Source organism: Bradyrhizobium sp. SZCCHNRI3043 (genome assembly GCF_032377735.1).
Classification (GTDB): Bacteria; Pseudomonadota; Alphaproteobacteria; order Rhizobiales; family Xanthobacteraceae; genus Bradyrhizobium.
This window is the reverse complement of record NZ_JAUHID010000005.1, coordinates 112,450-170,120: the sequence shown is the minus strand read 5'-3', so window position 1 is coordinate 170,120 and position 57,671 is coordinate 112,450. Positions and strand designations below refer to the sequence as shown.

50 protein-coding genes and 1 tRNA gene (1 of these 51 running past the window's edge) are annotated in these 57,671 nt (G+C 65.6%); 29 read left to right on the top strand and 22 right to left on the bottom strand.

Annotated elements, in window-relative coordinates:
* Positions 1–160 precede the first annotated feature (160 nt).
* The 3 genes from QX124_RS13750 to nthA are packed head-to-tail and all read right to left on the bottom strand — an operon-like array spanning position 161 to position 1,841.
* The gene (locus QX124_RS13750; protein ID WP_315770716.1) at positions 161–547 is read right to left on the bottom strand and encodes a nitrile hydratase accessory protein; all 387 of its coding nucleotides are present in this window, start codon (positions 545–547) and stop codon (positions 161–163) included.
* The gene (gene nthB / locus QX124_RS13745; protein ID WP_315797434.1) at positions 544–1,206 is read right to left on the bottom strand and encodes a nitrile hydratase subunit beta; all 663 of its coding nucleotides are present in this window, start codon (positions 1,204–1,206) and stop codon (positions 544–546) included. Before nthB ends, QX124_RS13750 begins: the two co-directional genes overlap by 4 nt.
* Entirely contained in the window at positions 1,206–1,841 is a 636-nt protein-coding gene (nthA, locus tag QX124_RS13740; protein ID WP_315738000.1) for a nitrile hydratase subunit alpha, read from the bottom strand. The genes nthB and nthA overlap by 1 nt, the downstream gene beginning before the upstream one ends.
* Positions 1,842–2,119: 278 nt before the next feature.
* Between nthA and QX124_RS13735 the strand changes: the two genes are divergently transcribed.
* Both QX124_RS13735 and QX124_RS13730 read left to right on the top strand, forming a co-directional pair.
* Entirely contained in the window at positions 2,120–3,580 is a 1,461-nt protein-coding gene (locus QX124_RS13735; protein ID WP_315797433.1) for a GH1 family beta-glucosidase, read from the top strand.
* Between the two features lie 242 nt (positions 3,581–3,822).
* Positions 3,823–4,710, top strand: coding sequence for a hypothetical protein (locus tag QX124_RS13730; RefSeq protein WP_315797432.1), 888 nt, complete (start codon positions 3,823–3,825; stop codon positions 4,708–4,710).
* Between the two features lie 70 nt (positions 4,711–4,780).
* On the opposite strand, the gene QX124_RS13725 is transcribed toward QX124_RS13730, so the two are convergent.
* On the bottom strand, positions 4,781–5,605 hold the full coding sequence (locus QX124_RS13725; RefSeq protein ID WP_315779945.1) for a hypothetical protein: 825 nt from the start codon (positions 5,603–5,605) through the stop codon (positions 4,781–4,783).
* 246 nt (positions 5,606–5,851) lie between these two features.
* Here QX124_RS13725 and QX124_RS13720 point away from each other — a divergent pair, with 246 nt between their 5' ends.
* The 6 genes from QX124_RS13720 to QX124_RS13695 all read left to right on the top strand — a co-directional run bounded on the left by QX124_RS13720 (position 5,852) and on the right by QX124_RS13695 (position 12,383).
* Positions 5,852–6,781 carry a DUF2167 domain-containing protein gene (locus QX124_RS13720; protein ID WP_315779943.1) on the top strand — a complete coding sequence of 310 codons (930 nt, stop codon included), beginning with the start codon at positions 5,852–5,854 and terminating at the stop codon, positions 6,779–6,781.
* Between the two features lie 50 nt (positions 6,782–6,831).
* Positions 6,832–7,569, top strand: a complete 738-nt coding sequence (locus tag QX124_RS31870) for a site-2 protease family protein (RefSeq protein ID WP_409997699.1) — start codon at positions 6,832–6,834, stop codon at positions 7,567–7,569.
* Positions 7,570–7,800: 231 nt separating this feature from the next.
* Positions 7,801–9,033 (top strand): ABC transporter substrate-binding protein, encoded by a 1,233-nt coding sequence (locus QX124_RS13710; protein ID WP_315737993.1) that lies wholly within the window; start codon positions 7,801–7,803, stop codon positions 9,031–9,033.
* Between the two features lie 76 nt (positions 9,034–9,109).
* Positions 9,110–9,985, top strand: a complete 876-nt coding sequence (locus QX124_RS13705; protein WP_315797430.1) for a branched-chain amino acid ABC transporter permease — start codon at positions 9,110–9,112, stop codon at positions 9,983–9,985.
* Between the two features lie 2 nt (positions 9,986–9,987).
* Positions 9,988–10,917: a branched-chain amino acid ABC transporter permease gene (locus tag QX124_RS13700; protein ID WP_315797429.1), complete on the top strand. Its 930-nt coding sequence runs from the start codon at positions 9,988–9,990 to the stop codon at positions 10,915–10,917.
* Entirely contained in the window at positions 10,914–12,383 is a 1,470-nt protein-coding gene (locus QX124_RS13695) for an ATP-binding cassette domain-containing protein (protein ID WP_315797428.1), read from the top strand. The genes QX124_RS13700 and QX124_RS13695 overlap by 4 nt, the downstream gene beginning before the upstream one ends.
* A gap of 52 nt (positions 12,384–12,435) precedes the next feature.
* Here QX124_RS13695 and QX124_RS13690 read toward each other — a convergent pair whose 3' ends face one another.
* Entirely contained in the window at positions 12,436–13,332 is an 897-nt protein-coding gene (locus QX124_RS13690; protein ID WP_409997695.1) for a hypothetical protein, read from the bottom strand.
* Positions 13,333–13,735: 403 nt separating this feature from the next.
* On the opposite strand from QX124_RS13690, the gene QX124_RS13685 reads away from it, so the two are divergent.
* From QX124_RS13685 to QX124_RS13675, 3 genes are read left to right on the top strand one after another with little or no spacing between them, the layout of a single operon-like run.
* Positions 13,736–14,755, top strand: coding sequence for a TRAP transporter substrate-binding protein (locus QX124_RS13685; RefSeq protein ID WP_315737989.1), 1,020 nt, complete (start codon positions 13,736–13,738; stop codon positions 14,753–14,755).
* Between the two features lie 35 nt (positions 14,756–14,790).
* Positions 14,791–16,677 (top strand): TRAP transporter large permease subunit, encoded by a 1,887-nt coding sequence (locus QX124_RS13680; RefSeq protein WP_315797427.1) that lies wholly within the window; start codon positions 14,791–14,793, stop codon positions 16,675–16,677.
* A 28-nt stretch (positions 16,678–16,705) separates the two neighbouring features.
* Positions 16,706–18,349: an acyl-CoA synthetase gene (locus tag QX124_RS13675; protein WP_315797426.1), complete on the top strand. Its 1,644-nt coding sequence runs from the start codon at positions 16,706–16,708 to the stop codon at positions 18,347–18,349.
* Positions 18,350–18,392: 43 nt separating this feature from the next.
* Here the strand turns inward: QX124_RS13675 and QX124_RS13670 are convergent, their stop codons facing one another.
* Both QX124_RS13670 and QX124_RS13665 read right to left on the bottom strand, forming a co-directional pair.
* The gene (locus QX124_RS13670) at positions 18,393–18,629 is read right to left on the bottom strand and encodes a helix-turn-helix transcriptional regulator (protein ID WP_315757488.1); all 237 of its coding nucleotides are present in this window, start codon (positions 18,627–18,629) and stop codon (positions 18,393–18,395) included.
* A gap of 6 nt (positions 18,630–18,635) precedes the next feature.
* Positions 18,636–19,184 (bottom strand): DUF2975 domain-containing protein, encoded by a 549-nt coding sequence (locus QX124_RS13665; RefSeq protein WP_315797425.1) that lies wholly within the window; start codon positions 19,182–19,184, stop codon positions 18,636–18,638.
* A 76-nt stretch (positions 19,185–19,260) separates the two neighbouring features.
* Here QX124_RS13665 and QX124_RS13660 point away from each other — a divergent pair, with 76 nt between their 5' ends.
* Complete coding sequence (locus QX124_RS13660) at positions 19,261–19,845, top strand: hypothetical protein (RefSeq protein WP_315797424.1); 585 nt, start codon at positions 19,261–19,263, stop codon at positions 19,843–19,845.
* A gap of 5 nt (positions 19,846–19,850) precedes the next feature.
* Here QX124_RS13660 and QX124_RS13655 read toward each other — a convergent pair whose 3' ends face one another.
* The 7 genes from QX124_RS13655 to QX124_RS13625 form a co-directional block, all read right to left on the bottom strand.
* Complete coding sequence (locus QX124_RS13655; protein WP_315779928.1) at positions 19,851–20,480, bottom strand: antibiotic biosynthesis monooxygenase family protein; 630 nt, start codon at positions 20,478–20,480, stop codon at positions 19,851–19,853.
* Positions 20,481–20,657: 177 nt separating this feature from the next.
* Complete coding sequence (locus QX124_RS13650; protein ID WP_315797423.1) at positions 20,658–21,458, bottom strand: MBL fold metallo-hydrolase; 801 nt, start codon at positions 21,456–21,458, stop codon at positions 20,658–20,660.
* The gene (locus QX124_RS13645; protein WP_315779924.1) at positions 21,455–22,246 is read right to left on the bottom strand and encodes a TatD family hydrolase; all 792 of its coding nucleotides are present in this window, start codon (positions 22,244–22,246) and stop codon (positions 21,455–21,457) included. Before QX124_RS13645 ends, QX124_RS13650 begins: the two co-directional genes overlap by 4 nt.
* The gene (gene metG / locus QX124_RS13640) at positions 22,246–24,324 is read right to left on the bottom strand and encodes a methionine--tRNA ligase (RefSeq protein WP_315797422.1); all 2,079 of its coding nucleotides are present in this window, start codon (positions 24,322–24,324) and stop codon (positions 22,246–22,248) included. The genes QX124_RS13645 and metG overlap by 1 nt, the downstream gene beginning before the upstream one ends.
* A 70-nt stretch (positions 24,325–24,394) precedes the next feature.
* The gene (locus QX124_RS13635) at positions 24,395–25,435 is read right to left on the bottom strand and encodes a DNA polymerase III subunit delta' (RefSeq protein WP_315774775.1); all 1,041 of its coding nucleotides are present in this window, start codon (positions 25,433–25,435) and stop codon (positions 24,395–24,397) included.
* Complete coding sequence (tmk, locus tag QX124_RS13630) at positions 25,432–26,112, bottom strand: dTMP kinase (RefSeq protein ID WP_315711943.1); 681 nt, start codon at positions 26,110–26,112, stop codon at positions 25,432–25,434. The genes QX124_RS13635 and tmk overlap by 4 nt, the downstream gene beginning before the upstream one ends.
* Positions 26,113–26,116: 4 nt before the next feature.
* Positions 26,117–27,376 carry a D-alanyl-D-alanine carboxypeptidase family protein gene (locus QX124_RS13625; protein ID WP_315774773.1) on the bottom strand — a complete coding sequence of 420 codons (1,260 nt, stop codon included), beginning with the start codon at positions 27,374–27,376 and terminating at the stop codon, positions 26,117–26,119.
* 164 nt (positions 27,377–27,540) lie between these two features.
* Between QX124_RS13625 and QX124_RS13620 the strand changes: the two genes are divergently transcribed.
* Positions 27,541–28,488 carry an alpha/beta hydrolase gene (locus QX124_RS13620; RefSeq protein WP_315797421.1) on the top strand — a complete coding sequence of 316 codons (948 nt, stop codon included), beginning with the start codon at positions 27,541–27,543 and terminating at the stop codon, positions 28,486–28,488.
* On the opposite strand, the gene QX124_RS13615 is transcribed toward QX124_RS13620, so the two are convergent.
* From QX124_RS13615 to QX124_RS13600, 4 genes are all read right to left on the bottom strand, one after another.
* On the bottom strand, positions 28,485–29,003 hold the full coding sequence (locus QX124_RS13615; RefSeq protein ID WP_315797420.1) for a GNAT family N-acetyltransferase: 519 nt from the start codon (positions 29,001–29,003) through the stop codon (positions 28,485–28,487). The two genes, QX124_RS13620 and QX124_RS13615, sit on opposite strands and share 4 nt — an antisense overlap.
* Before the next feature lie 18 nt (positions 29,004–29,021).
* Positions 29,022–29,570: a phage tail protein gene (locus tag QX124_RS13610; RefSeq protein WP_315779909.1), complete on the bottom strand. Its 549-nt coding sequence runs from the start codon at positions 29,568–29,570 to the stop codon at positions 29,022–29,024.
* A gap of 62 nt (positions 29,571–29,632) precedes the next feature.
* Entirely contained in the window at positions 29,633–30,160 is a 528-nt protein-coding gene (locus QX124_RS13605) for a phage tail protein (RefSeq protein WP_315711949.1), read from the bottom strand.
* Between the two features lie 129 nt (positions 30,161–30,289).
* Entirely contained in the window at positions 30,290–30,832 is a 543-nt protein-coding gene (locus QX124_RS13600; RefSeq protein WP_315797419.1) for a phage tail protein, read from the bottom strand.
* A 1,014-nt stretch (positions 30,833–31,846) separates the two neighbouring features.
* Here QX124_RS13600 and QX124_RS13595 point away from each other — a divergent pair.
* Positions 31,847–36,277: an IPT/TIG domain-containing protein gene (locus QX124_RS13595; protein WP_315797418.1), complete on the top strand. Its 4,431-nt coding sequence runs from the start codon at positions 31,847–31,849 to the stop codon at positions 36,275–36,277.
* 75 nt (positions 36,278–36,352) lie between these two features.
* Here QX124_RS13595 and QX124_RS13590 read toward each other — a convergent pair whose 3' ends face one another.
* Positions 36,353–37,273: a septal ring lytic transglycosylase RlpA family protein gene (locus tag QX124_RS13590; RefSeq protein ID WP_315797417.1), complete on the bottom strand. Its 921-nt coding sequence runs from the start codon at positions 37,271–37,273 to the stop codon at positions 36,353–36,355.
* Between the two features lie 928 nt (positions 37,274–38,201).
* On the opposite strand from QX124_RS13590, the gene QX124_RS13585 reads away from it, so the two are divergent.
* Positions 38,202–38,291, top strand: a tRNA-Ser gene (locus QX124_RS13585).
* A 115-nt stretch (positions 38,292–38,406) separates the two neighbouring features.
* Here QX124_RS13585 and QX124_RS13580 read toward each other — a convergent pair.
* Positions 38,407–39,840: a hypothetical protein gene (locus QX124_RS13580; protein WP_315797536.1), complete on the bottom strand. Its 1,434-nt coding sequence runs from the start codon at positions 39,838–39,840 to the stop codon at positions 38,407–38,409.
* A 280-nt stretch (positions 39,841–40,120) separates the two neighbouring features.
* Positions 40,121–40,849, bottom strand: coding sequence for a Spy/CpxP family protein refolding chaperone (locus QX124_RS13575; RefSeq protein ID WP_409997698.1), 729 nt, complete (start codon positions 40,847–40,849; stop codon positions 40,121–40,123).
* A gap of 408 nt (positions 40,850–41,257) precedes the next feature.
* Here QX124_RS13575 and QX124_RS13570 point away from each other — a divergent pair, with 408 nt between their 5' ends.
* The 12 genes from QX124_RS13570 (at position 41,258) to QX124_RS13515 (ending at position 54,597) form a co-directional block, all read left to right on the top strand.
* A complete protein-coding gene (locus QX124_RS13570) occupies positions 41,258–42,598 on the top strand; it encodes an ABC transporter substrate-binding protein (RefSeq protein WP_315797416.1) in 1,341 nt (446 codons plus the stop codon).
* A gap of 123 nt (positions 42,599–42,721) precedes the next feature.
* Positions 42,722–43,657, top strand: a complete 936-nt coding sequence (locus QX124_RS13565) for a sugar ABC transporter permease (protein ID WP_315737945.1) — start codon at positions 42,722–42,724, stop codon at positions 43,655–43,657.
* A complete protein-coding gene (locus QX124_RS13560; RefSeq protein WP_315797415.1) occupies positions 43,657–44,568 on the top strand; it encodes a carbohydrate ABC transporter permease in 912 nt (303 codons plus the stop codon). Before QX124_RS13565 ends, QX124_RS13560 begins: the two co-directional genes overlap by 1 nt.
* A 19-nt stretch (positions 44,569–44,587) precedes the next feature.
* Positions 44,588–45,688, top strand: a complete 1,101-nt coding sequence (locus tag QX124_RS13555; RefSeq protein ID WP_315737943.1) for a sn-glycerol-3-phosphate ABC transporter ATP-binding protein UgpC — start codon at positions 44,588–44,590, stop codon at positions 45,686–45,688.
* Positions 45,689–45,716: 28 nt separating this feature from the next.
* Positions 45,717–46,715: a hydroxyacid dehydrogenase gene (locus tag QX124_RS13550; protein WP_315797414.1), complete on the top strand. Its 999-nt coding sequence runs from the start codon at positions 45,717–45,719 to the stop codon at positions 46,713–46,715.
* A 251-nt stretch (positions 46,716–46,966) separates the two neighbouring features.
* On the top strand, positions 46,967–47,377 hold the full coding sequence (locus QX124_RS13545) for a hypothetical protein (protein ID WP_315797413.1): 411 nt from the start codon (positions 46,967–46,969) through the stop codon (positions 47,375–47,377).
* A 179-nt stretch (positions 47,378–47,556) separates the two neighbouring features.
* Positions 47,557–48,348 carry a transporter substrate-binding domain-containing protein gene (locus QX124_RS13540; protein WP_315797412.1) on the top strand — a complete coding sequence of 264 codons (792 nt, stop codon included), beginning with the start codon at positions 47,557–47,559 and terminating at the stop codon, positions 48,346–48,348.
* Positions 48,349–48,623: 275 nt separating this feature from the next.
* Complete coding sequence (locus tag QX124_RS13535) at positions 48,624–48,998, top strand: hypothetical protein (RefSeq protein WP_315797534.1); 375 nt, start codon at positions 48,624–48,626, stop codon at positions 48,996–48,998.
* Between the two features lie 91 nt (positions 48,999–49,089).
* On the top strand, positions 49,090–49,482 hold the full coding sequence (locus QX124_RS13530) for a FixH family protein (RefSeq protein ID WP_315797411.1): 393 nt from the start codon (positions 49,090–49,092) through the stop codon (positions 49,480–49,482).
* Positions 49,483–49,558: 76 nt separating this feature from the next.
* Positions 49,559–50,983, top strand: coding sequence for an efflux RND transporter periplasmic adaptor subunit (locus QX124_RS13525; RefSeq protein ID WP_315797410.1), 1,425 nt, complete (start codon positions 49,559–49,561; stop codon positions 50,981–50,983).
* Positions 50,980–54,153, top strand: a complete 3,174-nt coding sequence (locus tag QX124_RS13520) for an efflux RND transporter permease subunit (protein ID WP_315797409.1) — start codon at positions 50,980–50,982, stop codon at positions 54,151–54,153. Before QX124_RS13525 ends, QX124_RS13520 begins: the two co-directional genes overlap by 4 nt.
* 69 nt (positions 54,154–54,222) lie before the next feature.
* On the top strand, positions 54,223–54,597 hold the full coding sequence (locus tag QX124_RS13515; RefSeq protein WP_315797408.1) for a GNAT family N-acetyltransferase: 375 nt from the start codon (positions 54,223–54,225) through the stop codon (positions 54,595–54,597).
* A gap of 914 nt (positions 54,598–55,511) precedes the next feature.
* Here QX124_RS13515 and QX124_RS13510 read toward each other — a convergent pair.
* Positions 55,512–56,531: a 1-aminocyclopropane-1-carboxylate deaminase gene (locus tag QX124_RS13510; RefSeq protein WP_315757464.1), complete on the bottom strand. Its 1,020-nt coding sequence runs from the start codon at positions 56,529–56,531 to the stop codon at positions 55,512–55,514.
* 134 nt (positions 56,532–56,665) lie between these two features.
* Here QX124_RS13510 and QX124_RS13505 point away from each other — a divergent pair, with 134 nt between their 5' ends.
* Together QX124_RS13505 and QX124_RS13500 are read left to right on the top strand one after the other, a co-directional pair.
* The gene (locus QX124_RS13505; protein WP_315797407.1) at positions 56,666–57,154 is read left to right on the top strand and encodes an Lrp/AsnC family transcriptional regulator; all 489 of its coding nucleotides are present in this window, start codon (positions 56,666–56,668) and stop codon (positions 57,152–57,154) included.
* 91 nt (positions 57,155–57,245) lie between these two features.
* A protein-coding gene (locus tag QX124_RS13500; RefSeq protein ID WP_315797406.1) for a DUF2147 domain-containing protein crosses the window boundary here: on the top strand, positions 57,246–57,671 show its 5' end (the start). The gene runs 462 nt beyond the window's last position; the window shows 426 of its 888 coding nt (coding positions 1–426); it begins with the start codon at positions 57,246–57,248; its stop codon lies off the right edge, out of view.

Here is a 57,671-nt window from a genome sequence, read left to right as displayed (position 1 = left end):
GAAGATGCGCGGGACGCTACGGACGCACTGATGAACGTTCAATTTCGAACGAATACCGCTGTTCGCGGCATGAATAGCCGGCCGTTAAGACCGGACCGTCAAAAGCAGGATCGTCCGCACACCGGGCATTAAGCATCCGCCAGACGCGCGCGCGAAGGGCTCAGCCGACAAAATCCTCGGGCCTGAGCTCGATCGGCTTGCCATGCGGGGTGCGATCGGCCGCGTGATCCCAGGCGTCGCGGTAGCGCGCGAGCGCGCCGGCGGAGGTGACGCCCTTCTCGGCGACGAGCCGCTCGAGCGTCGCGAGCCAGTGCCGGTAATAGGTATCGCCGCAATCGGGATCGCCAGACGCTTGCGCGCGCGAAATCTCCTCGGCGAGCGCAGCCGCCCATTCGGGCCAGGTAAAGAGGCCGCGGGCGTGCAGCGTGACGGCCATCGCGAAGGCGTGGGCTTCCCACGGCTCGCGAAACACGGGCCCGCTGTCGTCGACGGGAATGCCGGGCAGGGCGCGCGTCGCCGCGGCCGCCGCCTCGCGGTCGGGTGTCATCGGGCCGGCTCCAGATAGGGCTCGAAGGCGTCGACCGTGACCTCCAGCAGCGGATCGGGCGCATCGGCCCACAGCTCGGCGCCGCTGAACGACACCGTGTAGAGCCATTGCGGGTCTTCGCCGCTGCCATGGGCGTTGCTGTCCGGAAACACGTGCACGCCTCTGACCGCCTCGACGCGGCCGAGATGGCCGCGCACGTAGCGCGGCAGCCGCGTATGCGTCGTCGGATGGATGTCCTTGGCGCGGACGCGGTCGCCGACCGCGAACAGCGCCGGCTTCGTCGCCGCGCGCTCGGTCGGGCCGCCGCGACGCAAGGTCGGCGCGACGGCATCGGCGGTGAGGATCTTGGTGACGGGCTTGGCCGGATGCAGCACCTTGCCGGCGACGATCTCATCGGCGTCGACCAGATGCCGCTCCTGCATCAGCCGTTCGATGCCCGCGAGCCAGATCTGGTAGTAGCTCATGCCGAGGTAGTCGTCCGGCGGACGGTTCTCGCGCGCGAAGCGCGACATGTCGATGTTCCAGCCGCCGGGCGTCGCCATCGCCAGCGTCATGGCAAAGGCGCGACGCTCCCATTCGGCGTGGAACACCGGCTCGTTCGGCTCGGGGCGGACCGGACCAAAGCCGGCCACGCCGCCCATGTCATGCGCACCATCCATCAGCGGCCAACCTCGTGCGGTTGCTTCGGCAGGCCGGTGCCGATCATGCTGTCGCGCGTGACGAGCGCGGCGAGCTGATCCTCGCTCCAGCCATCGGTCCCGGCGGGGCGGATCGGCAGCACGAAGTAGCGGACCTCGGCCGTCGAATCCCACACCCGAATCTTCGTCGTCGGCGGCAGCTCGAAGCCGAAATCCTTCAGGACGCCGCGCGGATCCTTCACCGCCTTGGCGCGATAGGGCGCCGATTTGTACCAGACCGGCGGCAGGCCGAGCACGGGCCACGGATAGCAGGAGCACAGCGTGCATACGACCATGTTGTGCAGATCCGGCGTGTTCTCGACCGCCACGATGTGCTCGCCCTGGCGGCCGGCATAGCCGAGCTCGCCGATCGCCGGCGTGGCGTCGGCAAGAAGGCGCGCCCGATAGGCCGGATCGCTCCAGGCCCGCGCCACGACCTGCGCGCCGTTGCGGGGACCGACCTTGCTCTCATAGGTCTCGATGAGCACGTCGAGCGCGGCGGGATCGATATACCCCTTCTCGGTCAGGATGCTTTCGAGCGCGCGGACGCGCAGATCGGTCTCGGACAGGTCCGAGTGATCGTGCTGATGGTCGTGATGGTGATCGTGATCCGTCATGACTCAACCATAGGCGTAATCGGGCACCGCTGTCGAGCCGGGGCCACTACGAACCCACGGTGCGAGCCGTCGCGTTTCACTGCCGCCGCAGCCGTGCGGCGGTCACAATGCCGAGCGCGGCGTCATCGGTCATTGACGCGCCGATTCCGGACGCAGATGTGATCGGGGCCGCTCCATTGCCGCCACCTCGGGCTGTTCAAATCGGAGCGCAGATATGGTTCGTAGTGCTTTCGCCGTTCCGATCGGGCACGATAGCAACAGAGGTTTGAGGTTCATCAATGCCGAACGACGTTTCCCGCCGTGATCTTGCGAAGCTGGCCGGGCTGGCCGCCCTCGGGGCGGCCAATGGCCCGGCGCAAGCGGAGGAGGGCGCGGTGAAGGAGGACATCGGGCGGCGGTTTCCCGCCGATTTCGTGTGGGGGACGGCGACGTCGTCGTACCAGATCGAGGGCGGGGCTACGGCCGATGGCCGCGGGCCGTCGATCTGGGACGTGTTCACGCATTTGCAGGGCAACATCGAGGACGGCAGCACTGGCGACGTCGCCTGTGATCACTACAACCGCTACAAGGACGACGTGCGGCTGATCAAGGAGCTCGGCTGCCGGGCCTATCGGTTCTCGATCGCCTGGCCCCGGCTGTTTCCCGACGGCGGGCTGACGCCCAATCCGAAGGGCCTCGACTTCTACAACCGGCTCGTCGACGAGCTCCTGGCGAACGGCATCACGCCGTACGCAACGCTGTATCATTGGGATCTGCCGCAGGCGCTGCAGGACCGTGTCGGCGGCTGGCTCTCGGCCGACACGGCCAAGGCCTTTGCGCATTATGCGGGCTACGTCGCGCAGCATCTCGGCGACCGTGTCAAGACCATCTTCACCATCAACGAATGCGGCCGCTTCGTCCCGTTCGGCTATGGCCTCGGCGTCGACGCGCCCGGGCTGAAGCTGCCGCAGCAGCAGGTCAACCAGGCGCGCCATCACGTGGCGCTGGCGCACGGTCTCGCCGTCCGGGCCATCCGCTCCGGCGGGCGCGCCGGCATGCGCGTCGGCATGGCCGAGAACATCACGGCCTGCCTGCCGGCGATCGACACGCCGGAGAACATCCGCGCCGCCGAGATCGCGACGCGCGAATTGAATGCCGGCTTCCTCAACGTCATCCTCGAGGGGCGCTACACGGAGGGTTTCCTGGCGTGGTCCGGCAAGGATGCGCCGAAATTCACCGCCGACGAACTGAAGATCATTTCGGCGCCGGTCGATTTCGTCGGCCTCAATATCTACGCGCCGCAAGCCTATGTCGTCGCGTCGGACCGCGCGGCCGGATTCGACGTGCTGCCGATGCCGTCCTCGTTCCCGCACATGAGCTCACCCTGGCTGCTGGTCGGTCCGGAGACGGCCTATTGGGTGCCGAAGCTCGCCGCCAAGATCTGGAATCTCCAGACCATCTACATCACCGAGAACGGCACCTCCTCGGACGACAAGCTGACCGCCGATGGCAAGGTCCACGACCTCGACCGCGTGATGTATCTGCGCAACTATCTCGCCCAGCTGCAGCGCGCTACGTCCGAGGGCGTGCCCGTGAAGGGCTACTTCCTGTGGAGCCTGCTGGACAATTTCGAGTGGGTGTTCGGCTACAAGCAGCGCTTCGGCATCTATCACGTCGACTTCGACACCCAGGTGCGCACGCCCAAGCTCAGCGCGTCGTACTACCATCACGTGATCAGCCGCAACGCCGTGAGCGCGTGAAGCGCCGCGACGCCACCCGGGGTCCAGCCGGACGCAGTCCGCGCCATTCAGGCGGCCAATGTGCCGTCGGCATCCGGCGCATTGAGTGTCGGCACGCCGGCCTTCACGCCGCGATTGCAAATTCATGATGCGGAAGTCACACCTTGTGCGACTCTTTTGCGCGCATGCCGTTTTCGTGGCGAAAGCTGGCTGCAGATGACGTAAACCGGCAATCTGCCGGCCCCTCAAGCGAGTTTTCCAGCATGCAAGTTTCCGTTGTTTGTCCGCCAGCCGTCCGCGCCGGCGTTCTGTTCTGCGTCCTCGGAGTGATCGCTGGCTCCAGCGCCTGGGCTCAGGGAGCCGCGAACGATGCGGCCAAGCCCGCCACGGAGCAGTCTGCCGCGCCGACGGCCGACAAGCCCGCAGAGTCCGAGCCGAAACCCGCGGTCGCTGAAACCAGGCCCGCCGAGCAGCCCTCGGATGCCGCCGGCAAGCCTGCGGCCGAGCCTGAGAAGACGGCCGAGAAGCCCGGCGAGCCAGCCGCTGCGGACGCCAAGCCCGTTCAGGCCACAGACAGCGCGAGCCAGCCGCCGGCGGACAAGGCATCGACTGAAAAAACCGCGACGGATGCTGCGGCCGAGAGCAAGCCGGCCGAGGCCAAATCCGAGACCAAGGTCGAACCGAACTCCGGCACCGACGTCGGCCAGAAGCCGGCCGTGACCGAGTCGAAACCGGCAGAGCCCACTCCGGCCGTTCAGCCCGCTGCCGTCGCCAAGGACGCGCCCGCATCGGAGAAGGTCGAGGAGAAGGCCGCCGAGAGCAAGCCCGCGGCGGCGCCGGCCGAGCCCAAGAAATCCGAGCCGCCGGCCGCAGCTTCGCCCGCGGCCACGCCGGAGAAGGCGGCTGCGAAGCAGAACACCGCAACCACGTCAGCCAAGCCCGAACGGCACGGCCAAGCGCATCAACATGCCGAGGACGACGCCAAGCCCGCCAAGCGCGAGCACCGCGCCCGCAAGCCCAAGAGCGAACCGAAGAGCGACATGAAGCGGGAGGCGAAGAGGCGGGGCGTGAACTGCAGGAGCTTCCGCACCTATGACGCGGAGAAGGGCACCTATCGGGGCTACGACGGGCGCGTTCACACCTGCTCGTAAGGACCGATCGGCGAGTGCGCTCATCGGCGGCGGCCAAGACCGCCACCGATCGCCGCTGCCGATCACACCATCAACGCGGCATCGGCGGCTGAATGCCCGAGGTGTTGCGGGTAAAGAGTGTCCCGAACGTCGAGCCCTGCGGCTGCGCCGGCTGCGGACGGGCCATTCCCGTCGTGGTCCGCTGCTGCGGCGTCACGATGATCTGCTGGGGCGGGCCCGGGGGGACCGCAGTGCCGCGTGCCTGCACCGCCTGGTTCGTCATCCGCGACACCAGTCGCATCAGCTGATCCTGGCCGGCCTGCAGTTGCTCGATGGCGCGGGTGTGATCGCGGCTGGCCTGATCCTGCGTCGACTTGATCTGCTCGATGCCCTGCTGCAGCTCGGCGATGTCGCGCGCCATCCTCTGCATCAACGTTCCCGGCTCACGGGCGCCGGTGGTGTCTTCCGCTCCCCTCAGTGAGGCATTCGACATCATGGCATCCTCGCTGCCCTGCTGGACCGACGCCTCATCCTGCGACGCTTCGCTGGCGCCCGGCATCCAGCGGTCCATCAGCGAGGTGCCGGCGTCGCGCTGCGACCAGGCGACGGAGCCACCGACCAGCACGACCAACAGAGCGAGACCAACGGCGTTGCGCCCGCGCAGCTTGCCGAGCGGCGCCTTCATCCGCGCCCAGCGGCCGGCCCCGCTGCCCGTCGCCTCGCTCGTGCTCGCCGCCGCAGCAGCATCCGCCGCCACACCCGGCTTCTCGATCGCCGCGAGCCGCGTATCGATCCGGGTCAGCACCTCGCGCAGCACCCGTCGGTACAGTTGATCGTAGCTTGCCTTCTCGGGCTTCTCCGGGGCGAGGCCGATCTCGCTCTGATCAATCTGTTGCACGTTCTGTGTGGACTGCATTGCTGATCCCCAAACCCCTTAGCCCGCCGCCGACGCCGCTGTTCTCTTTGAATTTTCAAACGTGACTCGACCCGCCGCTTTGGCCGAAAGCAAGACAGCGTCGTGACGAGGAGGGGGCCTTTTCGGACCATCTCTCCCTCGCTGCAGCGCCAGCAGATCGCTTCGAGAGGCCTGAATCCGCCTTTGGTTGCGCACCGCCGAGCCTTCGAGGTACTATCCGACCGATGTTTTTGGGGATTGGGGCCGGTGCAAAGCTTGATTGTCATTGCGCGCGCAGTGGTGTGCGCAGCGTTCGTAGTCCTTGCCGCTCACGTGCAGGCCGCGCCAGCGGATGAGGCCACGCGCAAGGCTGAATTGATGGCGGCCTGGCAGGCGGCGAGCCAGGCGGGCAGCGACGGACCAAGCGACATCGTGCTGATCGATCAGGGCACGCTGAAGCTGCCGGCCGACTACTTCTACGTGCCGAAGAGCGAAGGCCTGCGGGTCCTACGCGCGCTCGGCAACGTCGTCAACGACGCGACCTTCGTCGGGCTGGTCGTCGGCAGACGCCAGAACGACGATTGGATGGTGGTCATCAAGCACATCAAGGACGGCTACATCAAAGACGACGACGCCAAGAACTGGAACGCGGACGATCTGCTGAGCAACCTTCGCGCCGGCGCCGAGGAGGCGAACAAGGACCGTGCGGCGCGCGGATTTCCGGAAATGGCCGTCGTCGGCTGGGTCGAGCCGCCGGCCTACGATGCCACGACGCATCGTCTCGTCTGGTCGCTGCTCGCGAAGGAGAAGGGCCAGCCCGACGATGCGCCGAAGAACGTCAACTACAACACCTACGCGCTCGGGCGTGACGGCTATTTCAGCCTGAACCTCCTGTCCGGCTCGGAGCGGATCGCGGGGGACAAGGCGGTGGCGCACGAACTGCTGTCCGATCTCTCCTACAATGCCGGCAAGCGCTATGAGGATTTCAGCGCGAGCACGGATCGGATCGCCGAATATGGATTGCTTGCGCTGGTCGGCGGCGTTGCCGCGAAGAAGCTCGGGCTGCTGGCGCTGGCCGGTGCGTTCGTCCTGAAGTTCGCCAAGATCATCATCTTCGCCGTCGTCGGCGCCGCGGCTGCGGTCATGAACTTCTTGCGCCGCAAGCGGCGCGGCGACAACGCGGGCGGGCCGGCGTGAAGGCTCTCCTGCTGATCCTGTTCTCCGGCCTGAAATGGGGGAAGCTCGCCATGAGCGGCGGCACGATGCTGCTGTCGCTGGTCGTCTATGCCGGCATCTGGGGCTGGCGCTATGCGGCCGGCTTCATTGCGCTCCTGTTTGCCCATGAGATGGGACACTATATCGCCGCACGCCAGCGCGGCCTCGACGTCGGGGCTCCCGCCTTCATCCCGTTCGTTGGCGCTTGGATCGCGCTCAAGGAGCAGCCGGTCGACGTCGAGACGGAGGCCTATGTGGCACTCGCCGGTCCGCTGGTCGGGACCGCCGCCGCGCTTTGCGGTCTATCTGTGGGCGCGATCGGACGACAGCAATCTGCTGCTTGCGATCGCCTATTCCGGTCTGTTCCTCAACCTGTTCAACCTGCTGCCGATCTCGCCGCTGGACGGCGGCCGCGTCACCAGCGTGCTGAGTCCGCGCATCTGGCTGCTTGGCGTTCCCATGCTGCTGACTTTGATGCTCTATCGGCCGAGCCCGATGCTGATCATCATCGCCATCCTCGCAGCCCCGCAACTGATGAAGGCCTGGCGCTACGATCCCGGCGCGCCCGAGAACGTCGCCTATTACGGCACGACGCTGCAGACGAAGCTCGAATATGCCGGGACTTATCTGGCGCTGGCGGCGCTTCTCGCCGTCATGACCTACGACGTGCACGAGATGCTTGGGCACTTGCGTCAGCTTGGCTGAGTGCTGTTGAGGTCGCCGCTTCAGTTGAGAAGCTTCATGTAGGTCAAGGCGCCGCCTCGTCGTGAGGACATGGGCCTTCCTCAGCTTGGGAATATTCGCTGCTGCAATGCAGCGGACATTTGGGCGCGGCAGCAGGAACCAAGTCGTCTTGTAAGACATACAGTGAGCCATGAGCGGCGCGCGCTGTCACAATGCGCTGAGCGCAGAGCACGTCTCGGGATGTTCCCTTGCTCACTGGCATATCGGAGACCAAAGTTGAGCCTGCCCGTGAGAGGCATAAGGATTCGGGAGGTTTCATGATTTCGCTCAAGTCCATCTTGCTTGCGAGCTGCGCAACTGCGCTCGTCTCCTCGGCCGCCTGGGCCGCAGACCCGATCAGGATCGGCGTCATCTCCGAAGCGCAGGCCGTCGCCGGCTCGTCGATCGCACCCGCAGCGCAATTGGCCGCCGAGGAGATCAACGCCAAGGGCGGCGTCGACGGGCGCAAGATCGAGATCGTCGTCTACGACAATCATTCCTCCTCGGCGGAATCGGTGCGTGCCTTCCAGCGCGCCGTCAGCGAGGACAAGGTCAACGCGGTCATCGCGAGCTACATCTCAGAGGTCGTGCTGGCGCTGGAGCCCTGGGCAGGGCGCCTCAAGACGCTGATGATCACGCCTGGTGCCGCTTCCGACGTCATCACCCAGAACATCGCCAAGAACTACGACCAGCTCAAATACACCTTCCACGGCTATCTGACATCGACCTCGTTGGCCGGCCTCGTCTGCGACGCGGCCAAGGATCTGCTGGTCGAGCCCTATAAGATGAAGACCGCGGTGATCATGAGCGAGGATGCGGCGTGGACGACGCCGCTCGACGCCGGCTACGAGAAGTGCCTGCCGGAGATCGGGCTCAAGGTCGTCGACCATATCCGCATGTCGCCTGATACCACGGACTTCACGCCGATCTTCAACAAGATCGAAGCCCTGAAGCCGGACGTCATGATCACCGGCATCTCACATGTCGGCACCCAGCCAACGGTGCAGTGGAAGAGCCAGCAGGTGCCGATTCCGATGTTCGGCATCTCCTCGCAGGCGACCAACTCGACCTTCTGGAAGGACACCAACGGCGCCGTCGAGGGCGTCATGTACAATGCCGTGTCGGGACCGGGCGTCGCGGTGACGCCGAAGACGCTGCCGTTCGTGGAGGCCTATCAGAAGAAGTTCGGAAACTTCCCGTCCTATGCCGGCTACACCTCCTATGACGACGTCTACATGATCGCGGATGCGATCCATCGGGCCGGCGGCACCGATCCCGACAAGATGGTCGAGGCGATGGAAGCGACCGACTATGTCGGCACGATCGGCCGCGTCGCCTTCAAGCCGAAGGGCGACCCGAACCCGCACGCACTGCGGACCGGAAAGGGCTACATCACCGGGCTGATGCTGCAGTGGCAGAATGGCAAGCAGGTCAACGTCTGGCCCAAGGAGCTCGCCGCCGGCACCGCCACCTGGCCGTCCTTCATCAAGCTCAAGGCGGCCAGCAACTGACGCATCGCGGGGCCGCTCCTTCAAGGGGCGGCCCATTTTCTTGGTGCCTCAGTCTGACGTTGCAGGTCGATTTTCAATGCTTTTCTGGCAGATCTTGATTGATGGCTTCGCCATCAGCGCGCTGTATGCACTCGGCGCGACCGGCTTCACGCTCATCTTCGGCGTCTCGGGCGTGCTCAACCTCTCGCACGGCGCCATCATGGTCGGCGCCGCGGTCGCAGCCTGGGCTGCTGCCAGCGAATTCGGCGTCGGCCCATACACCGGCGCGCTGATCGGCATCTTCGCCGGCTTCATATTGGCCTTCGCCACCTACTTCATCGCCGTCAGGCCGATCCAGCGCTCCAGGGTGATCGCGGAATCGGAGAAGGAGATCTTCATCCTGACGGCGACGCTGCTCTGGGGCATCATCATCCAGGAAGCGATCGCGTATCTCTTCACCAACAATGCCAAGACGGTCCTGCCGATCGTGGAGGGCGTGACCACCGTGTTCGGCGTGCGTACGCCGCGCAACGAATACTTCACCGCCGTGATCTGCTGGGTCGCGATCGGGCTGTTGTGGTTCCTGGTCAACCGCACCCGGCGGGGCAAGGCGGTCATGGCCGCGTCGATGAATCCGCGCGGCGTCACCTTGCTGGGTATCGAGCTGTCGTCGGTCTACCTCACCGTCTGGGCCATCTACGGGCTGCTGGCAGGCGTCGCGGGCATCCTGCTCGGCATGTTCCTGGGCGTCAGCTCCTACAGCGTCGGACCGCTGACGGCGAGCGCGTTCTCGATCGTGGTGCTCGGCGGCCTCGGCAGCGTGTCCGGCTCGCTGATCGCGGCCTATGTCGTCGGCTATCTCGAGACCGGCACGGCCTATCTGATCTCGCCGGCCTACCGGACGATCCCGGCGCTGCTGCTGCTCGTCGTCGTCATGTATCTGCGCCCGCAAGGGCTGTTCGGACGGAGGTGAGCATGCCGGCATTCGTTTCGTCCCGGCTGTTCTGGATCGGGCTCTTGACCGTCATCGTGGCGCTCGTGCTGCCGACCTATGTCTCCGGCTACGTCCTCGGGCTGCTGACGGTGGCGTACTATACGGCCGTCTTCGCCATGTCCTGGGATCTGCTGTTCGGATTCGCCGGCGAGGTCAATTTCGGCCCGACCTTCCTGATTGGCGTCGGCGCCTACACGGCCGGCATTCTCGACGCGCATTTCTCACCGGGTCTGTCGGTGTGGCTGTGCATCGCCGCCGGCGCGCTGGCGGCCGTGGTTGGCGGCGTCGTCCTGGCCCTTCCGGCCTTACGCGTCAGCGGACCCTATTTCGGCCTCACGACGCTCGTGGCCGTGCTCATGCTGCAGAACTTCATCGTCGTCGCGGCCGGGCTGACCGGCGGCGAGATCGGTCTCGCCGTTCCCGACGTCATCTCGATCGACGCCAAGACCAACTACTGGATCGCACTCGGCTTCATGCTGGTCAGCGGCGCCATCCTCTTTGGCCTGTCGCGCAGCGCGATCGGGCTGATCCTGCAGGCGAGCGGGCAGGACAAGATCCAGGCCGGCGCGCTCGGCTTCAACGTCACCAAGCACAAGCTCGCCGCCTTCGTCGTCAGCGCGTTCTTCTCCGGGCTCGCCGGCGCGCTGATGGTGTTCTACATGGGCACGGCGTCGGTCTCGACCTTCGTCGACGTCGGCGTCGGCGTGCAGATCATCATTGCCGCCGTGCTCGGCGGCCGCCGTACCGTCATCGGCGCCGCGATCGGCGCGATCTTCCTGATCGGCATGGGCGAGCTGCTGCGGCCACTCGGCGAGCTCGCGACCCTGCTCGTCTCGGTCATCGCACTCGTGGTGATCCTGTTCTTCCCCGATGGCTTCCTCGGCATGATCAGGGGAGGGGCCAAGGCATGAGCAGCGCTCCGATGCTGGAGGTCAGCGGCCTCACCAAGCGGTTCGGCGGCCTTGTCGCAGTCAAGGACCTGAGCTTCTCGATCCGGCCCGGCGAGATTCTCGGCCTGATCGGGCCGAACGGCTCCGGCAAGTCGACCGCGATGAAGTGCGTCATGGGCGTCGAGCGGCCAACGGCCGGCTCGGTCAGGCTCGACGGTGTCGAGATTGCGGGGCTGCCGTCGCATCGGATCGCGCGCATGGGCGTGGGCCTGGTGTTTCAGCATTCGCGGCCGCTGGCGCGCCAGACGGTGCTGGAGAACATCAAGGTCGCGCTGCTGCCGGACAAGCTGACGCGGCTGTTCGCCGACAAGGACGTCGACAGCAGGGCGCGCGCCATCGCCGAGCGCGTCGGACTGGGCGGCGTGATCGAGCGCCGGCCGCCGACGCTCGCTTTCGCCGATCTGCGCCGGCTCGAGCTCGCCAAGGCCGTGGCGCGCAGCCCGAAGCTCGTGCTGGTCGACGAGCCCTTCGCCGGTCTGACTGCTTCGGAGGTTGCCGACTTCTCCAACCTGATCCGTGAATTTCGCGACGAAGGCCACGCGGTGCTGCTGGTCGACCACAACGTCAAGAGCGTATCGGCGCTGGTCGACCGCGTGCTCGCGATGTATCTCGGCGAGAGGATCGCCGAGGGCAGGGCGACCGACGTCATGCAGGACGAGACCGTGCGCCGGGTCTATCTCGGTGGCGCCCTGGTCTCGACCGCGCGGCCCGAGGCGAGCTTCAGGGACGTCACGCCGGCGCTGCAGGTCGATCAGGTCGGCGTGCTCTATGGCAAGGCGCAGGCGCTGCAGGACGTCTCGCTGCACGTCCACGAGGGCGAGTTCGTCTCGGTCGTCGGCCTCAACGGTGCCGGCAAGACGACGCTGTTCAACGCGATCTCTGGCCTGGTGCCGTATTCGGGCGAGGTGAAGTGGGCAGGGCGCAGCCTTGCCGGCGGCACGGCGGCGCAAATCGCGCGATCCGGCATCGTGCAGTGTCCGGAAACGCGCGAATTGTTCGGCGACATGAGCGTGCGCGAAAATCTCGAGCTCGGCGGCAATGCGCTGCCCGACACCGAGCGTGCCGAGCGGCTCGAATGGCTGTTCGGGCTGTTTCCGATCCTCAAGTCGAGGCAGCCGCAGCTGGCGCGCACGCTGTCCGGCGGCGAGCAGCAGATGCTGGCGATCGCGCGCGCGCTGATGATGAAGCCGAAGCTCCTGATCCTCGACGAGCCGACGCTCGGACTTGCGCCGGTCATCCTGGAGACCTTGTCGAAGGCGCTCGATCGACTGCGCGAGACCACCAAGATCACGGTGCTGCTCGGCGAACAGAACGTCACCTTCGCGCTCCCGCACGCCGACCGCGTCTACGTGCTGGATCATGCCAAGATCGTCTGGGAAGGTCCGCCTGAACGCTTCGAGGCGGAGGCTGCGGCGAACTATCTCTGAGGGACAGGAGCAGGGGTGCCCAGCTCCCTGCCCGGATCTCATGAGTTCGGAGCTACGGGAAACGGGGCGGGCGCGCCTGGGGCGGCCGGGGCGCGAGGCGCGCCGCGGCGCCGACGGTCGTCGGCTCGGTCTTCGCTGCGCGGAACGCGCGCGCGAGCTGGTCCTGGCTCGCCTGCAGCTGTTCGATCGCCCTGGCGTGATCGCGGTTGGCCTGCTCCTGGCTGGCCTTGAGCTCCTGAAACCCGCTCTGCAGTTCGGCGACATCATGCGCGATCTTCTCGATCAGCGGCGCGACGTCCCGGTCGGGAGCGGGCGGCATGTCATGCTCCGGCGTTGCCTCCGCCATCGCGGAGGATGGATCGCTGGAGCGCGTTGATACTGATGCTGATGATGTCTCGGGTGTCGGCGAAACGGATGGTGATGGCGAGGAAGGGGCCGTCTCGGCCGCGCTCGATCCGCTCGCCGCCGTCTCCGGTGACCCGGCCGGATTCGCCGTCTGAGCGTTCTCACGCCGGATGGATTGAACCGCCGCTTCGATCCGGTCGGTGACGGAGGTGATGGTCTCGGTATGGTCCCGCGCCAGGGTGACGGCAGCGCCGACGAGCCCGGCTGACGCTATCAGCGTGATCATCGCCCGCAATACGGGCCGGCGCCGGGCCGGAGGAGGCGTTTCCACGGGCTCGCTGCCTGCAGCGGGGTCGGCAGCCTCGACTGCATCAGCGGCGGCCTGGGCCTCGATGGCGGCGATCCGCTGGTCGATACGTGCGCGCACCTCGGCCAGCACCCGCTGATAGATCTCCTCGCAGATATCGTCGTCGGGCGGCAGCGCGACATCACCCGGATCAACTTCCTTCGGCGTCGACTGAACTGGCATGTCTTCGGGTCCCATTCGCGATACGCCCGTGCCCAATCCTGAAGGATGCGCTTTTGACCTCTGGGCTTTGACCAAACGAAGACTGCGGGGTGACAAGGCGGGGGCGATTTCGCACAGGCGCCGACGTGCGCTGGGCGGGCCGTTGTGCGGCTTCTCACGTCAGGAGCCACCCATAGCCAATTCGCATAAGGTATATTATGGAATATTTATATGATTAGGGAATTCATAGACTTGCGGCCAACACCTCAAACTCTGCCGTAGCACCGAGCCTGCAGCCCGCGTCGCGAGCACGACCATCGCCGCTCGCCATTGGCGCCTGAAACCCGCGCCAAGGCGCCCGCAGCGAACGCCGCATATTGCTGCTGCGGCTCATCGCTGCAATAAGCGCTGATGACGCTGCTGACGTCGCGGGATTCGGACCGCGCCATCATGCGGCGACTGGATGCAACAAGAAGAAGCTTCTCAGGGAGAAACGAGCATGAGCCTGTCACGACGCGCGCTGCTGAAGGCCTCCGCAGCGTCAGCCGTACTGGGTGGGATCGCGGCGCCGCATGTGGCGCGCGCCCAGAGCGCCGAATTCACCTACAAGTACGCCAACAACCTGCCCGACACCCATCCGCTCAACGTTCGTGCCAAGGAGATGGCGGCGGCGATCAAGGCCGAGACCAACGGCAAGTTCGACTTGCAGATCTTCCCGAACAACCAGCTCGGATCCGACACGGACATGCTGAGCCAGATCCGCTCCGGCGGCGTCGAGTTCTTCACGCTGTCCGGGCTGATCCTGGCGACCCTGGTGCCGGCGGCCTCGATCAACGGCATCGGCTTCGCGTTCCCAGACTACGACACGGTCTGGAAGGCCATGGACGGCGATCTCGGCGCTTACGTGCGCGGCCAGATCAACAAGGCCGGCCTGGTGGTCATGGACAAGATCTGGGACAACGGCTTCCGCCAGACGACGTCGTCGACCAAGCCGATCAATGGGCCCGACGACCTCAAGGGCTTCAAGATCCGCGTGCCGGTGTCGCCGCTGTGGACCTCGATGTTCAAGGCATTCGAGGCGGCGCCCGCCTCGATCAATTTCAGCGAGGTCTATTCGGCGCTGCAGACCAAGGTCGTCGAGGGCCAGGAAAACCCGCTGGCGATCATCTCGACCGCCAAGCTCTACGAGGTGCAGAAATACTGCTCGCTGACCAACCACATGTGGGACGGCTTCTGGTTCCTGGCGAACCGCCGCGCCTGGGAGGCCGTGCCGGCCGACATGCGAGCCATCGTTGCCAAGCACATCAATGCGGCCGCCGTGAAGGAGCGTGAGGACGTCGCCAAGCTCAATGCCGGCCTGCAGCAGGAGCTCGCGTCGAAAGGCTTGACGTTCAATCAGCCCAACGTCGCGCCGTTCCGCGACAAGCTGCGCTCCGCCGGCTTCTATGCCGAGTGGAAGGGCAAATACGGCGATGAAGCCTGGGCGCTCTTGGAAAAGGCCGTCGGCAAGCTGTCCTGACGGGTTGATGGCTGAAGGCGCGTTCGGGTGACGTCATGGCGCATGCCGAGTTCACGGAAATCGCGATCAGCGAGGTGGTCATCGAGACCCCTCGCCGCCGGTCCTGGCTCGATGGCTTGGATGCCTTGCTGGGTCTCCTGGTCGAGATCCCAACCGCGCTGCTGGTCGTGGCCGAGATCGTCATCCTGTTCGCGGGCGTCGTGGCGCGCTACGGCCTGCACCGGCCGCTGATCTGGTCGGACGAGCTGGCTTCGATCCTGTTCCTGTGGCTCGCGATGCTCGGCGCCGCGGTGGCGTTCCGCCGCGGCGAGCACATGCGGATGACGGCAATGGTGGCGCGCGCCAGCCCCGGCTTGCGCGCCTATCTCGATCTGGTCGCCACTGCCGCGGCGCTAGCGTTCCTTGTCATGATCGCCTGGCCGTCCTGGGAGTACGCCTACGAGGAAAGCTTCATCACGACGCCGGCGCTGCAGATCGAAAACATCTGGCGCGCCGCCGCGCTGCCGGTCGGCATCGGACTGATGGCGCTGTTCGCCCTCATCCGTCTCGCCCGCGCGGCCAGCCTCAAGATGATGCTGCTGGCTGTCGTCTCTATCGCAGCCATCATCGCGCTGTTCTGGGTGGCGCAGCCGCTGCTGAAGCCGCTCGGCAACATCAACCTCGTGATCTTCTTCGTCGGCGTGGTCGGCTTGTGCGTCTTCGCCGGCGTGCCGATCGCGTTCGCCTTCGGGCTCGCGATCTTCGGCTATCTGGCGCTGACGACGCGCACGCCGCTGATGGTGCTGGTCGGGCGCATGGACGAGGGCATGAGCCATCTCATCCTGCTGTCGGTGCCGCTGTTCGTCTTTCTCGGATTGCTGATCGAGATGACCGGCATGGCCCGCGCCATGGTCGCGTTCCTGGCGAGCCTCTTGGGTCACGTCCGCGGCGGGCTGCATTACGTGCTGGTCGGCGCGATGTATCTCGTCTCGGGCATTTCCGGCGCCAAGGCGGCCGACATGGCCGCGGTCGCGCCCGTGCTGTTTCCGGAGATGAAGGCGCGCGGCGCCCGTCCCGGCGATCTCGTCGCCCTGCTCGCCGCCACCGGCGCGCAGACCGAGACCATTCCGCCGAGCCTGGTTCTGATCACGATCGGCTCCGTCACCGGCGTGTCGATCGCGGCGCTGTTCACCGGCGGCCTGCTGCCGGGCGTCGTGCTCGCAATCACGCTGTGCGCGCTGGTGTGGTGGCGCTACCGCAACGAGGACATGAGCGGCGTCCGCCGCGCGACGGGAGCCGAGATCAGCAAGGCCTTCATCGTCTCGCTCCCTGCCCTGGCCCTGCCCTTCGTGATCCGCGCTGCCGTCGTCGAGGGCGTCGCGACGGCGACGGAGGTCTCTACCATCGGCATCGTCTATGGCGTGCTGGCGGGCCTGCTGGTCTATCGCCGCTTCGACTGGCGCCGCCTGATGCCGATGCTGATTGAGACGGCCGCTCTCTCCGGCGCCATCCTGCTGATCATCGGGACTGCGACCGGCATGGCCTGGGGCCTGACGCAGTCCGGCTTCTCGCGCGCGCTGGCGGCGGCCATGACCGGGCTGCCGGGCGGCCCGGCGACGTTCATCGCGGTCTCGATCGTCGCCTTCACGATCCTGGGCAGCGTGCTCGAGGGCATTCCGGCGATCGTGCTGTTCGGCCCGCTGCTGTTTCCGATCGCGCGTGCCGTCGGCGTGCACGAGGTGCATTATGCCATGGTGATCATCCTGGCGATGGGAATTGGCCTGTTCGCACCGCCGTTCGGAGTCGGATATTACGCCGCCTGCGCGATCGGCCGGGTCGATCCCGCCGAGGGCATCCGTCCGATCTGGGGCTACCTGCTGGCGCTTCTCATCGGCCTCATCATCGTTGCGATTTTTCCGTGGATTTCGATCGGGTTCCTGTAAACTCTTCAGATGACGAGGGAGGGTGGTGATGAGCACGAACCAGTATCAGCTCGGTCTGGACAAGACGCCGGCCAACTACGTGCCGCTGACCCCGCTCAGCTTCCTGGCCCGCAGCGCGGCCGTCTATCCCGACCACGTCAGCACGGTCTATGAAGGCCGCAGCTTCACCTGGCGCCAGACCTATGACCGCTGCCGGCGCTTCGCGTCGTACCTCGAGGGCCGCGGCATCGGCGTTGGCGACACGGTGGCGGCGATGCTGCCGAACATCCCGGCGATGAACGAGGTCCATTTCGCCGTGCCGATGGCCGGCGCCGTGCTCAACACGCTCAACATCCGCCTCGATGCGGCGGCGATCGCGTTCCAGCTCGATCACGGGCAGGCGAAGATCATCCTGGTCGATCCGGAATTCTCAGGTGTGATCAGCGAAGCGCTGAAGCTGATGAGCGGCGCAAAGCCGTTCGTGATCGACGTCGACGACGCCTCCTATGCCGGCGGCAGCCGCATCGGCGAGATCGAGTACGAAGCCGCCGTCGCCTCGGGCGATCCGCTGTTCGAGCCGCGCCGTCCGGCGGACGAATGGGACGCGATCGCGATGAGCTACACCTCGGGCACCACAGGCAATCCCAAGGGCGTCGTCACCCATCACCGCGGTGCCTATCTGAACGCCGTCAGCAACATTCTCGCCGGCGGGCTCGGCCAGCATCCGGTCTATCTGTGGACGCTGCCGATGTTCCACTGCAACGGCTGGTGCTTCCCCTGGACCATGGCGGCGGCGGCCGGCGTCAATGTCTGCCTGCGCAAGGTGGAGCCGACGAAGATATTCGAGCTGATCAAGACCCACGGCGTCACCCACATGTGCGGCGCGCCGATCGTCTACAACGTGCTGATCAATGCGCCCGACGCGCCCAAGGGCAAGCGCGACAAGCCGGTGGTGGGGCTGATCGCGGGCGCCGCGCCGCCGGTCGCGGTGCTCGAAGGTGCCGAGAGCATCGGCATCAAGCTGACGCATGTCTACGGCCTGACCGAGGTCTACGGCCCCGCCTCGGTCTGCGCCGAGCAGCCCGGCTGGGACGACCTGCCCGCGCCCGAGCGCGCGCGGCTGAAGCGGCGCCAGGGCGTGCCCTATCCGTTGCAGGAAGCCGTCACCGTGCTCAATCCGGAGACGATGCAGGAGGTGCCGCGCGATGGCGAGACCATCGGCGAGGTCATGTTCCGCGGCAACATCGTCATGAAGGGCTATCTCAAGAACGAGAAGGCGACGCAGGAAGCTTTCGCCGGCGGCTGGTTTCACACCGGCGATCTCGGCGTGCTCGACGAGCACGGCTACGTCATCATCAAGGACCGCTCCAAGGACATCATCATCTCCGGCGGCGAGAACATCTCCTCCGTCGAGGTCGAGGACATCCTCTACAAGCACCCCGCCGTGCTGTTCGCCGCCGTCGTCGCCAAGCCCGATCCGAAATGGGGCGAAGTGCCCTGCGCCTTCGTCGAGCTGAAGGTTGGCGCCGAGGCGACCGAAGCCGAGATCATCGCCTATTGCCGCAGCCACATGTCCGGCTTCAAGACGCCCAAGGTCGTGGTGTTCGGCCCGATCCCGAAGACGTCGACGGGCAAGATCCAGAAATTCCTGCTGCGCAATCAGATCGACTCGGCCAAGGCGATCTCGGCGTAAGCCAAGGACATGCGCATGATCGAGGCGCGCGCGTGCGCCTCGCTCATGCGGTCTCCGGCATGGTGGTGTCTTCGTTGCCTCTGCGATACTCGAGAATGTCACCGGGCTGGCAGCGCAGCACCTCACAGATCCGCGCAAGGGTGTCGAAACGCACGCCCTTCACCCGGCCCGATTTCAAGAGCGAGACGTTCTGCTCGGTGATACCGATGCGTTCGGCGAGCTCCTTGGATCGCATCTTGCGGCGCGCCAGCATGACGTCGAGATTGACGATGATCGGCATCACGTCTCACACGATGCTGGCGTTCTCTTCGGCGATCCGGGTCGCCTCAGCCATGACCCAGGCGACGGCGAGCAGCACGCTGCCAACGATCAGCGCGATGTAGTCGTTGACCGAGAGCGCGATACCGAGTTGCCGGCTGCCAGGCGGATTGCTGATGGTGAAGGCGATCAGCAGGGCCGTCGACGACAGCGGACCAAGCAAGGCCTGCGCCAGGATTGTGACGGCGAAATCGCGCAAGCGGCGCGCTGTCGCCAGCGTGAAAACCATCCCTTCCGCAAAATCCAGGAACAGGGCTCTCACCCGCCACAACCCGTACAGCATCACGCCGACCGGGATCGCAGTCACCGCCGCGCCCAAAAGCACGCGATCCGGCGTGGTTTGCAGCTCCGCGCCAGCCGTGCCGAGGCGCGCCAGGAGCAGACCTCTCGTCCACTCCGGAATCAAAAAGACGAGACACGTCGCGGCGGCGATCAAGACGATGCCGAGCCCCGTGATCCAGGCCATTACCCGGGAGAAGTGGCGCAGGCGACGGGATTGATCCGCACGGTCCACCATGACGAGCCTCCTATTGACCAGTGAATAATTTATCGTATTACGATAATTTATGACTGTCAAACGAAGGCTCCTCCTCATGCCCATGCATCCCTTCCAGCGGCTCGTTCTGGCCATCGGACTAACGTTGAGCGCTGTTGGTTGTGGCCATATGCCGGTGACCTCAATGGTCAAGCTGGCCCGGGTCGATTTCCAGACCAGCGACCCCGCACAGCTGCGCGCGGCCGTGAGACTGCCCACGAGTCTGCGGCCGCTGCCAGGTGGCGTGGTGCTGAGGATTGCCGTGAAACGCGGGCGCGGCGCGGAACAGCAGCGGGACTTCGTGCTGCGGGAAATTCCGGATCCCCCGGCTCTGGCGCAGGAGGCCGGAGCCGGCACGCGCATCTACGCCTACCGCCTCGAGGAGGCCGACACGGCGCGTCTACAGTCTTTTCGCGCCGAGCTGATGGCGGAAAAGAACTCTGCCGGTGGCGGATCGATCACGATCTCGGTCGCGCCGAAGGCCTGCACCACCGTAGCGCTGCCGGCTGGCCCCATCAACTTCACGACCTATCTGAGGACATCGGAGACCATCGACTATGTTACGCTGGCACGTGACGTCGATCTGCGCTCGATTGCTCCTGATCAGGCCGTGGTCGATGGCATTCCGCGCTGCCCCACCTGAGCTCGCTACGCGTCTCGTGTCTTCTCCGCGTAATATTGCGGCGCCTCGCGGCGGTCGTACATGCCGTAGTCGCGGGTGACCTCGACGATACGGATGTTGTCGGCACCCGGCTCGGTGAGTAATTGTTTGCTCAGCGCAAGGCCGGTGGCCTCGTCCGGCAGCTCGACGAGATGCGCGAAGCGGCCCTCGCGATAGACGCTCGAGAAGCTCGCGACCGGCAGGTCGGTCACGCTGCCCAACTGCGGCCTCGCCGTCTCGACGGCCAGCACATACGTCGGCGCACGCCGCTTCGGATCATTGTAGGTGCCTCGCCGCTCCGGCTGCCAGGCCGCCTGCCCTGGCTTCACCTCGTGGACCAACTCGGCGATACGCAGGCGATAGTCCGAGAACACCTTGTCGCGGCCGAGGGTCTGGATGTCGTGATGATGGGCGTGGACGCGCCAGGCGGTCATGGCGCCCTCGTCCTGCCAGATCTGATAGGAGAGGATAAGATTGTCACGCGACAGGCTCCTGAAGCGGTCAAGGAACAGGCAGCCGCCGAGCGCATCGAGCTCGGGCCGCAGCGCCGCGGCGAGTTGCAGATATTGGTCGAGCCGACCTGGCTTGACCTCGACCTCGAAGAACAGCGACAGCATGGCAAGGCTGCTCCTTGTTAGTTCGCGAACATGATAGTCGCTGCGTAGGGTGGGCAAAGCGGCGCCGTTAGGCGCCGCGTGCCCACCGTCGGGCGGCGGACTCAAGAAGCAAGATGGTGGGCACGGCGCCATCGCAATCCCGCATGGGGAGAGAGCGCGGCCGCGCCTTTGCCCACCCTACGAATCCAGCTCCAGTCGCATGCCGTCATACGCCGGTACCACGCCATCGGGTAGGCTCTGGCGCAGCACCTCGTAGTCGAGATCGGCGGTCATGTTGGTGATGACGGCGCGCTTCGGCTTGAAGCGCTCGATCCAGGCCAGAGCGTCGTTGACCGAGAAATGGCTCGGATGCGAGGCAGGGCGCAGGCCGTCGACGATCCAGAGGTCGAGATCCTCCAGCGCGGCCCAGCTCTCCTCGGGGATGTCGTTGAGGTCCGGCGTGTAGGCGGCATCGCCGATGCGATAGCCGAGCGCGGGGATGTTGCCGTGCTGGACCAGGAACGCCGTCAGCTTCAGCTCGCCGCCCTTGCCTTCCACCGCCTGGGTCTCGCCCGCCTCGATCGCGTGCTGGGTCAGGATCGGCGGATAGTCGCTTCCCGGTGGCGAGATGAAGCAATAGGAGAACCGGTGCATGATGTCCTTGGCGGTCGACTGGTTCAGGTAGACCGGAATCCGCCGCCGCTGATGCATCACCACCGAACGCAGATCGTCGATGCCATGAGTCTGGTCGGCATGCTCGTGCGTGAGAAACACCGCGTCGATGTGATCGACTTGCGTATCGATCAACTGCTCGCGCAGATCCGGCGAGGTGTCGATGACCACGCGCGTCACGCCATGCGCTCCGCGGCGCTCAGCCAGAAGGGAGCAGCGCCTGCGGCGGTTCTTCGGGTTGTTGGGATCGCAGGCGCCCCACCCCAGCGCCGGGCGCGGCACGCCGGCCGAGGAGCCGCAGCCGAGAATGGTGAGCGTCAGCGTCATGCAGCCTCCTTTGGCCGCGGCACCTTCGAGAACAGCTTGAAGAAGGTCTCGGTGGTCTGGCGCGAGAACTCCTCGAGCGAGACGCCGCGCGCTTCTGCCAGCACCTTCGCGGTCTCGACGACGTAGGCGGGCTCGTTGCGCTTGCCGCGAAACTTGCCGGGCGCCAGATACGGCGCGTCGGTCTCGACCATGATGCGGTCGGCGGGCACCTCGGCGGCGAGCGCGCGCAATGCCTCGGACTTCTTGAACGTCACGATGCCCGTGAACGAGATGTGCAGTCCGAGATCGATCGCCTTCATCGCCAGCTCACGCCCGCCGGTGTAGCAATGCAGCACGGCCTTGAAAGGTCCGCGCGCCATTTCCTCGTCGAGGATGCGGCCGCACTGCTCGTCGGCCTCCCGGGTGTGGATCACCAGCGGCAGGCCGGTGGCGCGCGCCGCCGCGATGTGCGCGCGAAAACCGCGCTCCTGGGCGTCCTTAGAGCCGTGGTCGTAGAAATTGTCGAGTCCGGCCTCGCCGAGCGCGACCACCTTGGGATGGCGCGTCAGCGCGATCAGCTCCTCGGCCGGAATGCCGTCCTCCTCGTCCGCGTTGTGCGGATGGGTGCCAACCGAGCAGAAGACGTTGTCGAACCGCTCGGCGATGGCGAGCAGCTCAGGAAGCCGCCGCACCCGCGTCGAGATCGTCACCATGCGGCCAACGCCGGCGGCGGCGGCACGCGTGACGATGCCATCCAGATCCTCGGCGAAATCCGGAAAGTCCAGATGGCAATGGCTGTCGACCAGCATCACGCGGCCGTCGGCTCGATGTAGCGCGGGAACACCGCCTGGGGCGCCGGCAGCTGCGTGCCGGCCGCAATCCTGACCTCGCCGCCGAGCTGCGCGAAATTCCGTTCGTCCTCGGGGATGCCGAGGCTGTCGAGCAGCTTTGCCGAAGCTGCCGGCATGACCGGCTGGGTCAGGATCGCGACCTGACGGATCACCTCGGCGGTGACATAGAGCACCGTGTGCTGGCGCGGCGGATCGGTCTTCGCCAGTGCCCAGGGCGCCTCACCCGCGAAATAGCGGTTGGCCTCGGCCACGACCGACCAGACCGCATTGAGCCATTGGTGGATCTGCTGCGTCGCCATGGCTTTCCGTGCGGCGCCGATCATCGCGTCGGCCTCCGCCAGGATCGCCTTGTCGTTGGCCGAGAACTCGCCGGGCTCCGGCAGCTGGCCTCCGAGCTGCTTTGCGATCATCGACAGCGAGCGCTGCGCGAGGTTGCCGAGGTCGTTGGCGAGATCGGCGTTGATGCGCGCGACGATCGCCTCGTGATTGTAGTTGCCGTCCTGGCCGAACGGCACCTCGCGCAGGAAGAAGTAGCGGAGCTGGTCGACGCCATACTGGTCGGCGAGGTTGAACGGGTCGACGACGTTGCCGACCGATTTCGACATCTTCTCGCCCCTGTTGAACAGGAAGCCGTGCGCATAGACCCGCTTCGGCACCGGCACGCCGGCCGACATCAGGAACGCCGGCCAGTACACCGCATGGAAGCGGATGATGTCCTTGCCGATGACGTGCACGTCGGCCGGCCAGTATTTCCAGTTCGCATCGCTCTCGTCGGGAAAGCCGACGCCGGTGATGTAGTTGGTCAGCGCGTCGACCCACACATACATCACGTGCTCGTCGTCATGCGGCACCCGGACGCCCCAATCGAACGTCGTGCGCGAGATCGACAGGTCCTTCAGCCCGCCCTTGACGAAGCTGATGATCTCGTTGCGCCGCGCGTCCGGCCCGATGAAATCGGGCTGGCTGTCATACAGCGCCAGCAGCTTCCCCTGATAGGCCGACAGGCGGAAGAAATAGCTCTTCTCCTCGACCCATTCGACCGGCGTGCCCTGCGGTCCGCGGCGGACGTTGTCCTCGCCGACGACGGTCTCATCCTCGGCGTAATAGGCCTCGTCGCGTACCGAGTACCAACCCGCATAGCTGTCGGCATAGATGTCGCCATTCTCGCGCATGCGGTTCCAGATCGCCTGGACGGAGCGATGATGCGCGGGCTCGGTGGTGCGGATGAAGCGGTCGAACGAGACGTTCAGCCGCTCGTCCATGTCGCGGAAGCGGCCGGCGTTGCGGGTCGCCAGCTCCGATGGCGTCAGCCCCTCGTTCTGCGCGGTCTGCACCATCTTCAGCCCGTGCTCGTCGGTGCCGGTCAGGAAGTACACGTCCTTGCCGTCGAGCCGCGCAAAGCGCGCGATGGCGTCGGTCGCGATCGCCTCATAGGCGTGGCCGATATGAGGGTTGCCGTTGGGATAGGCGATCGCTGTCGTGACGTAGAAGGTGTTCTTGTCGACGGGAGCTGCGGCGACCTGCGCTACGACCTCGTCGATCTCGACGACCACGACGGCATCGACCTTCGGCTTGCGCGGTGCCTTCGGCTTCGCGGCGCGTGGCGGCTTCGGCGCTTCAACGATGGCCGGCGCGGCCTTCCTCGGTGCGGTCGGCTGCTTCGGAGCGGCGGGCTGCTTCGCTGCCGATGGCTTGTTCGTTGCTGCCGCGGGCTTGGGCGCGGTCTTCTTGACCGGCGGTGTGGCAGGCTTTGCCGCGGCCTTCTTGGCTGGCGCCTTCACAGCTTTCTTGACAGCTTTCTTGGCGGCGCTCGTCGCGGCTTTCTTGGCCGCGCTCGCCGCCGGGGCTTTGCTCTTGGCTTTCGCGGGCGCCGTCTTGGATTTGGCGGTCTTTTTCTTGGCGCCCTTGTCCTTCGCTGCCTTCGCTTTGGACGCGCTGGTCTTGCCCTTCGCGGGCGCCTTGGCGGCAGCCTTCTTCGCGGCGCTCTTGCCCGCGGGCTTGCCCTTCTTCACGGTGGTCTTGTTGGCCTTCGCCACGGCAAATTCCTCTTTGACGACGTCGGTCGACGGATTGATCCTGATGATCCCGGGATGATGGTCGGCGCGGTTACCGCGTGGCTTCGGCGAGCATCCCGAACACCGAGAAAACCAGCGGTTTTCGCTCCAGATTATAGGATTCGGTGTCGCGCGCGGCGCGGACGATCTTTTCCCATACCTCCGCCAGCCGTGCAAGGCGCGGCAGTTCCGCGTTGGGATCTGCGGCGCGCAGCCGCTCCGCCACCCAGCGCTCGATGCTGTCGAGGAAGCTTGCCAGCGCGACGCGGTCGCTGGTGCCGAGCGCATCGCCCAGGGCATGCAGCTCGCCCGGGTCGATCCGGGGCAGGCTCGCGAGCAGCGCGGCGGTCCGGGTCTGCAGCTGCAGCCCGTCGCCGCCCAACAGCATCAGGGTCCGCGCGACGCTGCCCTCGGAAGCCCTGGCGGCCTCGCGCAGCGCCGGATCGGCTCCGTCCATTCCGGTGGCCTCGGCCGCGGCGCTGACGACGTCGTCGGTCGACAACGCCCGCAGCGCCAGCCGGCGGCAGCGCGATTTGATGGTGGCGAGCACCCGTGCCGGCGCGTGGCTGACCAGCAGGAACAGCGACTGCTGCGGCGGCTCCTCGAGGATCTTGAGGAGCGCGTTGGCCGCGTTGGGATTGAGTTCGTCGACGGTGTCGACGATGCACACCCGCCAGCCCTCGACCGCCGCCGTCGAGCCGAAGAACGAGATCGTCTCGCGGGTCTCGTCCACGGTGATGACGGTGCGCAGCACGCCCTTGTCGTTGGCCGAGCGCTCCAAGGTGAGCAGCCCGCCATGAGCCTCGGAGGCGATCAGGCGCGCGACGTGGTCCTCCGCATCGACGTACAACGAATCGGCAGCACGCACCTCGGCGGTGGTGGGATCGCGGTGGGCCAGCACGAAGCGCGCCATGCGGTAGGCCAAGGTGGCCTTGCCGATGCCTTGTGGGCCGCCGATCAGCCAGGCATGCGCCATCCGTCCGCTGCGGTAGGCGGAAAGCAGCGCCGCCTCGGCGTCGCGATGCCCGAACAAGGCGGTGGTTTCGCGTGGATGGCGGACCGCGATCTCCGGCTCGACCTTGCGTGCGCTCATGACGCCGCCGCCACTTCCGTGAACAGGCGCTCGCGCACGGCGTCCCAAACGAGCTGCGAGACGGTCTCCGCGCTCGCCGTCGCGTCGATCAGCACGCAGCGCCGGGGATCCTCGGCGGCGATCTTGTGAAAGGCCTCGCGCAGCCCCTTGTGGAACTTGATGTCTTCGCCTTCGAACCGGTCCGGGGTTCCGGCGCCGCGCCGCGCCCCGGCACGCTGCAGGCCGATCTCGACGGGAACATCGAGGATGAGGGTCAGATCCGGCTTGAGGTCGCCGATCGTCACCCGCTGCATCGCATTGAGCACGTCCGGCGCGACCTTGCCTTGGCTGCCCTGGTAGGCCCGGGTCGAATCGAAGAAGCGATCGCACAGCACCCAGCTGCCCTGGTTCAGGGCCGGCAGAATCACGTTGCGCACATGGTCGTCGCGCGCGGCCGCGAACAGCAGCGTCTCGGCCTCCGGGCCCAGCAGCCTGCCCATGCCCGACAGCACGAGGTGGCGCATGATCTCCGCGCCCGGTGAGCCCCCGGGCTCGCGGGTCAGGACCAGGCGCACACCCTCTTTCTGCAGATGGTCCGCCAGCATCTTGATCTGCGTCGATTTTCCGGCGCCCTCGCCGCCCTCGAAGGTGACGAATCGGCCGCGGCCAGGACCACGTTTCAAAGCTGCTTCCGCCATGTCTCTAGAGCTTCTCGGCCCCGGCGCGGAACATCCCGATCACGAGCTCGCTGACCCCATCGATCGCACGCCGCATCGTGGACCCCTTGCCCACCGCTTCCGCAGCATAGACAGGGGCCTCCATGGCGATATTGGGGCCGCGCCAAACCCTGACAACCCCGACCTTCTGCCGGGGCTCGACGGGAGCCCTGACCGGGCCACTGTAGACGATGCGGGCGATCAGCTTGTCGCCGCCGTTCTTCTGCACCATGACCTTGACCGGCACCGGGCTCGACAGCTTGACCGAGCGGCTCTCGCCGCCGAACACCTTGGCGTAGCCGATCGGCTGCTCCGCGGCGAACAGGGTGCGGGTCTCGAAATTGCGGAAGCCCCATTCCAGCATCTTCTTGGCCTCGGTGGCGCGGTCCTCGGAATCCTCCAGGCCATTGACGACCACGATCAGCCGCGTGCCGTTCTGCACGGCCGAGCCGACCATGCCGTAGCCGCCTTCCTTGGTGTAGCCGGTCTTGAGGCCGTCGGCGCCCTCCATCGCGTTCAGCAGCGGGTTGCGGTTCTGCTGCCGGATCTTGTTCCAGGTGAACTCCTTCTCGCCGAAGATCTTATAGAACTCCGGGAAATCCAGGATGATGTGCCGGGCGAGCATGGCAAGCTCACGAACCGTCATCTTGTTGCCGGGATCCGGCAGCCCGTTGGAATTGGCGAAGGTCGATTTGGTGAGGCCGAGCTCGCGCGCCCGCTTGGTCATGTAGTCGGCGGCGAAGATCTTCTCGTTGCCGGCCATGCCCTCGGCGAGCGCGATGCAGGCGTCGTTGCCGCTCTGGATGATGGCGCCGTGCAGGAGGTCGCTCACCGACACCTTGCTGTTGAGCGCGGCGAACATCGTCGAGGTGCCGGAGGGCGCTCCGCCCCGGCGCCAGGCATTCTCGCTGATGCGGTATTCGTCATTGAGCTTGATCGTGCCCTCCTTGACGGCGTTGAACACCACCTCGGCGGTCATCAGCTTCATCATGCTGGAGGGTGCGCGCAGCTCGTCCGCGTTCTTCTCGAACAGAACACTGCCGCTGTTGGCCTCGATCAGGATCGCGGTCGGCGCATCGCCGTCGAAGCCGCCATCCTCCTTGCGCGCGCCCTGGACGCTCTGGTTGGCAGCGAAAAGCGCACCGCTCCAGCCGACGGCAACCGCCACGGCCAAGGCGATGAGCGCACGCGTCGTCCGTCCGGACGTGAAACCGGCGCGACGCAGCGGTAAGGTCATGAAATCCATCGGCTAAGCTCTGGAGCGCACTGGGAATCTAGCAGCTGCGGGGGGCGCAAACAACTCGGCAATCCCGCGGATCAGACCGCTCTCCCGTGGATTTGCACGGCCTTTGGCGCGGTGCGATACGTCCTGGGCCGGCAATCAAAAGTCGGGCAATCAAGGGGGAAACGGTGTCATCGACGCGGATCATCAAGGCCAACGGAATCGAGCTGTTCGTGCGCGAACAGGGCGAAGGCCCGCTTGTCGTGCTGTGCCACGGCTGGCCCGAACTGTCATATTCGTGGCGGCACCAGATCCCTGCCCTTGCCGCTGCGGGCTATCGGGTCGTGGCGCCCGACATGCGCGGGTTCGGCCGCTCGCAGGCGCCTGACCACATCGGCGCCTACACCATCTTCGACACGGTCGGAGACGTGGTCGGACTGGTCGGGGCGCTCGGCGAGCGCCAGGCCGTCATCATCGGCCACGACTGGGGCGCGCCGGTCGCCTGGCATGCGGCGCTGTTCCGACCGGACCTGTTCAGGGCCGTTGCCGGACTGAGCGTGCCGCCGCCGTTCCGCGGCCGCAGCCGGCCGCTCGAGACGCTCCGCGCCGGCGGCATCGAGAATTTCTACTGGCAGTATTTTCAAACGCCCGGCGCGGCCGAGCTCGAGCGCGACGTGGCGCTGACGATGCGCACGATGCTGGCGCGCGGCTTCTCCGATCCGCAGTCGCTGTTCGTTGCACCGGACAAAGGCTTTCTCGGCGACGTGACGCCGGATCTCGCTCTGCCGGCGTGGCTGAGCGAGGCCGACCTCGCCGAGTTCGTCGCGGCCTATCGGTCCTCCGGCTTTCACGGCGGCCTGAACTGGTACCGCAACATCGATCGCAACTGGGAGCTCACCGCGCCGTGGCAGGACGCGCAGATCCGCCAGCCGGCGCTGTTCATCGCCGGCAGCGCGGACGCGGTCGTGACCGGGATCATCGGTGCGAAGCGCGTTCAGGAGATGGCGCGCGTGCTGCCGGATCTCCGGCGCAAGCTGATCATCGACGGCGCCGGCCACTGGATCCAGCAGGAATGCGCCGCCGAGGTGAATGCGGCGCTGATTGCGTTCCTGCGCGAGGTGGCTCCTGCTCGCTAGCACGCGAGCGACCGCTCCATCGTGCGATGCGACGCCGTCGCCTCGTCCGCGACGTCGCGGAAGCCAAGCCGGACGTAGAACCTTATCGCGTCCTCATTCGTCGTCGCGACCGCGAGCGAGAGCACCTCGGCGCCCTGTTCCCGTGCCGCCGTGGCGACCGCCTGCATGATCTCGCGTCCGACACCCGCGTTGCGCGCGCCCGGCAGCAGCGCGAGATCGACCACGTGCCATCTCTGCGCCGCGCGGTCGAGCAGCAGCCGCCCGACCGGCGCGCCGTCACGGAGGATAATCAGCGATTGCGCCGCAGGACACTGCGCCGCATGGCCCTCGACCTGTGCGCGAAATTGCTGCGCCAGCACGAGGTCGAGCATCGCAGGCGGCAAGCCGGCTGCGGCAAGTTGCGCGCCTTTCACGGATTTGAACAGATTGTGCAGGAACGGCTCGTCGGCGGCCTCGGCAAGCCGCAGCCGCAATCGGGCGTCGCGTGAGACTATCTCGGATTCGATCGTCGTCACGCCGACCGAGCTCACCGGTCAGGAGTTGTTGAACGACGGGTAGATGCCGGCATAGGCGATGCACCAGATCAGCGCCTGGGTCGGCTGCGTGTTGTCATGTGGAATGCCCTGCCCGGTCAACGTCATGGCGTTCGGTGCGAGCGTGGTGGTGCTCGGCAGCGGCACGAAACCATTGAAGATGGGATCGACGGCGGCCATGGTCCCGGCCGTTCCCGGACCAGGCGCCGCATTTGCGGCCGTCTTGCTCCCCAACTGCAGACCGTGGGTGTGCGCCGCCATCTCACTGGTGATCAGGCCGACCGTGCTGCTCCCGATCGATTCGCCGATCACGCGTGGCTGAAGGCCCGGACCGTCGCCTTGACTGTTGGTGATGCAGCCGCTGAGGTTGGGCAGTTGAAAATTGCTGGTCCCATTGCCGCCGAAGGCGGTGCCGATCAACGCGAACAGTGGCGTGAATCGCTGGATCGGCACCAACTGGCCGAAGCATGGCAGCCAAGCCTGGTTGAAGCCCTGAGCAGCAAAGGTAAACGGGAAGGCCTGGATTTCGCCGATATACGGGTCCGACACGTGGTCTCTCCTCAAATCCAGTGAAGCGTGAAATCTGCCGACGCGCGTAGGACGAGGCGCGATCAGCCCGATGACGGAAAGATGCCGGCGAAGCAGATGCAGTAGTTGCCCACGACCGTCGGCATGATGTTGTTGTGCGGCAAACTGTTGCCTGCAAGCGCGACGCCAGCCGCCATCGTCTCATACGGCGCGGCGTCTGCTGCCGGCGCGTACAGATTTCCCGCTGACGCCGTCGCCAGGTGAACGGTCGCACCCGGCGTCTGCGTTTCCGCCGTGACGGTCGACGACATCAGCGCGTGGCTATGCGCGGGCATCTCGTTCTCGATCAGGACGTGTCCGTCCTCTCCGGCGATCTCGCCGAGCACATAGAGCGGCAGAGCCGGTCCCTGCCCCTGGCCAATCGGCACCCGGCCGCGCAGATCGGGCGCATTGAAGGTCTGCACGCCATCGCCGCCATAGGTGGTGCCGATGATGGCATAGAGCGTATCGTATTGTGCGATCGCCAGGCTTTGTCCATTGCAGGCCAGCCAGCCATCCGGCACCCGTGGAAACCCGAACAGCCGGATTTCGCCGATAAAGGGGTCTGACATCGCCGAAGTCCCTTTCAAGTATCGACTGCAAATCAATGTCGGGAACGTGTCGCCTCTCACGAAGCGCAGTTCGGGAAAGCTCAATCATGGAAGCGGTTTGCTGGAGCTGAACGCTTCGCGGTCGAAGTCTCAGTCGCGAGACGGAAAGACGCCGTTGAGCGCAATCATGTAGTTGATGACCAGGTACGGCTGCATGTTGTTATGAGCTTGATTGCCGCCTTCGTTGAGGACATTCGTGCCCGGCGCCAGCGGCACCTCGCCGCTGCCTGCGGTCACGAAAATAGACTTTGGGCCGGCTGGCGGAATGGTGTTGGTGCCGAACAGATTGTTGGTCGCCGAAGCGCCTCGTCCGGCTCCCTGCGCTGTCGATGCCAAAACGATGTGGTTATGGCTTGGAAGCTGCTGTGCGTTCAGGGTCACCGAAACCGTGCCGCTGGTCATGCCGGCAGGAAAGGTGCCGCTGCCGCCGGTGGATCCGAGAATCGCACGGCCGCGCAAGTCGGGCAGCGCGAACGTCCTGACGCCGTCACCACCGTAGTAGGTCCCGAGCAATGAAAACAGCGCCTGATTGGTCGGGATTGCCAGGAGCGCGCCGTTGCACAGCGCCCACCCTCTCGGCACCGTCGTGCCGGCAAAGGGCATGATCTGACCCAGGATGGGCTGTAACGGCATGCTCCCCCCTCTTCCATCAGGCGATGGATCGCCTTGTCATTGAAGCGCGGAATATCGACGCGCGATGGGTCAAAAACGCAGTGCGCCACGACGCATATGCTCGCAAAGATTGTTAGTGGGCGGAACCGGCACAGTCAAGCCCGCACGCGCAGTCATCACGAGCAACAACTTCTGGCGGTGTCGCTCGCGCAGCGAGCGCCGCTCAGTCGGCTGCCACGCAACCGGCGCTGCTGCGGGAGGGCGCGGCGGGCCCAGGCGGTTCCACCACACACTGCCCTGTTGCCGAGCCGCAACTGACGGTCGAAAAGTGCTCGCGATGGCTGGGTTTTGCCGGGAACAATCGTCTGCCTGCTTGCTCGCCGCGCACCGTCACGGCCTAATGCACGCAAACGACCTAATACACACAATAACAGTCGAATTTTTTATCAAAGAATTTGCAGCGGCATCATCCAGCTCGAGGACGGGCCGCGAGGGGGCGTCGTGAATCTCACTGCCGGGATCTGGATGGTGGTCCGTGCCATGGGGTACGCATTCGCCCACGCTTTCGGCTTCTCGCTCGACAGACCGCCGGCACGCCCGTCCTCCCATGCGACAGCCTCTGCCTCCCGGCCCGGCAAAGCCGGCGCGCGGCGCTACGCCGTCGTCTCGGCAGTCGTGGGCCTCGTATCCTTTGCTGCAAGTGACGCCTGGGCTGCCAATTGCACGGCAGTGTCCGCATTGACGGTTTCGACGAGCATTCAGCTGAACTCGCAGATCACATTCAGCGTCAATGGCGCCACCGGTCCCGGCGCGACGCTCGTGCCGAAAACGGGCACACAATACAATCGAATCGCCAACAGCGGCCTGTACAATGCGTGCGGAACTGACACAAATACTGGTTTCCCGATTACAGGGGCCGGATCCGACACGTCCGCATCGATCGCTGGTTCGAATGGGGGCGTCTACACGATCACGCCGATAGAGACGATTGATCCCAATAACGGCAATGCCTACTACGTAACTTATAATCTGACGATGACGACGGCGCCGCCGACGACCTCCGACACGATCATTCTGAACTATTCGTCGACGACTGATGTTGGCACTGGCACGTTCGGCACCACCGATAGTGGCCTGACCATCTCGCTCTCGAACGTCACGCCCAGCCTCTCCGTCACCGCATTGTCACCGAGTTCCGGCCCGACCGCGGGCGGCAACTCGGTCATCATCACCGGCACCGGATTCACGGGGACCACCGGCGCCGGCGGCGTGAAGTTCGGTTCGAACAATGCGACGAGCTACGTGGTCAACTCCAACACCCAGATCACGGCGGTCGCGCCGGCCGGGTCGGCGGGCACCGTCAATGTGACGGTCACCAATGGCGCCCCATCCCAGGCGGCGCCGGCGAATCAATACACCTATGTGGCCGCGCCCACGGTATCGTCGATCGCGCCGACATCGGGCCCCGGCTCCGGCGGTACATCTGTCGTCATCACCGGCACCGGCTTCACCGGCGCGACCGCGGTCAATTTCGGCGCCACGTCTGCGACCGGATTCACGGTCAACTCGGCCACCCAGATCACCGCGACGTCGCCGGCCGGCACCGGCACCGTCGATGTGACCGTCACCACTGTGGGCGGAACATCGGCCACGTCTGCCGCCGATCAGTTCACCTACATTCCCGCACCGACCGTGACCTCGATCTCGCCGACCTCGGGCCCCGGCGCCGGCGGCACCACGGTGACCATCACCGGCACGAACTTCACCGGCGCCACGGCAGTGAATTTCGGCGCCACGCCGGCGACCGGCTTCACGGTCGACTCGGCGACCTCGATCACCGCGACCTCGCCAGCGGGAACGGGCACAGTCGACGTCCGCATCACGACCGCCGGTGGCACCTCGGCCACTTCGGCTGCCGACCAGTTCACCTACATCCCCGCACCGACCGTCACCTCGATCTCGCCGACCTCGGGGCCGGTGGCCGGCGGCACGACGGTCACCATCACCGGCACGAACTTCACCGGCGCCACCGCGGTCAATTTCGGCGCCACGCCTGCCACCGGCTTCACGGTCAATTCCGCCACCTCGATCACCGCGACCTCGCCCGCTGGGACCGGTACGGTCGATGTCCGGGTGACGATTCCGATAGGCGGCACCTCGGCGACCTCGGCGGCGGATCAATTCACCTATGCCGCCGTGCCGACCGTGACCTCGATCTCGCCGACCGCAGGTCCGACAACCGGTGGCACGTCAGTCACGATCACCGGCACCGGCTTCAGCGGGGCGACGGCGGTCAATTTCGGCGCGACGCCTGCAACCGGCTTCACGGTCAACTCGGCCACCCAGATCACGGCAACCTCACCGGCCGGCACCGGCACGGTCGACGTGACCGTCACGACCGCCGGTGGAACGTCGGCAACCAGTGCCGCTGACCAGTTCACCTATGTCGCAGCACCGACGGTGACCTCGATCTCTCCGACATCGGGCGCTGGTGCCGGCGGCACCTCGGTGACGATCACCGGCACCGGCTTCAGCGGCGCAACGGCAGTGAATTTCGGCGCCACGCCGGCGACCGGCTTCACAGTCAACTCGGCGACCTCGATCACCGCGACCTCGCCGGCCGGCACCGGCACCGTCGACGTGCGCGTCACCACTGCCGGCGGCACCTCGGCGACCTCTGCGGCCGACCAGTTCACCTACATCCCCGCACCGACCGTCACCTCGATCTCGCCGACGTCAGGCCCGGCGGCCGGCGGCACCACGGTGACCGTCACAGGCACGAACTTCACCGGCGCCACCGCTGTCAATTTCGGCGCGACGCCTGCGACCGGCTTCACCGTCAACTCGGCCACCTCGATCACCGCGACCTCGCCCGCTGGGACCGGCACCGTGGACGTCCGCGTCACCACCGCGGGCGGGACCTCGGCGACTTCGGCGGCCGACCAGTTCACCTATATCGGCCCGCCGACCGTGACCTCGCTTTCGCCGACATCCGGGCCTGTCGCCGGCGGCACCTCGGTGACCATCACCGGCACCAGTTTCACAGGGGCGACCGCGGTCAATTTCGGCGCCACACCGGCGACCGGCTTCACGGTCAATTCGGCCACCTCGATCACGGCGACCTCACCGGCGGGGACCGGCACCGTCGACGTCCGCGTGACCACCCCGAGCGGCACCTCGGCGACGTCGGCCGCCGATCAGTTCACCTACTCGCCGGTACCGACCGTGACGTCGATCGCGCCGACTGCCGGGCCGTTGGCGGGGGGCACGTCGGTGACCATTACGGGCACCGGCTTCACGGGCACCACAGCGGTGAATTTCGGTGCGACGCCGGCGACAGGCTTTACGGTCAACTCGGCCACCTCGATCACCGCGACCGCGCCCGCCGGCACCGGCACGATCGATGTGAGGGTGACCACCGCGGGCGGCACTTCGGCCACCTCTGCGGCCGATCAATTCACTTATACGACAGCTCCGACCGTCACCTCGGTCGCACCAACCTCCGGACCTGGGATCGGCGGCACCTCGGTCACCATCACCGGCACCGGCTTCACGGGGGCGACCGCGGTGAATTTCGGCGCCACCGCCGCGACCGGCTTCACGGTCAACTCGGCCACCTCGATCACCGCGACCTCGCCAGCGGGGACCGGTACGGTCGACGTCAGGGTCACCACCGCCGGCGGCACCTCGCCGACCTCGGCGGCTGACCAGTTCACCTATATCGGCGCGCCCACCGTGACATCGATCTCGCCGACGTCAGGCCCCGCGGCCGGCGGCGCCACGGTCACCATCACCGGCACCGGCCTCGCCGGCACCACCGGTGCGGGAGGCGTGAAGTTCGGCGCCGTCAATGCGGCGAGCTACACCGTCAATTCCGCGACCTCGATTACGGCCACCTCGCCCCCCGGCACCGGGGCGGTCGATGTGACTGTGACCAACAACGGGCAGACGTCCGCGACCTCAGTCGCGGACCGGTTCACCTATTTGTCGGCGACGACGCAGACAACCCTGAGCTCGTCGCAGAACCCGAGCCAGGGCGGTCAACCCGTGACGTTCACGGCAACGGTCACAGGGTCGGGTGGAACGCCGACGGGCACGGTGACGTTCAGCGACAACGGCACACCGATCGGAACAGCGACGCTGAGCGGCGGCGTTGCGGCCTTCACCACATCCGCGCTGGCGGTCGGCAGCCACACCATCATCGCAAGCTATACCGGCAGCCCAACCTTTGCGGCGAGCACCTCACCCGGCCTTGCGCAGACCGTGAACGTTCCGCTCGACAGCGTCAGGCTTCGCGCGTTGCAGCTCAACGTCACCAAGATGGTGGCGCAGAACTCAGGCCAGGCCATTTCCGGGGCGATCGACGATGCCATCGCTGATGGCTTCAACGATGGCGGCGCGTTCGTGACGCCCAGCAACGGCCGCATGCGCTTCAATTTCTCGGCTGACCCGCGGGACCAGGACGACGCCGCGGCGGTCCCGAGCTCGGCCAATTCGGGCAGCAGCGCCTTTACAGACCGTGGCGGAAACCCCGGCCCGGGCGGCAGATCCGCCCGTGGCCGGTCGCGCATCGACAATGCCTTCGCAGCGATCGACCAGCAGACGCCGGAGAAGGCGTTGCCAAAATGGCACGAGGACAAGCAGTGGCTGCTCTGGGCCGATGTGCGTGGCACCAACATCGACCGTTGGAGCACGACCAGCGCGTTCGGTGTCACTCAGGCAAGCCAAACCTCGCTCTACGGCCAGCAGATCAACGCGCTGATGGGGTTGACCTACAAGGCGACGCCGAATGTCCTGATCGGCGTGCTCGGCGGGTATGAGACCTTCAGCTATACCGAGCAGGATATCAACGGGAAGCTCAAGGGAGACGGCTGGACGGTTGGCGCCTATCTCGGCTGGAAGATCTTGCCGACACTCCGCTACGATGCGACGGTCGCCTATTCCGGCATTGGCTATAACGGCACGGCCGGGACGGCGCAGGGCAATTTCAACGGCGAGCGCTGGATGGCGTCGACGGGACTGACGGGCATGTACAAGGCCTATGGCTTCCTGCTCGAGCCCTCGGCCAAGGTCTACGCGCTGTGGGAGCACCAGAATGCCTATACCGATTCGCTCGGCACCCGGCAGGTCACCAATGACTTCGCCAGCGGCCGCGCCTCCGGTGGCCTGAGAGCCGCCTACCCGGTGGCCTGGTTCGACAGCGGCATCGTGCTGACGCCGTTCGTCGGTATGTATGGCGACTATTACTTCAACAAGGAGGATGCCGACACGCTCGCCAACGGCGGCACCGGTCTGGCCTCGACCCCGCTGCTGCAGGGCTGGTCGGCGCGCGCCACGGGCGGTCTCGGCATCAGGACTCAGGGCGGCGCCAGCGTCGGGCTCGGCGCCGAGTTGGGCGGCATCGGCAGCACCACCCGCGTCTGGACCTACTCGGCGAGAGCGCGCGTGCCGTTCTCGGCCCAATAAAGCTTTGCTGATCGCCGGAATCAAAACCGCCCCGGCATGGGGCGGTTCACGTGAACAAGCCGTGCTTGGCGGAGTTCAGTACAGGCCGCGGCCGCTCATGATGTCGCGCGCCTCGTTGGCGCCGTCGTTCGGCTCTGCCCTGCCCTGCGAGACGTAGCGGCCGTCCTGGTCGTAGGACACAGCGCGCGGGTTCTCGAGGTTGCGGCCCCGCGTCCTGCTGGACGCCGACATTTCCGAGGTCGCGCCGATCGAGGCGAGATCAGCCGAGCCGTTGCCGAGCGTATAGGGGCGCCCTTCGGGCAGCGGGATCTCGCCGCGAATCGGACGGCCTGTGCCCATCTCGGGCACGAACGGCCTGGCCGAGGCGACGCGCACCAGGGACGGTGCCGGCGCCGGGATGCCCGTGCGCAAGGTCGCCATCAACTGGACGTCGTCGGAGCCCTCCAGCGGGGCGCGGCCGACATACTCCACCCGCACCTTGGCGATACCGTTGCCCTTGAACTCGAGCAGATCGGCCGCCTTGTTGGAGACGTCGATCAGCCGGTTGCCGTGGTATGGCCCGCGATCATTGATGCGGACAATGAGCGATTTGCCGTTGGCGAGATTGGTGACGCGGGCGTAGCTCGGCAGCGGCAATGTCGGATGGGCGGCCGTCAGCGACGTCATGTCGAAGACCTCGCCATTGGCAGTCAGGCGGCCGTGAAAATCATCGCCATACCAGGACGCCATGCCCTCGGCGCGGTAGTTGGCGTCCTCTTCCGGGACGTAGGTCTTGCCGGCCACGGTGTAGGGCTTGCCGATGCGGTAGACGCCGCCGCCCTTCGGCACCGGCTCGCCGAATCCGACGACGCGCGGGCTCGACGACACGCCGTATTTCGGATCGACCTTGCTGGCGAACTTGTTGGACGAGGCGCAGTTCGCGACCATCAGGCAGGCGAGGACGGCGACGGCACTGCGCACCGCTCTCTCGACCGGATCTGTTTGACCAATCCCCATCGACCCCAATTACCAATGTGCCGGTCGCAGCTGGGCCATCCCATCAGCCCCGCGCGCCGCGCGCTTGTCCCCGCGAGTCGCGTCCCCCGCAACTCAACGCACAAGGATAACGCAACCCGAACACGGCGGAAATGGGGTAGGCCCCGCCGTGGTTAACCGGAGCTTTCCGGCGGTTGTGACGAGGACGATAGCCGCCTAAGCGTGCGCTCCGCTCCGCCTCCTCGTTGCGAGTGCACCTTTTTGGACACATATGTTGCGTGAAATCCTCACTTGAGAGTGTTCTCATTTCCCGGGACCTGAATCATTTTGACTGTGCAGGGCTGCACGTCGTTTGCTTCACGTGGGGCGCAACAGGGTGTGTTCGCTATGATCGAAGCAATGACGGCAGTGATGGGCTTGGTTGGCGCCGGGATCTTCCTTGCTCATGCGTTTGAAGGGGTCCGCTCGCGGGCCTGATTCCGGACGGATCGGACAGCCGACGTCATGGTCGGCTCTCGTCCGCTTCAATGATTTCGTCCGCTTCAAGAACGACACTTCAGGAGCATCCCTGAAGCCGGCAGTTTCGACCAACAGATCTTTCAGACCGCTCTTCGTCCGGTCCTCCGCTTCTTCCGATCGACGTGAGGTCGGACCGGCAGCCCAGCTGTAGAAGGTGGCCCATGCGATACCCATACCTACGACGTCAAGACGTTGGACGTCCGGACTTGCTTTCGAGCAGCTTTCTCGCCCTGGCAGCGCTGAGCACGGCAGTGTTGTGCTCGAGTCTGATGGTTTTCGCACTCCGCTAAGCCGCGGGCTTTGAGCTGATGCCGTTCGGGCAGGCGTGAATGCGCCGTTGACGAGCCGCAAGCCAGCACCCTAAACAAGGATCGCGTCGCTACCGCGCTGTCATGGCGCGGGTATCGCTGTTCCGGAGACGACGCCGGATGGAAGGGTGGCCGAGTGGTTTAAGGCACCGGTCTTGAAAACCGGCGTGCCCGCAAGGGTACCGTGGGTTCGAATCCCACCCCTTCCGCCAAGTCTCCTTCCACGTCCCCGAACTTGCCGCTGATCCGGGACCCGATGGATCGGCTGGCCGCGCACAACGCTGGCGAGCGCGCCCGCAGCCCCCCTGCTCAGAGCTGCGCGTCCGGTCAACGACCAGGGTGCGCGCCATGGCTTGCCTGCGGCGCGCGGTGGCCGTTCACGGCGCCGGCGGTCTCGGAGGGCACGCCGACCCGCTCCATCAGTTCGCGAACGTCGCGGATGCGGTTGTCGAGAAGGCCGTGCATCTCGCTGAGCGTCCAACGCAGCTCATCCAGCGCGCCCGGCGCCGCGTCGGGAAAATGCGAGAGATGATAGACCATCTCGTTGAGGACCTGCCGCAGCCCGTACAGGTCGTCATGGGCGAGCTTCTGGACATCGAGCTGGCCGAGCAACCGCTGCACGAAGCTGCGCCGATCGGGCGGCACATGGCGCAGATCGACGAACCGGTTGACGTGGAAGGCTCGCGGCGCCTCGGCACTGCCGGCCGCTTGGGCCAGCGCGAGGCGCACGTTGTCCGCGTTGAGATCCTCGGTATCGACGGAGAGCGTGTTCGGGAACAGGCTCTTGTAGCGTTCGATCAAGGCGTGGGTCTTGTCGTAGTACCAGCCGAACTTGTCGGCCAGCGACAGATCCATCCATTGCTGCCTCGACATCTCTCCGAAGTGGAAAGCGGTCGGACGCTTGCGACGCGCGGCCGGCGAATCGGCGTAGTAGAGGTGGTTCTGCGGCGACAGCTCGGCATTCTCCACCAGGCTTGCGATGCACGCCGCCCGGTCGCGCCGGCGCAGATGCACCAGCGTGACCTGATCGCCGAGGAGCTCGGCGATGATCGGCAGCACGGCCGCGTAGCCGTTGCCGACGACGCAAGCATGGGGGCAATCGAGGATCGTCTGACGAATCTGATCCGCGAAGCTGGGATCGTTGGTTTCCTTGAGCTGGCAGAACAGCTCATTGAACTCGCTCGACGCCCATTCGTGCACGGCCCTGTCGCCGTTGCCCTGGTTGTCGAACACCTCCTGCATCATCCGCGTCAGCGACGTCGTGCCGTCCCGGCCGGTGCCGACGCACAGCACCCGCAGCGTGGAAGGTGGAGAATTCCTCAGGGCCGCGTCGCGGCCATTGCCGGAGGGGCGCGTCGCTCCATTGTCCGAGACCACGGCCGGGCGCTTACGCGCCAGCCGGCGAAGCTCCGCGGACGCCGCCTCCCACTCCAGCCTGTAGCCGTCGCGCTCGTCGCGCAGGCGGCCCATGATCACGCCCCTCTCTTCGGTGATGCGCCTGTACCGCTCGGACTCATCCTTCGCAGCGACCAACTCCGCTTGCAGCGCATCGACGAAGCGTTTCACGTCCGCATCGAGGCGGCTTTCGGTGCTGGCGGTGCCAATCCCCAATCGGTTCTCGATCCACCGGCGCAGTCGCACTCTCGACAACAATAATCCTCCAAGACATCGAGCCGAACGGCCTGCTGATCGTCTGCCGCCCGATCGCTGCTGCGATTCAGCACGCCTGCGAAGGCCGCCCTGCCGGCTCCGGCTCTCCATGTAATACAATTGCAATGTACATCAAACCTGCATCGCAATTCGGTTGCAGAGGCAGCGATGGTGGCCGGCACGTTGCGCGAGCCGCGCCCGCTCGTGCCCGATAAATGTGCATGCCGCGGAGCCTGCTTTCTCCCGACCATGCCGTCAACGCGACCAATTGCCATTCTTAGGGTATTAATGTACCGTGACGCGGCGCGACCGCGATGGGTTATGCGTCACGGCATGCCGCAGGCGCCGCTGCTGCCAACGGCGCAGCCCCGACGACGCCAGCTCCGTTGAGCTAGTCCAGTCCGCGCTCGCGACTCAGGCGCACCATCTCGTCGATGAAGATCTGCTTCTGCTTGTCGCCGAGGCTGGTGAACAGCGGTTCGGACGTGTCGGCCACCGCGCGCTGGTCGGCGGCACGATCGACCAGGAACTGAGCCTCGTTGCGCATCTGCTCGACGATGTCATCCGGCGGATCGCGCTTCGACCGCGCGATGCGCAGCTCGAGTCGATCCGCGCCGTTGCGGCCGAGCGCGTGCATCGCGTCGGCGAACGGACCCCAGTTCTTCGCCTGCTCTTCCGTCAGGTTCAGCCCGGCCTTCAGACGCTCGATATTGCTGTCGCTGTTGGCGACGATCTGTTCGGCCGTGAGTTGCGGGACGCCCGGCTGCGTCAGCAGCGGCGTCGCCTTGGCGACCTTGCTCGTCTTCGTCGCCTTGGAAGGCTTCGCCTTCCTGCCCTCGGCCGGCGGTGCCTCGGGCTGCGTACTTTGCTGGCCGCCGTTGCCGGTGAACGCCCCGGTCACGCCGGTGACCACGCCGACGACACCGCCGATCGCGCCGCCGAGCACACCGCCGACCGGGCCCGCCGCCCTGTTGCCTTCGCGCGCGCCCTGCTCGACGCCCTTGAACAGGCCCTGCGCGGCAGGCTGACGCGGCAGGCCCGCGAGGCCGATGAGGCCTATTGACACTCCTATTGCGATGCACCGGAAAGACCGGCGCCAAATGCCGGCGGGGCTCGTCATCATCAGTTCAGGCTCCGTGCAACACGTCCGACCGTCGCGCGCAGTCGCTGGTCGTGACGGCCATGATTCCAACGAATTCTATCGTTGCCGCAACGCGCAAGTCCATCGGCCGCATGCAGTGCGATGCATCGAACGCGTTCGGCTAGACTGATTCCTGCTCTGCTTCCTGCTCTGCCGGGACGCGCCTTGCACTGCAGCGCTCAGCGCTGCGATGCAATCAGTTACGAACCTGCGACGAATTGTGCCCGCCATTAGTTCAAGGATTCGCCTCACCTGCTTTCTCGACAGCCGCTCGCAATTCTGCTCTGATTGCACCCAAGCGAAATCCATGCGCGCATGACGCGACGCAACAACTAACAAATCGGATTCGCATTGACAGAATGCTTGGCTCACCAGGGAGGGAACGCCATGTCACGGAGGAAGCTGAACCGTCGACAATTCGTTGCTGCGACCGCTGCCACCTCGGCGGTCATGATTGCCACGCCCTATGTGCGCGGTGCCTACGCCGCCGGCAAGCTCTCGATAGGCTTCTGGGACCATTGGGTTCCGGGCGCCAACCAGGCCTCGACCGATCTCGTCAACGAGTGGGCCGCCAAGGAGAAGGTCGAGGTCCAGATCGACTACATCACCAGCCAGGGCAAGAAGATCGAGCTGACGATCGCCGCCGAGGGCGCCGCGAAGTCCGGCCACGATCTGATCGCTATGCCGACCTGGTGGCCGCATGCGCATGCCGAACTGCTGGAGCCGGTCAACGACATCATGGGGCCGATCATCCAGGAGAATGGCGAGGTCAACGGCACCGTCAAATATCTCGGACAGTCCGGCGGCAAATGGCTCGCCGTGCCGGCCTGCGTCGGCAGTCAGATCAAGGGCCCCTGCACCCGCATCGATCTCATGAAGAAGCATGCGGGCATCGACGTGCAGGAGCTGTATCCGGCCGGCTCTCCACCGAAGGCCGACAGCTGGACCACTGAGACCTTCCTGAAAGCGGCGGAGGCCTGCCAGAAGGCTGGCGTGCCGTTCGGCATCGGGCTCGGCGAAACCACCGATAGCGTAGACTCCGCCGGCGCGTTCTTCCAGGCGTATGGCGCCGAGCTGGTGAATGCCAAGGGCGATGTCACGGTGAAGACGGATGCCGTGCGCCAGGCGCTCGAGTTCTACAAGCGGCTGATCGCGGCACTGCCGCCGGATGTCGCCTCATGGGACGACGCATCGAACAACAAATGGCTGGTCTCGGGCAAGGGCGCGATGATCATGAATCCGCCGAGCGCCTGGGCGGTGGCCAAGCGCGACGCGCCGCAGATTGCCGAGCAGTGCTGGACCCACGGCTTCCCGGCCGGCCCCAAGGGCCGCTTCGCGCCGTTCCTGCCCTACTTCTGGAGCATCTGGTCGTTCTCCAAGAACAAGGAGGCCGCCAAGAGCCTGATCGTGCACCTGTCGAAGCCGCCATCGATCGAGAAGATGGTGGTGGCGAGCGGCGGCTACGATCTGCCGGCCTATCAGAAGCTGACGACGCTCAAGGTGTGGCAGGAGGAGGGCCCGCCGAAGGGGACGCTCTATCACTATCCCAACCCCTACAATCACCAGACGCTGTCGATCGCAGCCTCCCCTGCTCCGCCCAAGATCGCGCAGCAGATCTATGCACAGGCGACGATGACCAAGATGTGCCTGCGCTACGCCCAGGGCGAGAAGATGGAATCGACCCTCGCCTGGGCCGAAGGCGAGTGCGAAGGCTTCATGCGCAGCTGAGGCATGTTGAAGCAACGCCGGCGGTCCGCTTCAGCAGGCGGGCCGCCTCCTTTCACCTTGTCAGTGTTCCCCATCCAGTGAGGACCCCGCCGTCGCGGGGGACATCACGAGGAGCCCTTTTTCATGGTTGATGCCGCCATCGGTGAAAACGCCGTCGCCCGCCCTCGCGCGGCCCGCCGCAATGGTCTGCACAGGGCGTTGAAGCGGAAATCGACCGCCGCTTTCCTGATGACGCTGCCGCTGATCCTGCTGATCGTGCTCCTCGTCGTCTATCCCGCCTTGTATTCGGTGCATCTGGCGACGCTGAACAAGTCGATGCAGCGCTTCGTCGGCTTCGGCAATTTCGAGTTCCTGTTCAAGCGCGACACGTTCTGGCTGGTCGTCAAGCAGTCCTGCATCTTCGCGATCACCGCCGTCGTGTTCAAGGCGCTGATCGGCTTCATCGTCGCGCATTTCGTCCACAACATCCCCGCCAAGGGGCAGCGCAAATGGCGCGGCATGCTGCTGGTACCCTGGGTGATCCCGCCGGCGATGAGCACGCTGGCGTGGCTGTGGCTGTTCGACCCGTCCTACAGCGCCTTCAACTACACGCTCGCCTTCTTCGGCATCGGCCCGATCCCGTGGACCGGCGACGCCGCCTGGGCGCGATTCTCGGTGATCCTGGTCAACATCTGGTACGGCGCGCCGTTCTTCATGATCATGTACCTGGCATCGCTGAAATCGGTTCCCGAGCAGCTCTATGAAGCCGCGGCGATCGACGGCGCCAATTGGTGGCAGCGCATCTGGTACGTGACGCTGCCGATGATGCGCAACATCATCGCCATCACGACGCTGTTCTCGCTGATCGTGACGTTCGCCAATTTCGACATCGTCCGCATCCTCACCGCCGGCGGCCCGCTCGACAAGACGCACATCTTCGCGACCTGGGCGTTCCGCGTCGGCATCGAGGGCAGCGACATTCCGCTCGGCGCCAGCGTCTCGCTGTTCATGGTGCCGATCCTGGCGGTGGCCGCCATCTTCATCCTGCGCGACGTCAACAAGCGGGGGAACGAATCCTGATGAGCACCGTCACGATCGACAAGGCCGGCCCGACCCGCAATGTTAAATACGGCTCGATGAGCCGCGACCGCGCCTGGGCGTTGCGCTGGTCGTATTTCTTCCTGACGCTGTTCGCGATCTTCTCGCTGGTGCCGCCGCTCTACATGCTGATCACCTCGCTGAAGGGCAGCGCGGAGATCTCCGCGGCGACCAATCCGTGGTGGGTGTTCCACCCGACGCTGGAGAACTATCTCGAGCTGCTGACCTCGAACCAGTTCATGCGCTTCTTCTTCAACTCGGCCATGGTCTCGATCGTCGTCGTGGTCATCACCATGCTGATCAGCATCCCCGCGGCGTTCGCGCTGTCGCGGATGAAATTCTGGGGCTCGGCCACGCTCGCGACCGGCGTGTTCCTGACTTACCTGATTCCGGACAGCCTGCTGTTCATCCCGCTGTTCAAGATGTTCGCACTGATCGGCGACGTCACGGGCATCCAATTGATCAACCGCTGGTACGTGCTGCTGTTCATCTATCCGACGCTGACGGTGCCGTTCTGCACCTGGATCATGATCGGCTATTTCGCGTCGATCCCGAAGGAGCTCGACGAAGCCGCCATCATCGACGGCGCCTCCTGGCTACAGACGCTGACGCGGATCTTCATTCCCGTCGCCCTGCCCGGCCTGATCGCCGCGACGATCTTTGCCTTCACCGTCTCCTGGGCGCAGTTCCTGTATCCGCTGGTGTTCACGACCTCGACCGACCAACTGGTGCTGCCGGTCGGCATCGTCACGAGCCTGATCAAGGGCGACGTCTTCAACTGGGGACAGATCATGACCGGCGCGCTGCTTGGCGCGGCGCCGCCGCTGATCATCTACGCGTTCCTGATGGACTATTACATTGCCGGACTCACGGCCGGCGCGACCAAGGGCTGATGACGGGGGTTGACCACACATGGCTGAAGTGAGCTTGCGCAAGGTCGTGAAGCGTTATGACGACGTCGAGGCGGTCAGGGGCATCGATCTCGATATCGCCGACCACGAGTTCGTCGTGCTGGTCGGCCCGTCCGGCTGCGGCAAGTCGACGACATTGCGGATGATCGCAGGGCTCGAGGACATCTCCGACGGAGACATCACCATCGGCGGCGACGTCGTCAACGACGTCCCCCCGAAGGACCGCGACATCGCGATGGTGTTCCAGAACTACGCGCTCTACCCGCACATGACGGTGGCCGAGAACATGTCGTTCGGGCTGCGTCTGAAGCACTATCCGAAGGCCGAGATCAAGAGCCGCGTGGCGGAGGCCGCGCGCATGCTGGATATCGCCGACCTCGTCGACCGCAAGCCCAAGCAGCTCTCCGGCGGCCAGCGCCAGCGCGTGGCGATGGGCCGCGCGATCGTGCGCAATCCCAAGGTCTTCCTGTTCGACGAGCCGCTGTCAAACCTCGACGCCAAGCTGCGCGTGCAGATGCGCATCGAGATCAAGAAGGTGCACCAGAAGGTCCGCACCACGACGGTCTACGTCACCCACGACCAGGTCGAGGCGATGACCCTGGCCGACCGTGTCGTGGTCATGAACAAGGGCCGCATCGAGCAGATCGGCACGCCGAACGAGCTGTACCACAATCCAGCGACACGCTTCGTCGCCGGCTTCATCGGCTCGCCCGCGATGAACTTCGTGCCGTGCCGGCTCGAGGAGGCCAATGGCCGGCTCCACATCCGCCTCACCGACCGCATCGCCTTTCCGCTGCCGCCGGCGCGCGCCGCGCGCTATCAATCCGTGTCACGAAATGAGCCGCTGCTGCTCGGCATCAGGCCGGAGCACATCACCGAGACCAAGCCGCATGCGGAGCCTGGGATTGAGCCGTTCGAGGCGCTGCTCGACGTCACCGAGCCGATGGGCATGGAGACGCTGGTCTACTTCACCCTCAACGAGACGCCGGTCTGCGGGCGGGTGAACCCCAACGCCGGCGCGCGGGATGGCAGCCCTCTGCGCATGGCAATGGACCTCAACAACATGCACCTGCTAAACGAGGCGACCGGGCTCGTGATCTGACGAGCACAAGAAGCTTCAAGGGCAGGATATGACCACCAGGACGGCAACCAACAAGAACAAGATCCTCGTCACGGAATCCTTCTCGGCCAAGGGACGCGCGCTGCTCGCGGCGCGCGACGACGTCGAGATGATCGAGTTCCCCAACATGATCTCGGCCGCGGATTTCTCCGCGCTGCTCGCCTCGCATGCCCCCGTCCATGGCGTCGCCCTCGGTGCGACCCGGTTCGGCGAGCCGGAGCTCGTCGCTGCCGGCGACATGAAGGTCGTGACCCGGATCGGCGTCGGCTTCGACGCGGTCGACGTGCCGGCGCTGAGCCGCCACAAGGTGCCCTTAATGGTCGCGGGCACCGCGAATTCGCCGTCGGTCGCCGAGCAAGCGCTGTTCATGATGCTGACGCTGGCCAAGCGCGCCAACGAGATGCATGCGATGGTCAGGGACGGCACCTGGGGCGCGCGGCTCGGTGTGCTGCCGTTCGATCTGTACGGCAAGACCGTGCTGATCATCGGCTTCGGCCGCATCGGCACCCGCACCGCCAAGCGCTGCCTGGCGATGGAGATGCAGGTCCTGGTCTACGACCCCTACAAGCCGGCCGCCGACATCACCGCCGCCGGCTGCGAGCCGGTGACCGACCTCGACGCCGCGCTGCCGCGCGCCGATTTCGTCAGCATCCACTGCCCGAAGACGCCGGAGACCATCGGCCTGTTCAATGCCGCGCGTCTCAGGCTGATGAAGCCTTCCGCCTATCTGATCAACACCGCGCGCGGTGGCCTGATCGACGAGGCCGCGCTGTACGACGCGCTGGTGTCCGGCCGCCTCGCCGGCGCCGGGCTCGACGTGTTCGAGCAGGAGCCGCCGCCGGTCGGCCACGCGCTGCATGCGCTACCCAACGTGATCATGGCGCCGCACGTCGCCGGCGTTACCCGCGAGGCCGTCGACCGCATGAGCGAGCAGACCGCGCGCAACATCCTGAGTGTGCTCGACGGCGATCCGATTCGGCAGAACGTGATCAATCAGGACGTGCTCTGAGTCGCGGGCTGGCGCCGACTCGCGCTGATAGATCTGCTCAGTACGTGAATGGTCATGGCCGGGCTCCGTCCCGGCCATCCATTTTTGGAGAACGGGCCGGCTGAGTCGAGCGTCCTCCTGCACTCCTCGAGATCCTCATCCACCGCTTTGTTGCCCAAATTTGAACGCATTATTGCATCTCGCCCAGATTTCGCTACAACTATAGCTATTGGCGTCGGCGTTTGCGCGCGTCAGTAGGAACAGAGGCGATCATGAGTGTTGCGACGGAGCACGCGCTCGCAACGATAGCGAGCATCCTCGACAAGCCGGAGTCTGCGAAGCGTGACGACCGGGCGGCCGCGCCTGCTCCCAACTCTCCCGCCAAGAAAGCCGCAGGCACGGTGGTGTCGTTCGATCAGGCCGACGGCTACACCAAGATCGGGCCCGGCCCGATCTCTGCGATCCGCTTCCGCTGGACCGCGCGGCGCGGCGAAGACGGTTACTACGTCGACGAGACCGTCGGGCCGACCTCGATCGCCGTCAGCAGCGGCCCGATGACGGCCGAAGCCGCCATCGACATGGTCGACACCCGTGCGCACGAGGCGGCAGAGCGCTTCGAGGCGCTGAAGAACGAGATGACCGGCAAGGGTGCGTTTGCTCCGGTGGAACCCAGCCGAACCTAGCGCTCGGTCGCCTCGCATCGTTGAATGATGCGCGGCATTGCCTGGTGGACCTGCAGGCTCGACCGCCGGCGGCGGCCGTAAGCCGCTCCGAACGGTACGACAGCCGCCCCTGCCCCTCGTCCCGCGACACCGCTTCGTATAAGAAGAACCTCGTCCCACTCAAGCCGAGGTGTCGCATCATGGGGTTCTTCGATCGTCCGCTGTCCGTTCTGACTGGGCTCGTCCTCGTCTGCAGCCTTGCCGTCCCGGCGGCCGCCGAGCAGGCCTCGCGCCTCGACGAGGTCATGCAGCGCGGTAGCTTGCGGGTCGGCATGACCGGCGACTACAAGCCCTTCACCTATCTCGACAAGGCGACCGGCAAATTCTCCGGCTTCGACGTCGACATGGCCGAGTCGCTCGGCAAGGCGCTCGGCGTCAAGGTCGAGTTCGTGCCGACCAGTTGGCCGCAACTGATGAAGGATTTCGAGGCCGACAAGTTCGACGTCGCCATGGGCGGCGTGTCGATCACGCTCGACCGCCAGAAGAAGGGCTACTTCTCGACCGCGATCATGCGCGAGGGCAAGACGCCGATCGCTCGCTGCTCGGACACGTCGAAATACCAGACGCTGGCCGACATCGACAGACCCGGCACCCGCGTCGTCGTCAACCCCGGCGGCACCAACGAGCGCTTCGCCCGCGCCAACGTCAAGGCCGCCGACATCCGCGTCCACACCGACAACGTCACGATCTTCGAGGAGATCGCCAAGGGCGACGCCGACCTGATGATGACCGATGCCTCCGAGACGCGCTATCAGCAGAAGCTGCATCCCGGCGTGCTCTGCGCCATCCACCCGGAGAAGCCGTTCGACTTCTCCGAGAAGGCCTACTGGCTGCAGCGCGACATGGCGCTGAAGGCGTTCGTGGACCAGTGGCTCCACATCTCGACCGAGAACGGCAGCTATCAGGCCGTCTACAAGAATTGGTTTGATTGACGTCGGCATTTGCCCCGCGCGACTCCTGCCGGAACCATCGCTTCAAACCCGGCGCGCGCCGGAGTGGCAGGAATTCACGAGACCTTCGGTCGTCATGCCCGGCTCGCCCGGGCATTCACCCCGGCTTGCGGAATCTACCCCATGGGGGTATATCGGGGTCGATGACGTCGACCCTGGCAGCCATCGCGTCCGCGGTGGCGCAGTTTGACCCGTCTCAAGGACTGCCTCCAGAAGCGCAGTAGGGTATGCTGCGGCCAAGGCAAACTCGGATCCTGATGCGGCTTGTTCGGACCATCCTGGCGTTCGCGATCGCCCTCTCGCTGGCGATGCTGCCGATTGGCGCATCGACGGCGGCGGTCGCAATGTCGTCGAACGACATGCAGGCAAGCATGGCCATGGCCATGGGCGATGGCGCCGACATGTCGATGGACGAGTGCTGTCCTGACGACGTGAAGGGGACGAGTTCCCCGTCACACGGCGACAAATGTGGGATGGGTTTCTGCTGCGCCGGCGGAACGGTTGCGCTCGGCGATATCAGGACCATCGTCGTCGCTCCACTCGCCATCGCGGCGACCACGCTGGCGCTTCCCGCCGACCAGGTGGCCTCCCTCGATAGCGGCAGTCCTCCTTTCCGACCTCCTCGAGTCTGATCTCGTTACCGACGCGCGCATGCCTGCGCGCCGACCGCTGACGTGCGCGCCATCGGCGCCACGGCCGAGATCCATTCATGAGGACAGGACCATGCTTTCCAGACTTAGCATCGCGGCGTTCGCCGCCACCCTTTCGCTTGCCACATCAGCCGCCTTGGCAGGCGTGACTGACTACACGTTCGAGCCGGTCACTCCGGAGATGAAGAAGGGCGACGATGTCACGGTCGCCATTCGTCTGACCAACAAGCAGACCGGCAAGCCGGTCGCCGACGCGGTCATCTTCAAGACGCGCGTCAACATGGCCCCCGACGGGATGGCCGACATGGTGTCGGACGTGGCGCCGCTGCCGTCGAAGGAACCGGGCGTCTACGCCTTCAAGACCGACCTGCCGATGGCCGGGCGCTACCAGGTCACGCTCTCCGCCAAGGTGCAGGGCGAGCCTGAGACGGTCACCGGCAAGGTCATCGTCAAGGCGACGAAGTGAGCTCGCGGGGCGCTCCCGACGAGCGCCCCAGTCTCCCAACGGATAGCGCGCGCCCAGCGCGCCTCACGGTGATGCCATGAACACGTTGCGTCTGCTCGCGACCATTGCGGTCGGTGCTGGCCTCGGCTTGGGTGGGCTCGTATCCATCCAGACCACGCCTCCGTCGTTTCGCGCCCCTCTTGCCGCCGCCGCGGCGGATCGGATGCCGCTGTACTATCGCGACCCAAGCGGTGCCCCCGCTTGGTCGGCGACCCCCAGGAAGGACGATCGCGGGCGCGACTATCTGCCCGTCTATGACGACGATCAAGCGGGGCCGGAGCCGGCCAAGCCGAAGCAGCAGGCGGACTCCTCACGCAAGATTCTCTACTACCGCAATCCGATGGGCCTGCCGGACACGTCTCCCACTCCGAAGAAGGACCCGATGGGAATGGATTACGTTCCCGTCTACGACGGCGACGAGGCCGACGACGGCGTGGTGAAGCTGTCGCCCGGCAAGATCCAGCGCAGCGGCGTGAAGTCAACGCCGGTCGAGCGGCGCACGCTCCACGTCGCGGTGAAGGCGCCGGGCACCGTCCAGCTCGACGAGCGGCGCATCTCCGTGATCGCGATGCGCACCGAAAGCTTCGTGCAGAAGGTCGCCGACGTGACGACCGGCACGCGCGTCAGAGCAGGCCAGCCCCTGATGGAGATCTATAGCTCGGCGATCGCGGCGGCCGCCGCCGAATATCTCTCCACCATCAATTCCAACATCGTCGGCAGCAATGCCGCCTACGGCCGCGGCTCGCGCCAGCGGCTGACCAATCTGGACGTGCCGGAGCCGGTCATCGCGGCCATGGAGAAGTCGCACGTCGCCCCCGTGACGGTGCAATGGTCGGCGCCGCGCGACGGCATCGTGCTCGAGCGCAATGCGATCGAAGGCATGCGGGCCAATCCGGGCGACGTACTGTTCCGCATCGCCGACATCTCGCTGGTCTGGGCCCTGGTCGACGTCGCCGAACGCGACCTCGGCAGCATCGCGGTGGGTCAGCCCGTGATGATCCGGGCGCGCAGCTTCCCGGGGCGGACCTTCGCTGGCGCGATCGCGGTGATCTATCCCCAGGTGAACAAGGACACGCGGACGGCGCGGGTGCGGATCGAGCTCGCGAATCCGGACCTCGCGCTGCTGCCTGACATGTATGTCGATGCCGAGATCGAGACCGCAGCCCCGGCGCCGGTGCTGGCTGTGCCGGCGGATGCCGTGCTCGACACCGGCAGCCGCCAGGCGGTCCTGATCGACAAGGGCGACGGCCGCTACGAGCCGCGCGCCGTCAAGCTCGGCCGCCACGGCGCCGGCTATGTCGAGGTGCGGGACGGTCTGTCGGAGGGCGAGGCGGTCGTCACGTCAGCCAACTTCCTGATCGATGCCGAGAGCAACCTCAAGGCCGCGTTGAAGAGCTTTGCCGAAGCAGCTGAGCAGCAGCCCGCCAACGCCGATCACGCCGGGATGGGAGCGCACAAATGATCGCCCGCATCATCGCCTGGTCCGCGCGCAATCTCCTGCTGGTCCTGTTCGGCACCGGCTTCGCCGCAGCCGCCGGCTTCTACGCGCTCATTCATCTGCCGCTCGACGCGATCCCCGATCTGTCGGATACACAGGTCATCGTCTACACCGAATATCCCGGTCAGGCACCGCAGGTGATCGAGGATCAGGTCACCTATCCGCTGACCACGGCCATGCTCACGGTGCCGAAGTCGAAGGTCGTGCGCGGCTTCTCGTTCTTCGGCGTCTCGTTCGTCTACGTCATCTTCGAGGACGGCACCGACATCTATTGGGCACGCTCGCGCGTGATGGAATTCCTGAACAGCGCAGCGTCGCGGCTACCGGCGGGAATTGCACCCACGATCGGCCCCGACGCCACCGGCGTCGGCTGGGTCTATCAATACGCCGTCATGTCGAAGGAGCTGAACCTCGCCGACGCCCGCACGATCCAGGACTGGACCCTCAAATTCGCATTGGCCAAGGCCGAAGGTGTCGCCGAGGTCGCGAGCATCGGCGGCTTCGTCAAGCAGTACAACGTCGTTCTCGATCCGCAGCGGATGCGCGATCGCGGCGTCAGCACGCAGAAGATCCGCGATGCGATCCGTTCCAGCAATGCCGATGTCGGCGGCCGCACCGTCGAGCTCTCGGAGTTCGAATACGTCATCCGCGGCAAGGGCTACATCAAGAATATAAACGACCTCGGCAACATCGTGCTGAAGACGTCCGGCGGCACGCCGGTGCTGCTGCGCGACGTCGCAACCGTCGAGCTCGGTCCGGACGAGCGGCGCGGCATTGCTGAGCTCAACGGCGAGGGCGAAGTCGCCAGCGGCATCGTGCTGCAGCGCTTCGGCGTCAACGCGCTCGATGTCATCGAGAACGTCAAGAAGCGCTTGCACGAGATCGCGAGCAGTCTGCCAAAATCGGTCGAGATCGTTCCGGTCTACGACCGCTCGAACCTGATCTATGCCGCCATAGCCACGCTCAAGCACACCCTGCTCGAGGAGAGCATCGTCGTCGCCCTCGTCTGCGTCGTCTTCCTGCTGCACGTCCGCAGCGCCCTGGTCGCGATCCTGATGCTCCCGGTCGGCGTGCTCATGGCGTTCGGCGCGATGAAACTGCTTGGGCTCGGCTCGAACATCATGAGCCTGGGCGGCATCGCGATTGCGATCGGCGCCATGGTCGATGCCGCGATCGTCATGATCGAGAACGCCCACAAGCACCTCGAGCGGGCCAAGCCCGACCAATCGCGTGTTCAAATCCTGATCGACGCGGCCGCGGAGGTCGGCCCTGCCCTGTTCTTCAGCCTCCTGATCATCACCGTGTCGTTCATGCCGATCTTCACGCTGGAGTCGCAGGAAGGCCGGCTGTTCAGCCCGCTCGCCTTCACCAAGACGTTCTCGATGGCGGCGGCCGCGCTGCTGTCGGTCACGCTGGTGCCGGCGCTGATGGTGATCTTCGTGCGCGGCAGAATCATTCCCGAGCGCCGCAACGTCATCAACCGCTTGCTGATCTGGATCTACCGGCCCGTCATCAAGGGCGTGTTGCGGGCCAAGACGATCGTAATCCTTGCCGCGGTCGCGGTGCTCGCCATCTCCATCTGGCCGGCGCGCCAGCTCGGCACCGAGTTCATGCCCAGCTTGAACGAGGGCACGCTGCTCTATATGCCCACGACCCTGCCCGGCATCTCCGTGACCAAGGCCGCGGAGCTGATGCAGATGCAGGACCGCATCATCAAATCGTTCCCGGAGGTCGCTTCGGTCTACGGCAAGGCCGGGCGGGCGGCGACCGCAACCGATCCCGCGCCGATCGAGATGTTCGAGACGGTCGTCAACCTCACGCCGAGGGATCAATGGCGCCCTGGCGTCACGATCGACAGCCTGATCGCCGAGATGGACAAGGCGCTGCAATTCCCCGGCGTTTCCAACGCCTGGACGATGCCGATCAAGGCCCGCATCGACATGCTCTCGACCGGCATCCGCACGCCGATTGGCGTGAAGGTGATGGGCACTGATTTGACCGAGATCGATCGTCTGGCAAAGCAGATCGAACGGGTCATCAAGACCGTCCCCGGAACGTCCTCGGCCTATGCCGAGCGCGGCATCGGCGGCTACTACCTCGAGATCACACCCGACCGCGAGGCGCTCGCTCGTTACGGCCTGCTGGTCCAGGACGTCCAGGATACGATCGCGGCTGCGCTCGGCGGCCAGACGGTCACCACCACGGTGGAGGGCCGCCAGCGCTTCACGGTCAACATGAGGTATCCGCGCGATCTCCGCGACAATCCGAAGGCCATCGCCGACGATGTCCTGGTGCCGATGCCGGCCGGCGGCGCCGTGCCGCTCGGCGAGGTCGCCAGGATCGAGCCGGTCCGGGGACCCACCTCGATCCGGACCGAGAACGGACAGCTTGCAACTTACATCTATGTCGACATCCGCGATCGCGACATCGGCAGCTACGTCGCCGACGCACAGCGCGCCGTCACCGAGAACATCCAGTTTCCAGCCGGCACTTACGTGGTCTGGAGCGGCCAGTACGAATATCTGCAGCGGGCCGCTGCCCGCCTCAAGATCGTCGTCCCCGTGACGCTCTCCATCATCTTCCTGCTGCTCTATCTGAACTTCAGGGCCATGACGGAGACCCTGATCGTGATGCTGTCGCTGCCGTTCGCGCTGGTGGGCGGCATCTGGATGATGTGGTGGCTCGGCTTCAATCTATCGGTCGCCGTCGCGGTCGGCTTCATTGCACTCGCCGGCGTGGCCGCTGAGACCGGCGTCGTGATGCTGATCTATCTCGACCACGCGCTGGCCGAGATGAAAGCCAGGCGGGCCGCTGAGGGCGCGCCCTTGACCCGGCGCGATCTCCAGGACGCGATCATGGAGGGTGCCGTCGAGCGCGTCCGGCCGAAGATGATGACCGTGGTCGCCATCATGGCGGGTCTGCTTCCGATCATGTGGAGCAATGGTACGGGCTCAGAGATCATGCAGCGCATCGCCGTCCCCATGATCGGCGGCATGATCTCATCGACTCTGCTCACTCTGATCGTGATCCCCGCCATTTTCGGTCTGGTGAAAGGACGCGGCCTGTCATCCGGCAGCACAACGGCGCGCGGCGCCTCTGGCGATGGATCGGAACCGGTGGCAGAGGCGGCTTGAGCCGAAGCTTCGAGACGGAGGTTAGGTCATCGCCCTGCCGCTAGGCTCACTTGGACACGTCGACGGGACTTGCGGGTCGCGCGGTCGCGGTGGCACGCGAGAACAGCCGTCTTCCAATATGCTGCCTTGGGGGAGCTGCGCGACCTGCGTTGCGCCGACAGCGCCATTGCCTCCCCTCGTCTGGCGCAGGACACGTGCTTGCCTGGTGATTACGCCCATTGCGGCACCCTCGGCATAGGTCTGCTGCCAGCTCATCGCGGCCGCGGAATTGGTCGTGCTCTCATTCGACGGACGATGGACGCCGCGCTTGCCTTCGGCCTCACGCGCATCGAGCTGACCGTGCGCGAGGAGAACATGAATGCGATCGCCTTAAGGACGTCGGCTTCCGAGCCGAAGGGCTGCAACGCAACGCCGTCCGCATCGACGGCCGCTATGAGAACGTGATCTCGACGGCGTTCGTGGCAGCGTGAGTGTAGCATAGTGCGATGATTTCGCTGCTGTGGATGTCTCCGGAGAGCATAATCGCGGGGCTTATACAAGACGGCGGTCAGGGTCTCCATTGGGATACTGCGGATTCCGAGATGAGGCCGCAGCCGGAACCTGACATGGAATGTCCAGCAGGACGCAAAACGCAAAGTCCTGCAGTCATTTCAACGCGAAGACTCCTGTCCAGTCCTTGCGCTAAAAATATTCACCTTTCGTTTTTCCGGAAACTATGATTGACTGCCGCCATCCCACCTCAACGAGAGGGGCGTTGCGCGCGATCGTCACGACACGCGAGGTGGGGAGGCGATGGCCGCGTTTTGCCGCAGCGTGCTTGCACGCGGACGAACGGCACGGCGCGGACGTGAAATCGCAGCGTCCTGACACCCCGATGCTGGTGTCCAGCGCAGTGCGCGCAAGCGCATTGTCGCCATGGTGGCCAACAAGCCCCGCGCACCAGGGAGACTGCGTATAAGCGTTAAGACCGTCGCGCAGGGAATGCCGGATGTTCGGCTGATCCTGTGGTAACTGCCGCCTGCTTTTCTTGTTGCAGGCGGGCCATGGGTGAGGCCCTCACCCGGCATTCCCTGCGCCCTCTTCATTCAGAGGGGCGAACTGATGGATCCCTCGGACGCTGGTGCGTCGCGAGACGGCGATGTCATGTGTGGATCGCTCGCGCGACACATTCGGTGTCGTCCCGGCCTTGAGCCGGGACCCATACTCACAGGCCGTAGTTTGAGGCACAGCCGGAGATGCAGAGGACGACAACAGCACCGCCGGCGGCTATGGGTCCCGGCTCGAAGGCCGGGACGACAGCGGAATGTGGTGTTGGACCTCGGACCACCGCTACGCGGCGGCGGAAGACGAAACCGCCCTCACCCGTTCCGGTACGTGTAGCTGTAGCCGTTGATCGCCGGAGCACCGCCGAGATGGGCGTAGAGCACCTTCGATCCTTCCGGGAAGTAGCCCTTCTTGACCAGGTCGATCATGCCCTGCATCGACTTGCCCTCATAGACCGGGTCGGTGATCATCGCCTCGGTGCGGGCGGCGAGGCGGATGGCCTCGTTGGTCTCGGCGCTCGGCACGCCATAGGCCGGATAGGCGTAGTCATTCAGGATCACGATCTCGTCGTCGCGGACCTTGCGGCCGAGCTCGACGAGCTCGGCGGTGTTGTCGACGATCTGGCGCACCTGGGTGCGGGTCTGCTCCGGCGTGCCGGAGGCGTCGATGCCGATGACGCGGTCGGCGCGGCCGTCGGCGGCGAAGCCGACGATCATGCCGGCCTGGGTCGAGCCGGTCACGACGCAGACGATGATGTAGTCGAACTTGATGCCCATCTCGGCTTCCTGCGCCCTCACCTCCTCGGCGAAGCCGACATAGCCAAGGCCGCCGAACTTGTGCACGGAGGCGCCGGCCGGAATGCCGTAGGGCTTGCCGCCGGCATCCTTCACCGACTGGATCGCATCCTCCCAGCTCTTGCGGATGCCGATGTCGAATCCATCCGGCACGATTCGGCTGTCGGCGCCCATCAGGCGCGTCATCAGGATGTTGCCGACGCGGTCATAGACGGCGTCCTCGTGCGGCACCCAGCTCTCCTGGACGACGACGCACTTCATGCCGATCTTGGCCGCGGTCGCCGCCACCATGCGGGTGTGGTTCGACTGCACGCCGCCGATCGAGACCAGCGTGTCGGCATTCGACTCGATCGCGTCCGGCACGATGTATTCGAGCTTGCGCAGCTTGTTGCCGCCCATCGCGAGGCCGGAATTGCAGTCGTCGCGCTTGGCGTAGATCTGCACCTTGCCGCCGAGCGCCGCCGTGAGGCGCGGCAGATGCTCGATGGGCGTGGCGCCGAAGGTGAGCGGATACTTCTTGAACTTGTCGAGCCGAAGCACGGGATCTCTCCGTGGGTGGATGAAAAGGGTCGCCTCACCATACGAAAATCCCTCAGAAAGGTGCTCTCTTTATCGCCCCATGTTTTCGTGCTTACCTCCGCATTATCGCGATTTGACGATAGATACATCCGCAAATGACACGAAAATCGAAAGAAGCTTCCACCCCTGACCTGGACCGTGTCGACCGGCGCATTCTGCAATGGCTGCAGAAGGACGGCCGGATGACCAATGCCGAGCTCGCCGCCGCCGTCCACGTCAGCCCCGCCACCTGCCATCGCCGCACGCAGCGGCTATTCGACGACGGCTACATCACCGGTGTGCGCGCCCAGATCGCGCCCGAGAAGGTCGAGCGCAGCGCGCTGGTCCTGGTCGGGGTCGTGCTCGACCGTTCAACGCCGGAGAGCTTTCGCACCTTCGAGGCCGCGATCCGAAAGCTGAAATTCGTGCTCGACTGTCATCTCGTGGCCGGCGATTTCGACTTCTTCCTGAAGATCCGCGTCCGCGACATGCACGACTTCAATCGGATGCATGGCGACCAACTGATCTCGCTGCCCGGCGTGCGCCAGACGCGCACGTTCTTCGTGATGAAGGAGGTCGTCGACAATGCGCCGCTCGATTTCTGAGCAGGTGGCGCATTGAACCGGGGACGCCGCATCAGCGACTTAATTGCGCGTGAGCTCGCTCACATCAGCAACCGACATCGCGGAGACACGGATGAAGAGGCTGTTGGCTGTTGTGGCTTTGGTTCTGGCCAGCAGTGCCGCCGAGGCGCAGTACGTCATCGAATACGGCGGCAAGACGATCCGCATCGATCCCGACCGCGGCACCGTGCAGATCCCCGGGGTCTACGACAATACCGAGCAGAAGAAGACCAAGCGCACCAAGCGCGATCCGGATCCGGCGGCCAGGCCGCAGCCCGGCGCGGACAAGCCGGCCCAGGCGCCAGCCGAGGCGGCCGTTACGCCGGCCCCGCAGCCGCAGGTTCCGGCCGCCGCGGCCCCAGCCCCTGTTCCTCCCGCACCAGCTCCGACGGCAGCCGTACCGGCGACCCCGCCGGTTGCGCCTGCTCCCGTCCAATCAGCCGCGCCACCAGCGCCGCTGCCGCCTACGGCGGCCCCTGTCGCCAACGCCGCGGCACCG

Coding starts and splice junctions, on each gene's coding strand:
- QX124_RS13750 (WP_315770716.1), bottom strand. CDS start 547: ATGACACCCGACCGCGAGGCGGCGGCCGCGGCGACGCGCGCCCTGCCC.
- nthB (WP_315797434.1), bottom strand. CDS start 1,206: ATGGATGGTGCGCATGACATGGGCGGCGTGGCCGGCTTTGGTCCGGTC.
- nthA (WP_315738000.1), bottom strand. CDS start 1,841: ATGACGGATCACGATCACCATCACGACCATCAGCACGATCACTCGGAC.
- QX124_RS13735 (WP_315797433.1), top strand. CDS start 2,120: ATGCCGAACGACGTTTCCCGCCGTGATCTTGCGAAGCTGGCCGGGCTG.
- QX124_RS13730 (WP_315797432.1), top strand. CDS start 3,823: ATGCAAGTTTCCGTTGTTTGTCCGCCAGCCGTCCGCGCCGGCGTTCTG.
- QX124_RS13725 (WP_315779945.1), bottom strand. CDS start 5,605: ATGCAGTCCACACAGAACGTGCAACAGATTGATCAGAGCGAGATCGGC.
- QX124_RS31870 (WP_409997699.1), top strand. CDS start 6,832: ATGAGCGGCGGCACGATGCTGCTGTCGCTGGTCGTCTATGCCGGCATC.
- QX124_RS13710 (WP_315737993.1), top strand. CDS start 7,801: ATGATTTCGCTCAAGTCCATCTTGCTTGCGAGCTGCGCAACTGCGCTC.
- QX124_RS13705 (WP_315797430.1), top strand. CDS start 9,110: ATGCTTTTCTGGCAGATCTTGATTGATGGCTTCGCCATCAGCGCGCTG.
- QX124_RS13700 (WP_315797429.1), top strand. CDS start 9,988: ATGCCGGCATTCGTTTCGTCCCGGCTGTTCTGGATCGGGCTCTTGACC.
- QX124_RS13695 (WP_315797428.1), top strand. CDS start 10,914: ATGAGCAGCGCTCCGATGCTGGAGGTCAGCGGCCTCACCAAGCGGTTC.
- QX124_RS13685 (WP_315737989.1), top strand. CDS start 13,736: ATGAGCCTGTCACGACGCGCGCTGCTGAAGGCCTCCGCAGCGTCAGCC.
- QX124_RS13680 (WP_315797427.1), top strand. CDS start 14,791: ATGGCGCATGCCGAGTTCACGGAAATCGCGATCAGCGAGGTGGTCATC.
- QX124_RS13675 (WP_315797426.1), top strand. CDS start 16,706: ATGAGCACGAACCAGTATCAGCTCGGTCTGGACAAGACGCCGGCCAAC.
- QX124_RS13670 (WP_315757488.1), bottom strand. CDS start 18,629: ATGCCGATCATCGTCAATCTCGACGTCATGCTGGCGCGCCGCAAGATG.
- QX124_RS13665 (WP_315797425.1), bottom strand. CDS start 19,184: ATGGTGGACCGTGCGGATCAATCCCGTCGCCTGCGCCACTTCTCCCGG.
- QX124_RS13660 (WP_315797424.1), top strand. CDS start 19,261: ATGCCCATGCATCCCTTCCAGCGGCTCGTTCTGGCCATCGGACTAACG.
- QX124_RS13655 (WP_315779928.1), bottom strand. CDS start 20,480: ATGCTGTCGCTGTTCTTCGAGGTCGAGGTCAAGCCAGGTCGGCTCGAC.
- QX124_RS13650 (WP_315797423.1), bottom strand. CDS start 21,458: ATGACGCTGACGCTCACCATTCTCGGCTGCGGCTCCTCGGCCGGCGTG.
- QX124_RS13645 (WP_315779924.1), bottom strand. CDS start 22,246: ATGCTGGTCGACAGCCATTGCCATCTGGACTTTCCGGATTTCGCCGAG.
- QX124_RS13635 (WP_315774775.1), bottom strand. CDS start 25,435: ATGAGCGCACGCAAGGTCGAGCCGGAGATCGCGGTCCGCCATCCACGC.
- tmk (WP_315711943.1), bottom strand. CDS start 26,112: ATGGCGGAAGCAGCTTTGAAACGTGGTCCTGGCCGCGGCCGATTCGTC.
- QX124_RS13625 (WP_315774773.1), bottom strand. CDS start 27,376: ATGGATTTCATGACCTTACCGCTGCGTCGCGCCGGTTTCACGTCCGGA.
- QX124_RS13605 (WP_315711949.1), bottom strand. CDS start 30,160: ATGTCAGACCCCTTTATCGGCGAAATCCGGCTGTTCGGGTTTCCACGG.
- QX124_RS13600 (WP_315797419.1), bottom strand. CDS start 30,832: ATGCCGTTACAGCCCATCCTGGGTCAGATCATGCCCTTTGCCGGCACG.
- QX124_RS13595 (WP_315797418.1), top strand. CDS start 31,847: ATGACGACGGCGCCGCCGACGACCTCCGACACGATCATTCTGAACTAT.
- QX124_RS13590 (WP_315797417.1), bottom strand. CDS start 37,273: ATGGGGATTGGTCAAACAGATCCGGTCGAGAGAGCGGTGCGCAGTGCC.
- QX124_RS13580 (WP_315797536.1), bottom strand. CDS start 39,840: ATGGAGAGCCGGAGCCGGCAGGGCGGCCTTCGCAGGCGTGCTGAATCG.
- QX124_RS13575 (WP_409997698.1), bottom strand. CDS start 40,849: ATGACGAGCCCCGCCGGCATTTGGCGCCGGTCTTTCCGGTGCATCGCA.
- QX124_RS13570 (WP_315797416.1), top strand. CDS start 41,258: ATGTCACGGAGGAAGCTGAACCGTCGACAATTCGTTGCTGCGACCGCT.
- QX124_RS13565 (WP_315737945.1), top strand. CDS start 42,722: ATGGTTGATGCCGCCATCGGTGAAAACGCCGTCGCCCGCCCTCGCGCG.
- QX124_RS13560 (WP_315797415.1), top strand. CDS start 43,657: ATGAGCACCGTCACGATCGACAAGGCCGGCCCGACCCGCAATGTTAAA.
- QX124_RS13555 (WP_315737943.1), top strand. CDS start 44,588: ATGGCTGAAGTGAGCTTGCGCAAGGTCGTGAAGCGTTATGACGACGTC.
- QX124_RS13550 (WP_315797414.1), top strand. CDS start 45,717: ATGACCACCAGGACGGCAACCAACAAGAACAAGATCCTCGTCACGGAA.
- QX124_RS13545 (WP_315797413.1), top strand. CDS start 46,967: ATGAGTGTTGCGACGGAGCACGCGCTCGCAACGATAGCGAGCATCCTC.
- QX124_RS13540 (WP_315797412.1), top strand. CDS start 47,557: ATGGGGTTCTTCGATCGTCCGCTGTCCGTTCTGACTGGGCTCGTCCTC.
- QX124_RS13535 (WP_315797534.1), top strand. CDS start 48,624: ATGCGGCTTGTTCGGACCATCCTGGCGTTCGCGATCGCCCTCTCGCTG.
- QX124_RS13530 (WP_315797411.1), top strand. CDS start 49,090: ATGCTTTCCAGACTTAGCATCGCGGCGTTCGCCGCCACCCTTTCGCTT.
- QX124_RS13525 (WP_315797410.1), top strand. CDS start 49,559: ATGAACACGTTGCGTCTGCTCGCGACCATTGCGGTCGGTGCTGGCCTC.
- QX124_RS13520 (WP_315797409.1), top strand. CDS start 50,980: ATGATCGCCCGCATCATCGCCTGGTCCGCGCGCAATCTCCTGCTGGTC.
- QX124_RS13505 (WP_315797407.1), top strand. CDS start 56,666: ATGACACGAAAATCGAAAGAAGCTTCCACCCCTGACCTGGACCGTGTC.